Source organism: Mangrovibacterium sp., assembly GCF_059905295.1.
This window is the reverse complement of the sequence record NZ_JBZQJF010000161.1, coordinates 1-56,155: the sequence shown is the minus strand read 5'-3', so window position 1 is coordinate 56,155 and position 56,155 is coordinate 1. Positions and strand designations below refer to the sequence as shown.

The 56,155-nt window shown below is 43.6% G+C and carries 47 protein-coding genes; 12 read left to right on the top strand and 35 right to left on the bottom strand.

What is annotated here, in order from left to right; genetic code table 11:
- The first annotated feature begins 44 nt into the window (after positions 1–44).
- Positions 45–731 carry a DUF2202 domain-containing protein gene (locus AC37HE_RS08835; protein ID WP_500782464.1) on the top strand — a complete coding sequence of 229 codons (687 nt, stop codon included), beginning with the start codon at positions 45–47 and terminating at the stop codon, positions 729–731.
- Positions 732–870: 139 nt separating this feature from the next.
- Here the strand turns inward: AC37HE_RS08835 and AC37HE_RS08830 are convergent, their stop codons facing one another.
- The 10 genes from AC37HE_RS08830 to topA form a co-directional block, all read right to left on the bottom strand.
- Entirely contained in the window at positions 871–1,371 is a 501-nt protein-coding gene (locus tag AC37HE_RS08830) for a DNA-3-methyladenine glycosylase (RefSeq protein ID WP_500782465.1), read from the bottom strand.
- A 58-nt stretch (positions 1,372–1,429) separates the two neighbouring features.
- Entirely contained in the window at positions 1,430–2,833 is a 1,404-nt protein-coding gene (locus tag AC37HE_RS08825; protein ID WP_500782463.1) for a sugar transferase, read from the bottom strand.
- Positions 2,834–3,022: 189 nt separating this feature from the next.
- Positions 3,023–4,372 carry a T9SS ring complex lipoprotein PorK/GldK gene (gene porK / locus AC37HE_RS08820; RefSeq protein ID WP_500782462.1) on the bottom strand — a complete coding sequence of 450 codons (1,350 nt, stop codon included), beginning with the start codon at positions 4,370–4,372 and terminating at the stop codon, positions 3,023–3,025.
- A 292-nt stretch (positions 4,373–4,664) separates the two neighbouring features.
- Complete coding sequence (gene porN, locus AC37HE_RS08815) at positions 4,665–5,519, bottom strand: type IX secretion system ring subunit PorN/GldN (protein ID WP_500782461.1); 855 nt, start codon at positions 5,517–5,519, stop codon at positions 4,665–4,667.
- Between the two features lie 105 nt (positions 5,520–5,624).
- Positions 5,625–7,238, bottom strand: coding sequence for a type IX secretion system motor protein PorM/GldM (porM, locus tag AC37HE_RS08810; protein WP_500782460.1), 1,614 nt, complete (start codon positions 7,236–7,238; stop codon positions 5,625–5,627).
- A 12-nt stretch (positions 7,239–7,250) separates the two neighbouring features.
- Positions 7,251–8,216 carry a type IX secretion system motor protein PorL/GldL gene (porL, locus tag AC37HE_RS08805; RefSeq protein WP_500782459.1) on the bottom strand — a complete coding sequence of 322 codons (966 nt, stop codon included), beginning with the start codon at positions 8,214–8,216 and terminating at the stop codon, positions 7,251–7,253.
- Between the two features lie 18 nt (positions 8,217–8,234).
- The gene (gene porK / locus AC37HE_RS08800; RefSeq protein ID WP_500782458.1) at positions 8,235–9,575 is read right to left on the bottom strand and encodes a T9SS ring complex lipoprotein PorK/GldK; all 1,341 of its coding nucleotides are present in this window, start codon (positions 9,573–9,575) and stop codon (positions 8,235–8,237) included.
- A gap of 33 nt (positions 9,576–9,608) precedes the next feature.
- Entirely contained in the window at positions 9,609–10,547 is a 939-nt protein-coding gene (locus tag AC37HE_RS08795; protein ID WP_500782457.1) for a PorP/SprF family type IX secretion system membrane protein, read from the bottom strand.
- A gap of 120 nt (positions 10,548–10,667) precedes the next feature.
- Positions 10,668–11,822, bottom strand: a complete 1,155-nt coding sequence (locus AC37HE_RS08790) for an arginase family protein (protein ID WP_500782456.1) — start codon at positions 11,820–11,822, stop codon at positions 10,668–10,670.
- Positions 11,823–12,002: 180 nt separating this feature from the next.
- Positions 12,003–14,330 carry a type I DNA topoisomerase gene (gene topA, locus AC37HE_RS08785; protein ID WP_500782455.1) on the bottom strand — a complete coding sequence of 776 codons (2,328 nt, stop codon included), beginning with the start codon at positions 14,328–14,330 and terminating at the stop codon, positions 12,003–12,005.
- A gap of 325 nt (positions 14,331–14,655) precedes the next feature.
- On the opposite strand from topA, the gene AC37HE_RS08780 reads away from it, so the two are divergent.
- Positions 14,656–17,001 carry a transglycosylase domain-containing protein gene (locus AC37HE_RS08780; RefSeq protein WP_500782454.1) on the top strand — a complete coding sequence of 782 codons (2,346 nt, stop codon included), beginning with the start codon at positions 14,656–14,658 and terminating at the stop codon, positions 16,999–17,001.
- A 391-nt stretch (positions 17,002–17,392) separates the two neighbouring features.
- Here AC37HE_RS08780 and AC37HE_RS08775 read toward each other — a convergent pair whose 3' ends face one another.
- Together AC37HE_RS08775 and AC37HE_RS08770 are read right to left on the bottom strand one after the other, a co-directional pair.
- Positions 17,393–18,289, bottom strand: a complete 897-nt coding sequence (locus tag AC37HE_RS08775) for a carbon-nitrogen hydrolase (protein WP_500782453.1) — start codon at positions 18,287–18,289, stop codon at positions 17,393–17,395.
- A gap of 7 nt (positions 18,290–18,296) precedes the next feature.
- Positions 18,297–19,325, bottom strand: coding sequence for an agmatine deiminase family protein (locus AC37HE_RS08770; protein WP_500782452.1), 1,029 nt, complete (start codon positions 19,323–19,325; stop codon positions 18,297–18,299).
- 178 nt (positions 19,326–19,503) lie between these two features.
- Here AC37HE_RS08770 and AC37HE_RS08765 point away from each other — a divergent pair, with 178 nt between their 5' ends.
- The gene (locus tag AC37HE_RS08765; RefSeq protein WP_500782451.1) at positions 19,504–20,070 is read left to right on the top strand and encodes a DUF3332 domain-containing protein; all 567 of its coding nucleotides are present in this window, start codon (positions 19,504–19,506) and stop codon (positions 20,068–20,070) included.
- Positions 20,071–20,171: 101 nt separating this feature from the next.
- On the opposite strand, the gene AC37HE_RS08760 is transcribed toward AC37HE_RS08765, so the two are convergent.
- The 9 genes from AC37HE_RS08760 to AC37HE_RS08720 form a co-directional block, all read right to left on the bottom strand.
- Complete coding sequence (locus AC37HE_RS08760) at positions 20,172–20,366, bottom strand: hypothetical protein (protein WP_500782450.1); 195 nt, start codon at positions 20,364–20,366, stop codon at positions 20,172–20,174.
- Between the two features lie 216 nt (positions 20,367–20,582).
- Positions 20,583–21,365, bottom strand: a complete 783-nt coding sequence (gene trpA / locus AC37HE_RS08755; protein WP_500782449.1) for a tryptophan synthase subunit alpha — start codon at positions 21,363–21,365, stop codon at positions 20,583–20,585.
- A 13-nt stretch (positions 21,366–21,378) separates the two neighbouring features.
- Positions 21,379–22,560, bottom strand: coding sequence for a tryptophan synthase subunit beta (gene trpB / locus AC37HE_RS08750; RefSeq protein ID WP_500782448.1), 1,182 nt, complete (start codon positions 22,558–22,560; stop codon positions 21,379–21,381).
- A gap of 10 nt (positions 22,561–22,570) precedes the next feature.
- On the bottom strand, positions 22,571–23,203 hold the full coding sequence (locus AC37HE_RS08745; RefSeq protein ID WP_500782447.1) for a phosphoribosylanthranilate isomerase: 633 nt from the start codon (positions 23,201–23,203) through the stop codon (positions 22,571–22,573).
- Between the two features lie 10 nt (positions 23,204–23,213).
- Positions 23,214–24,002 (bottom strand): indole-3-glycerol phosphate synthase TrpC, encoded by a 789-nt coding sequence (gene trpC, locus AC37HE_RS08740; RefSeq protein ID WP_500782446.1) that lies wholly within the window; start codon positions 24,000–24,002, stop codon positions 23,214–23,216.
- A 38-nt stretch (positions 24,003–24,040) separates the two neighbouring features.
- Positions 24,041–25,033, bottom strand: a complete 993-nt coding sequence (trpD, locus tag AC37HE_RS08735) for an anthranilate phosphoribosyltransferase (protein ID WP_500782445.1) — start codon at positions 25,031–25,033, stop codon at positions 24,041–24,043.
- A gap of 71 nt (positions 25,034–25,104) precedes the next feature.
- Positions 25,105–25,674: an anthranilate synthase component II gene (locus tag AC37HE_RS08730; RefSeq protein WP_500782444.1), complete on the bottom strand. Its 570-nt coding sequence runs from the start codon at positions 25,672–25,674 to the stop codon at positions 25,105–25,107.
- A 27-nt stretch (positions 25,675–25,701) separates the two neighbouring features.
- Positions 25,702–27,108, bottom strand: a complete 1,407-nt coding sequence (locus AC37HE_RS08725) for an anthranilate synthase component I family protein (RefSeq protein ID WP_500782443.1) — start codon at positions 27,106–27,108, stop codon at positions 25,702–25,704.
- 580 nt (positions 27,109–27,688) lie between these two features.
- Complete coding sequence (locus AC37HE_RS08720; protein WP_500782442.1) at positions 27,689–28,813, bottom strand: Sb-PDE family phosphodiesterase; 1,125 nt, start codon at positions 28,811–28,813, stop codon at positions 27,689–27,691.
- A gap of 198 nt (positions 28,814–29,011) precedes the next feature.
- Between AC37HE_RS08720 and AC37HE_RS08715 the strand changes: the two genes are divergently transcribed.
- Positions 29,012–31,294 carry a family 20 glycosylhydrolase gene (locus tag AC37HE_RS08715; protein WP_500782441.1) on the top strand — a complete coding sequence of 761 codons (2,283 nt, stop codon included), beginning with the start codon at positions 29,012–29,014 and terminating at the stop codon, positions 31,292–31,294.
- A gap of 68 nt (positions 31,295–31,362) precedes the next feature.
- On the opposite strand, the gene AC37HE_RS08710 is transcribed toward AC37HE_RS08715, so the two are convergent.
- From AC37HE_RS08710 to AC37HE_RS08665, 10 genes are all read right to left on the bottom strand, one after another.
- Positions 31,363–31,845, bottom strand: coding sequence for a hypothetical protein (locus tag AC37HE_RS08710; protein WP_500782440.1), 483 nt, complete (start codon positions 31,843–31,845; stop codon positions 31,363–31,365).
- Between the two features lie 176 nt (positions 31,846–32,021).
- On the bottom strand, positions 32,022–33,071 hold the full coding sequence (locus AC37HE_RS08705) for an AMP-binding protein (RefSeq protein ID WP_500782439.1): 1,050 nt from the start codon (positions 33,069–33,071) through the stop codon (positions 32,022–32,024).
- A 114-nt stretch (positions 33,072–33,185) separates the two neighbouring features.
- Positions 33,186–34,211, bottom strand: coding sequence for an o-succinylbenzoate synthase (gene menC / locus AC37HE_RS08700; RefSeq protein WP_500782438.1), 1,026 nt, complete (start codon positions 34,209–34,211; stop codon positions 33,186–33,188).
- Positions 34,212–35,120 (bottom strand): 1,4-dihydroxy-2-naphthoate polyprenyltransferase, encoded by a 909-nt coding sequence (locus AC37HE_RS08695; protein ID WP_500782437.1) that lies wholly within the window; start codon positions 35,118–35,120, stop codon positions 34,212–34,214.
- Between the two features lie 14 nt (positions 35,121–35,134).
- Positions 35,135–35,959, bottom strand: a complete 825-nt coding sequence (menB, locus tag AC37HE_RS08690) for a 1,4-dihydroxy-2-naphthoyl-CoA synthase (RefSeq protein WP_500782436.1) — start codon at positions 35,957–35,959, stop codon at positions 35,135–35,137.
- A 10-nt stretch (positions 35,960–35,969) separates the two neighbouring features.
- The gene (menD, locus tag AC37HE_RS08685; protein ID WP_500782435.1) at positions 35,970–37,652 is read right to left on the bottom strand and encodes a 2-succinyl-5-enolpyruvyl-6-hydroxy-3-cyclohexene-1-carboxylic-acid synthase; all 1,683 of its coding nucleotides are present in this window, start codon (positions 37,650–37,652) and stop codon (positions 35,970–35,972) included.
- A complete protein-coding gene (locus AC37HE_RS08680; protein ID WP_500782434.1) occupies positions 37,591–38,760 on the bottom strand; it encodes a chorismate-binding protein in 1,170 nt (389 codons plus the stop codon). Before AC37HE_RS08680 ends, menD begins: the two co-directional genes overlap by 62 nt.
- Positions 38,753–39,187 (bottom strand): PaaI family thioesterase, encoded by a 435-nt coding sequence (locus tag AC37HE_RS08675; protein WP_500782433.1) that lies wholly within the window; start codon positions 39,185–39,187, stop codon positions 38,753–38,755. The genes AC37HE_RS08680 and AC37HE_RS08675 overlap by 8 nt, the downstream gene beginning before the upstream one ends.
- A gap of 139 nt (positions 39,188–39,326) precedes the next feature.
- Complete coding sequence (locus AC37HE_RS08670) at positions 39,327–41,444, bottom strand: glycoside hydrolase family 36 protein (protein WP_500782432.1); 2,118 nt, start codon at positions 41,442–41,444, stop codon at positions 39,327–39,329.
- Between the two features lie 177 nt (positions 41,445–41,621).
- A complete protein-coding gene (locus AC37HE_RS08665; protein WP_500782431.1) occupies positions 41,622–42,905 on the bottom strand; it encodes a S28 family serine protease in 1,284 nt (427 codons plus the stop codon).
- Positions 42,906–43,056: 151 nt separating this feature from the next.
- On the opposite strand from AC37HE_RS08665, the gene AC37HE_RS08660 reads away from it, so the two are divergent.
- A complete protein-coding gene (locus AC37HE_RS08660; protein ID WP_500782430.1) occupies positions 43,057–43,500 on the top strand; it encodes a DUF4395 domain-containing protein in 444 nt (147 codons plus the stop codon).
- Positions 43,501–43,578: 78 nt separating this feature from the next.
- Here AC37HE_RS08660 and AC37HE_RS08655 read toward each other — a convergent pair whose 3' ends face one another.
- From AC37HE_RS08655 to AC37HE_RS08640, 4 genes are all read right to left on the bottom strand, one after another.
- Positions 43,579–44,958: a UDP-N-acetylmuramate--L-alanine ligase gene (locus AC37HE_RS08655; protein ID WP_500782429.1), complete on the bottom strand. Its 1,380-nt coding sequence runs from the start codon at positions 44,956–44,958 to the stop codon at positions 43,579–43,581.
- A gap of 144 nt (positions 44,959–45,102) precedes the next feature.
- Positions 45,103–46,179, bottom strand: a complete 1,077-nt coding sequence (locus AC37HE_RS08650; RefSeq protein ID WP_500782428.1) for a dipeptide epimerase — start codon at positions 46,177–46,179, stop codon at positions 45,103–45,105.
- On the bottom strand, positions 46,166–47,275 hold the full coding sequence (locus AC37HE_RS08645; RefSeq protein ID WP_500782427.1) for an aminotransferase class I/II-fold pyridoxal phosphate-dependent enzyme: 1,110 nt from the start codon (positions 47,273–47,275) through the stop codon (positions 46,166–46,168). Before AC37HE_RS08645 ends, AC37HE_RS08650 begins: the two co-directional genes overlap by 14 nt.
- 191 nt (positions 47,276–47,466) lie before the next feature.
- Positions 47,467–47,985, bottom strand: coding sequence for a hypothetical protein (locus AC37HE_RS08640; RefSeq protein ID WP_500782426.1), 519 nt, complete (start codon positions 47,983–47,985; stop codon positions 47,467–47,469).
- 96 nt (positions 47,986–48,081) lie between these two features.
- Between AC37HE_RS08640 and AC37HE_RS08635 the strand changes: the two genes are divergently transcribed.
- From AC37HE_RS08635 to AC37HE_RS08605, 7 genes are all read left to right on the top strand, one after another.
- A complete protein-coding gene (locus tag AC37HE_RS08635) occupies positions 48,082–48,705 on the top strand; it encodes a TetR/AcrR family transcriptional regulator (protein WP_500782425.1) in 624 nt (207 codons plus the stop codon).
- Between the two features lie 38 nt (positions 48,706–48,743).
- Positions 48,744–49,727, top strand: a complete 984-nt coding sequence (locus tag AC37HE_RS08630; protein ID WP_500782424.1) for an HlyD family secretion protein — start codon at positions 48,744–48,746, stop codon at positions 49,725–49,727.
- A gap of 4 nt (positions 49,728–49,731) precedes the next feature.
- A complete protein-coding gene (locus AC37HE_RS08625) occupies positions 49,732–51,354 on the top strand; it encodes a DHA2 family efflux MFS transporter permease subunit (protein WP_500782423.1) in 1,623 nt (540 codons plus the stop codon).
- A 40-nt stretch (positions 51,355–51,394) separates the two neighbouring features.
- Positions 51,395–52,723, top strand: a complete 1,329-nt coding sequence (locus AC37HE_RS08620; protein WP_500782422.1) for a TolC family protein — start codon at positions 51,395–51,397, stop codon at positions 52,721–52,723.
- Between the two features lie 341 nt (positions 52,724–53,064).
- Entirely contained in the window at positions 53,065–54,945 is a 1,881-nt protein-coding gene (gene mutA, locus AC37HE_RS08615; protein ID WP_500782421.1) for a methylmalonyl-CoA mutase small subunit, read from the top strand.
- A gap of 42 nt (positions 54,946–54,987) precedes the next feature.
- Entirely contained in the window at positions 54,988–55,338 is a 351-nt protein-coding gene (locus AC37HE_RS08610) for a four helix bundle protein (protein ID WP_500782420.1), read from the top strand.
- 34 nt (positions 55,339–55,372) lie between these two features.
- A partial coding sequence (locus AC37HE_RS08605; RefSeq protein WP_500782419.1) for a methylmalonyl-CoA mutase family protein occupies positions 55,373–56,155 on the top strand: 783 nt, incomplete at its 3' end.

The following is a 56,155-nucleotide window of genomic DNA, read 5'->3' as shown; positions in this document are numbered from 1 at the left end:
GATCTTAGAAATTTTAAATTAATAAACCAGTAAAAGCAATGATTATGAAATTTAAATGGATGTTTGGACTGTTGCTTGTCACAGCAATAGTTGTCGGGGCAGTATCATGTAGCGAGTCGGATGTTTTACCGACTGTCGCGGAAGAACAACTGGAGAGTGCAGCGTTGATTAATCCAACTGCATTAGGAACTTTAGATGATGAGCAGGTACAGATGTTGCTGTTTGTTTTTGAGGAAGAAAAGATGGCGAGGGATGTCTACCGGTATCTTTACGATTTGTGGGGAGCCAATGTCTTTTATAATATTATTCAGAGCGAACAGACTCATAAGGATGCCATGGAACAGTTGCTGATCACTTACGAAATCGATTACACCGATGATGATATTTCGGGTCAGTTCGTGAATGAAACGATTCAGAATCTTTATAATAGTTTGATTGCAGATGGTGAACAATCACTTGTTGCAGCACTCGACGTTGGCATGTATATCGAGGATTTTGATATTGCGGATTTAAGCGATCATTTATCTTCTTTCATCTTTCAGGATGTAGTGACTGTGTTGACAGACTTAATTGAAGGATCGAAGAATCACCTCCGGGCATTTTATAATAATCAAATAACCATTGATCCGGAATACAGCTATACCCCTGAATTTATTTCTGTAGAATTGTACGACGAAATTCTCAGCTCCTCCAATGCTCATGGGAATGCTCATGGCAATTCTGTCAGGTGATTAGGGGAAATTGTTTGTATTGAATGGGGAGTTAATCGACTTTCCGAAGATGGTTAAAAACTTAAGTTAATCAAAGCTGATTGAAAAAAGAGGAGAATTTTGTTCCGAATCAGAGCAAAATTCTTCTTTCCTTTTCGGCTTATGGACAGTGAAAACGCCAAGGCTTGCTTACCCAAGGTTCGCCGGCGTAACCAATACCAATTCGGGGAGTAGCTTCCATCTGTCGCGGAATTTCTCCTTCTTCCAACCATATTCGATCTGATTTTTCAAGATCTTCTCCATAGAAACTTTTGTCAAGCTGAAGCTCACGACCTACTTTCCCTGGGCCATCAAAGCCGTCTATTCCCCTGATTAGTACAGCTGTTCCTTCATCTTCCTTGCCGGTTACAAAGTTTAACATCCAGTGCATGCCGTAGATGAGGTAAACATAGACCTTCCCTCCTTTGTTAAACATCACTTCTGTTCTGGCTGTCCGGCCTTTACTGGTGTGGCAGGCTTTATCTTCCAAGCCACAATAAGCTTCAGTTTCCGTAATTCGATAGCGTTTTATCTGGCCATCAGTAAACTGACGAACTAAATATTGGCCCAGTAAATCCTGAGCTACAATGACGGTATCTCTTTGAAAGAAGGAAGTCTTAATCTTTTTGATACTCGATTAATTATTGATAAGTAAAATGTAATTTATAGATGGCTCGACATTACATGCCTGTCCCTTTTATCATCACCTTTATAGTTTTGAACATAAGTATGATGTCGAGTTTAAGAGACCATTTGTCAATATATTCCATGTCTTGTTTTACCCAGTTGTCAAAATCTCCATTGTTACGACTGCTAACCTGCCAGATACAGGTAATACCAGGGCGTACACTCAACCGGCGGTTTTGCCAGTTTTTGTATTGGTTTACTTCATTTGGTAATGGTGGGCGAGGGCCAACAATCGACATGTCACCATTTAGTACATTCAAAAATTGTGGAAACTCATCCAGAGAATACTTACGCAGAAAACGACCAATCCGGGTGATTCTTGGGTCATAACGCATTTTAAATACAGGGCCATCCTGTTCGTTTTGATCCATTAGGCTTGCTTTTAACGCTTCAGCATTGACCACCATCGTTCGGAATTTCAGGCAAGCAAAACGCCTTCCAAATAAGCCCACGCGTTGTTGGTGAAAGAGAACCGGGCCACCATCGTCAAGTTTGATTGCGATGGCAATAGCCAATAGAAATGGAGAGGCGAGGAGTAACGCAGCCAAGGCTATCAAAATGTCAAATACTCTTTTTATTTTCATTGCCAGATAGTTATCCGGTATATTTCGGAAAACAAATAAGGGATTGTCGTTGAAGATCGTATAGCCTGCTTTAAGCCCGTAGCGCTCGAGTACGATCGGTCGTAAACGGAAGACTACGCCTCGTTCTGCACAGGAAACCATTAGCGGGTTGATTTCTTCATAGTTAATCTTTCCGCGTGCATAGAAGAGCTCATCGATGACCATTTCGTTCATCAGGTTTTCCAGGGAAGTGTTGCTGTTATACACTGTTAATCTATCCTTATAACGGGAAGTTACTTCTTTACTATCAGTCACTAATGCCTTTACCCGATAGCCCCAATCTTTTGTTTGCATCAGATCTTCTACGAAATCAGCAGAACTAGCATCAGCAATTACAAGCAGTTGACGGGTGTTATAGCCTTTGCGGCGCATTAATTGCATAAAGCGGTAGAAAAACGCTTTAAAGCTATATAGTAACACCAGATTAATTGCAGCGAATAAGGTCAAACTGCCTAAATCTATCCATTGGGTATCTAGGTAATAACGGGCTGTAAAGATCAGGCCCGAACTGATAGCAGTCACTTTTAGATAACGGAAGAAAATGTCGTGATAACGATCCTCTCGGCTCATTTGATGGAGGCCGCTGTATTCTATTGCAATCCATGCTGAAAGACTGACTAATAAAAGGTAGAAGTTAAATTCTTTGCTATGGAAAAGTTCTCGATAAGTTGTGTAATGATACAAGCCGCTAGCTGCGGAAAAGGCGGCTACTGATATCATGGTTTGCATAATTTGGTTAATGCGAGCCAATACCTGTTCACGTTCTTTAAGCATAATCTTTGTTTTCTGTTTTTTCGGGCCTATTCGGCTTTTTGTTAAGCTTTTAGTGATAAAACGGGGTGTAAACGTTGATTGGTTGCTTCGGAAAGCTTAAGCAAGTTACGGCTTTTTTACATTTTGTCAAGCGCTCTCCTTATTTTATTTGTTAAGTGAGCGAAATTTGTTAACAAAAGAGGAGTTAGTTTACTTCTTCATTTTAAACTCATCGACAAAGGAAGTTTTCACACAGCGGAAGCCAATATAGGATTTAGCGCTATCCTGGTATTCAAAACTTCGTGTTCCGTTACGCAGGAAATAGGCAACATCTTTCCACGATCCCCCGCGAATTACTTTTCGCTTCAGAACCGGAGGGTCATCAGGACGGGCATTGTATTCAACAGTTGGGTTGAAGTCACTCATAAACTCGTAACCCGATTCGTGAAAGGCTGAACTTGTCCACTCTGCCACATTACCGGCCATGTCGTACAGACGTTTATTATTTGGGGCATAAGAGCCTACCGGCATGGTTGTAGCTGAATATTTGCTATCAGCCACATAATTTCCTCGTCGGGGCTTAAAATTCGCGATAAAGCAACCCATTTGATTGCGGATGTAATAGTTACCCCAAGGGTATAAATTCCGTTCTACTCCACCGCGAGCTGCATACTCCCATTCTACTTCGGTCGGTAGTCGGTAGTCAAATACATCAACACTATTGATACGGTGCTGGTACTCATTGTATTGTTTTGTTCGCCAGTTGCAGAAAGCAATCGCTTGTTTCCAGGTGACACCTACCAGGGGATAATCGTCGAAGGCCACGTGCCAGAAATACTTTTCGGTCATGGGATCATTGTACGAGTAGGTGAAATCACGCACCCAGCAGAGTGTGTCAGGATATATTGGCGTCGATTCATGAAACACAAAAGAAGTACGGCTGGTAATCGGTTTTACATTACCGTCTATATCGGTTACAGTTCCATTGTACGATTGGGTTTTGAAATTATATCGGTTGGCACTTTTGGCTGCTTGTTTATAATCGACCCACTGGTAGTCGTAAATCAATTTGCGTGCATCAATTCCTCTTTCCCATAACACACGGTTGTCTGGATCCAGGTAAATAGGCTGCAATACTTCCTGAACTTCGGGATTATCCCATTCGATCGGTTCTTCCCAATTAAGATGGGGACTTTCAATGGGGTCACCACGATCAGTTTCAGTTTTCATAAATTCGGGATACTGATCAGCCAGTAACGTACGTGCAATGGAATCGCGAACCCAGTAGACAAACTGACGGTATTCGTTGTTGGTAATTTCGGTTTCATCCATCCAAAAAGCTTCAACCGAAACCCGTTTGGTCTCACCGTGCTCCTGAAAGATTTCATCATCCGGGCCAACAACAATTGTTCCGCGGTCGATATACGACATGCCAAAAGGTACCGGCTCGAAATACGGTTTATTGCCTCCTGTAGCTGCATACTGCGCCAACTCATTTTTCTCGCAGGCAGAAAAAAGAATCAAACAGGCAAGTATGATAAATGAATGACGTAGTTTCATAAAGATAATGTGCACATGCAAGGTTAAAAACGGTAGCTTGAGAGTTATATTGTTATCTATGAACAAAAAAGTAACTTATTTTGGCTGAATTGATCCCTTCTTCTATCCTGTCTTCCGTTTTTGTAGGAGTATAACAGCTAAGCTTTTAAGTGATGTCATTACGACGCATATACTTTAGTCGCAAAGAACTCAGGAAAACTGTGCGACGAAATGAGTATCCGGCTTATTCAAGGACCAACAAAAAAGCCTTCTGCAATTTCTGCAGAAGGCTTTTTATATCATTAACCGGGAATTAGTATTCCCAAAGGTCTTGTTCCCAGTTGAAGATTTTCTGTTCGATACGTTTCGATTCCAACATCGCGTCGCGGCCCGTTAAGTACTGACTGATTGAGCGGTTGTTGTAAACGTTGCTTTCTTTCACAACGTAACTGTTGAAACGACGTTTGATAAACAGGTCGTCGAACGACATGTTATAAGCCGTATTGTGTGTATTCATCACTGCATTGGCTGATAAGATTTCGCGGGCTTCGGGGTAGTAGATCCAGAAGACCTGTCGACGTTGTACATTTTCGTGATTAATATCTTCGTCACGATAATATTCCTGAATCGGGCAAAGGCCGATAATGCGCACATTCATGGTTGATGTTTGCTTATCGAAGAACCATTCCTCCTTCACCTCAATCTGCTTGATTTCTTCAGGCCTAATTTCACCCTGGATCGTTTTATCCTCAAATTCACCGGTTTCCAGGTTACGTACTCGTCGGGTTCGGGTAACAGCACCAAAAGCCTCCTTCACCTGGTCGTAGGTCATCGGAACTTTAAATTCGTCGTCATTTCTGGCATCGTAAGCGGTCAGTAAACCATCTTCAATAGCCTTCAGTAAAAGGTTGATCAGGCTGTTACGGCCTTCCGTTTCTACGGTTGGGTAATACAGCACCTGGTTCATTTTTTCCCGAAGGTCAATGATCCGCCAGATTTTTTTTGACCACATCACATCGGCTTCCCGAACATAAGGAAAAGCCATGGGCCTTTTCTTACTGATGTCAGTCCGCTGAAACGCTCCGTCGACAATCTGTGCCTGCGCTGTTTCGTTCGTGAAGCAAGCTGCACAAATCAGGATTCCCAAGGCTATTATAAGCTTTTTCATCTGTCTTAAATTTAAAATTTCCGTTTCCCGCTTGTCCCGGGTGAACTTCGCATTGCGTTAAAATGCGTTCTTGTTATAAAACTGTTGCCTTGCGGCTATTATTGTCTATCTTATCTTAAAACTAATAGGAGCCAGGTTACGGTCCGTTTTGTCGTCACCGTGAGCCATGATATTATCGAAATAGATAATACTTCCGGGTTGCAGGTTGCCAAATTGTTTCCGCATATCGGCAGTAAACATGTTCGATTTAGATGTCCAGGTGTTATTGAAACCTCCGGCACCGGTAATTGTCACATCAAATTGTGTCACTTTAAATTTCAGGTCGAAGTCGAAGTCGATTAATGCAGCAAAGATTCCTTGCTCTGCCATCAGGTCTTCTTTTTTCAGTACGCCACCGTTTTTCTCAGCAATTTGAGCAACCGGGTCGGGTACGCGTTTTACCCGGAAAACCATTGATCCCATTCGACGGGTTTTACCATCTATCAATGCATCGACGATCACTTGGGTATTTTTACCTCGTAAATCTTCTTTGGTCGGGAAAACATATCGTCCGTCGGCACGTTGTTCAACTCGTCCGTTTGTCATGCTAACTCTCAGGTTTTGTGCCGGTACTCCCGGAACAGATACACTAATCGGATTCGCAATATTCAGGTAGAAAACGTTCATTTTAGTTGGTGAAATGGTAACGCTTGGTTTTCCAACCTGATATTCCTGTTCGAACTTATAGATATTTGTTCCTCCGTCGGGATTTTGAAAATGAATTTCACCATTGTAGGTAAATGTACCTGATTTGGCTGCTTTCACTTCATAGATTCCTTTTCCGTTTTCGATTGGAAGTTCACTCTTCCCAACATATACCGTTGGAGTTTGAGTGGTGTCTTCTGCAGCCAGAAATACACTGGCGCGATAAACATCACCTTCTAATACATAGGATGATTTCGGTATTACGACCGCATTCAGCTTGTTAAATTTGAAAGAGCTTGCATCGATTTGACTATACAGGTAGTTCAACAAGTTGGCTTCTGTATTTTTCACATCGATCTGCATTTTACTCAACAAGGTAATTACGGCAATCATCGGTTTGTGCTCGAAGTTTTGCTCTTCCCATGTCAGGTTCTCTCCACCTTCTTTCATGTTCCGTTTCGGATCAGGTGTAGCCAGTTCCTGTTGGATTGTTGTGCGGATTGGAGCGCCCTCAGCAACCATTCCCGACAAATCGCCGCGTAAGGTAGATAGAGCACTGCGCAACTCCTGACCTCTGCCTAAACGAACCATTAATTCGGATGGTACGTTTAGCTCATCATCTTTCGAGATAAGTAGGGAGTCTCCTTCGTAATTTTGAATGTATGAGCGTCCCGGGTCATACTCATAACCATCAATATCGGCGATTTTCATACCACCACCACGAAGAACCAAGTCTTGTTTAATATCGAAGATTAATTTCTGTACCGAGTCTACTTTACTTTTTACTTCATTCGCTTTATCAAGCCAGGGCTTTACTTTGCTCTGGTTCATTTGGTATGCAGCCTCGAAGGCGGCATACTGCTGACCACTTTTTTTCTCAAGGTTTCCATAGGTCTGCACAAGACTTGAATCAACAACACGAAAGGCATCCAATACTTCGGCAGCGACGTTCATCGCCATCATCGCCAGAAGAACCAGATACATCATGTTGATCATTTTTTGCCTCGCTGTTTCCGGGCAATTCTTTGTTCCCATATACTGGCGTTTTTATTTTTTATAATTCATGGCACCTAGCATATTGCCATAAATCGAATTCAATGCTTCTAAATGTTTGTTTAGTTCTGCTGCGTTCGCTTGGTATTTTTTAACCTCGTCGACAGAACTTTGAATCACTTGATTCATTTGGCCCATTTCAGCAAAGAATTTCTGAGAAGCAGCCAGTTGTTCGTTGGTTCCTTTTAATTGATTGGTATAAGAGGCATTCAAAGCTTCCAGGTTCTCATTTAGTTGAGCCAGTTTGTTACTGTAGCTGCTTGATTTCTCACCCAAGTCACCGAAACCTTGTTCAATGGTTTCTGCTACCTTGTCATAAGAGCTAACCAGTTTTTTACCCGACATGGATAAGACGTTGGTGAACTCTTCGCTCGATAAAGCCATTTTGTTCAGCATCTCGTCGCCTTTTGAGCTTAAACGTTGTGCAGTGTTGGTGTATGATTCAACCAATACATTGACCGATTGGCTGATATTGTTGTTGGCTTTGGTGTTAATTTCAGCAAATGTGTTCATTGATTCAGACGCCGAGTTTAGGTTTTTCACATAAACATCGGTAGCCAATGTCGCTGAACTGATATCGCTGATCGATGAAGCCGTATTACTTAAATCGGTTAATCCCTTTGATACTTTCGACAGTAAGTCGGGAGAAATATCGGCTTGACTCAATAATTTGCTAAAATCATTGTCTTTTACGATTTCCTCATCATCTTCAGCAATATAATCTTCCCGAAGTTCAGGATATACTTTTGACCACTCAGGTAGTTCCATTGGCGGCTCAAAAGCAGAAATAAAGAAGATAAAAGCTTCAGTACAAAGACCGACAATCAAGATTGGTCCTGAGAAAGCCCAGTGCTGCAGTTTAAACAAAGCACCTAGCAATACGACAGAAGCACCAAAATTATACACATAACCAGTAAATACTTTCCAGCGTTTACTATGTAACATTTCACCAAAACTCATATGATCACAATTTAGGGTTTAAAATTCGTTTCCAAAAGATGAACGGACACAGCGGAATCCAATGTATGATTTCACTGAATCCTGGTATTCATAACTTCGTGTAGAGGTTTGCACAAACTCGGCAATATCCTTCCATGATCCACCGCGTATTACTTTACGCTTCATAGCAGGAGGATCATCCGGTTTGGCATTATATTCGAAGTTCGGGTTGAAGTCGTGCATGTACATGTAGGCTGACTCGTCGTAGGCCGTAATTGTCCATTCAGCCACGTTCCCTGACATGTCGTAAAGCCCGAATTTATTAGGATCGTAGGACCCTACTTTCATGGTCGCCATACCACCATCTTCAATATAATTACCTCGCAATGGCTTGAAGTTAGCCAGGAACTTTCCTTTTTCGTTGCGGGTATAGTAGTTACCCCAGGGATACATCGATTCTTCCTTGTCTCCCCGTGCTGCATATTCCCATTCAACTTCAGTAGGCAGACGGTAGTCTTGCAATGGTTGCTCATGTTTGCTTAATAAATATTCGTTGTGCAAACGAGTTCTCCAATGGCAGAATGCTTTGGCCTGTGTCCAGGTTACGCCGACAACCGGATATTCGTCGAATCCGGGGTGCCAGAAATAACGGGTAGCCCAAGGTTCGTTGTACGAATAGGTGAAGTCGCGAATCCAGCAAAGCGTATCGGGGTAAACATTAACCAAATCACTGAACACAAAAGACGAACGGTTCTCAATTGGTTTAGAAGCGCCTGTTTTGTCGTAAACAACACCATGATAACTTTGGGTGTCATAGTCGTAACTGTTGGCACGTTTGGCTGCTTGTTGATAGTCGATCCAGTAATAAGTATAGAATAATTTACGGCTATCGATTTCTTTCTTATTGAAAATCCGGTCGCTTTCGGAATAATACATTGGTTCCAATGCATCCGCATAGTCCGGGTTGTCCCATTCCAGCTTTTCATCCCAGTTCAATCGGGGTGGATCGATTGGGTTGCCGTCGCGATCTTCCGAAGTTAAGAATTCCGGAAACTGCTCACCCAGCAAGGTACGAGCAATTGAGTCGCGGACAAAATTCACAAACTGACGGTATTCATTGTTTGTAATCTCAGTATCGTCCATCCAGAAGGCATCTACTGAAACTGTTTTGGTCGGTGTTGAAGACCAACTTGCATCCTGATCGCTTGGACCAACGTTGAAGCTTCCCCGATGAACGAATGTCATTCCATACGGAGCGGGCTCAAACCATTTTCCTCGCCCTTTGACACCAGTAAGTTCACCATTACTTCCCGATTGATTACAACTAATCATCGACAAGATCAGCAAGGTCATCGAACACAGAGAGAGTATTTTTTTCATAACGATGAGATATGTTGCTAACTTTTACTATTTCTACAAATAACGTACACTCTTATATTTCTTATTTCTTCCCTTCCGGATGGCAAAAGAATAACTCAAAAACAATTCATGCGATCCGGAACTATCAGAACCTAAAGCCGACGTTGTTAAGTCGTAGGCGTAACCAGCTCTTAATCCACTTTGTAACTCAAAACTTAATTTTATAATGAACCCTTCGTTAATTCGGTAACCAATTCCACCCGTAAAACGCTCATTATATGTTATGTCCGCATTTAAATCCATTTGCGAACTTGCCAAATCAGTCCGGTATAAGACTGATGGCTGCAAAATGAATAACGGATTTGGCATCTGAATAGTATATCCTCCGGTAAAATAATAATGCCTGACATAAAAATCGTAAGCATCATCTGAGAACGAAATCTCTGCCTGATTGAGGTGTGTGACTGAAATTCCGGCAAAATAATTCGGCGATTTCAGGTACAAACCCAAACCTACATCGATTGCTACCTGGCTGACATTGTCGGAAGGAAGATAGGAGTCATTAAGATTATAGCTTCCACCGGAAGGGACATCCCACTCTCCGTTGATCGCTTTATTGAAGAAGCCCAATGCAGTTCCTATTCCTAGATCTCCCAAACTGGTCTGAACTAAATACGCATAGTTTAAATTAACCAATGTCGTTTTTTCATAACCTATTTCATCCCGTATGACATTCAGCCCAATACCACTCTTAATACCCCATAGTTCAGTTGACGACTCTGCACTGAACACTTTCGTTTTTGGAGCACCTTCCAATCCACTCCATTGTGTTCTGTTCAGAATCAAGCCTGAAATTGCACGGCTGGTCCCGGCATACCCCGGGTTGTTAGTCAGTTGTGTAAGCTTGTAAAAGCTAAACTGTGGATCCTGCTGCGCAATAGCGGCTAAATTAAATATTATTAACAAAAATGAAAAGCAAAAAAGTTTTTTCATAAATGGGGTCTACTTGCCATTTTTTAGATCGTTGAACAGGCTTTATGAAACCATCCATTATAGCTGTCCGAAACAAAATGATCCGTTATTGCAAAAGCTTGAACGAATTGATTGCTGCGTTTATTTTGCTAATTGGTTTAATTTTCTGATGTTTCTCCACCAACGATCGGGTATTTCGTAGCGGGCAGCTTGGTCGTAGTCATCCTGCGAGCAAGGGACAATATGGTCAGTATCGTCGTTTTGATTATATATTTTCATCCACCAGCGGCCGGTTTTACGGCTTTGGTAAAAGGTAAGCGGCAAGTCTACATCGTCCATCTCGATGATATATTCGCTGAACTCTGTCGGATGTTTTTCCGGATCTTCAGTAACCTTAAAATGAAAACCTTCCAGAAAATGCCAAACAATTTGAGCCATCAGTTTGGAACTCAAGTCCTGGTTGTCCAGGCTCGGGATGAGATTGTAAAAGCCGGCTATCTTCATTTGATCGGCCATGCCTGCATAATGAGCAATTTGGCAAGCTTCTTCGGCATAAAATCCGTTAGGCGATCCAAAATATTGTCCCGGTGCTTCAATTTGGCGAACAGCGTTTAAGTCGAAACTAAGCAAATCGGCACCTCGCATGTAGGGCTCAATTTCATTCATATTATATCTTACCTGCCCAAGTCGTTTGGTGTCGGAGTTGAAATCTGTTACATGATTTAACTCCACGGCATCGGTAAAGTAATTTTGGTAGCCAAGCAGTGTATGCGAAAATAAGTTGGGCTGTTTTTCGAAGATGAAGGTCAGGTAGTTTTCCGAATCGACAGATTTTGTTCCTTTTTGGAAATCCAGCTTCGGATCGATGGTCACCATATTGTAGTACTGCTCCTCAAAAGCTTTAGCTGTTCCCAATGTAAGATCCTGAGAGCCCCCCATAACGACAACAGCAATACCCTGTTCCATGAAATACTGGCAAACGTCCTTTAGTGCAAAATAAGTATCACTGGCTGTTTTTCCGGTTTTCAAATTTCCCAAATCCAATAGTTTGAAACGAGGAGCAATCCGATTTAGCATATAAAGATGTTCGCGGATCCGGTCGGGGGCCAGGCTGCTTCCCGGACTTACCGCGTTTCGGTCTTCCTCGACACCGATTAAAACAATCTTCGCTTTCTCTGGAGCTAGCTTTTCGCTGTTTTTTTCGAGCAGACTGCCCAGTGCATATTTCTTCTGAGCCCATTTGGGCAAGGCATATCCGGCAAAGTCTACGGGGTTCAGGTAGTATTCGAAGTTCATGGAGTTTAGAATTTCAAATTATGAAAGCTCCAATTGCAAATAATGTTGAAAGCTTAATTTGCTTGAATGGTTCCTTCACTGGGTTGATAAAATTAGATTGAAAAACAAACATGAAAATTATTCAATGAAATTACGCTTTTTAACAAAAAAGGCAAACACTTCGGTGTTTGCCTCTTCATTTTATTTTTTTCGGCTTCGCTTTTTGGGTGCCGGCCCCGCTTCAATAATCTTCATACAATCCTCGAGGGTGAGCTTTGCAGCCTCGGTTCCCTTCGCTATTTTGTAGTTTTTCTTTTTATACGAAATGTAAGGTCCCCAGCGCCCTTCCAGGATACGCAGGTCGGGCTCTTCTTCAAATGTTTTGATCAGTGCTTTGCGATCCTTTTCGCGCTTCGCCTCAATCAGTTCAATAGCTCTGGGAAGTTCAACGGAATAAGGATCGTCGACATTCTTCTCGAGTGATACAAATTTTCCGTCGTGTTGCACGTACGGGCCAAACCTACCAATGTTCACCCGAACTTTTTTGCCTTCGTATTCGCCCAGGTCACGTGGAAGTTTAAACAGCTCTAAAGCTTCTTCCAGCGTAATGGTTTCCAGAATTTGTCCCGAACGCAGACTGGCAAACTGAGGTTTTTCTCCTTCTTCGGTTGTTTCGCCTAATTGAGCCAATGGACCATATCGACCAATTTTTACCGAAACAGGGAGGCCTGTTTTGGGATCGTCGCCCAAAAGGCGCTCTCCGTTGGTGCGTTCCGAATTTTCCAGGGCATCTTCAATATGTTCGTGAAACGGTTTGTAGAAATCATCAATTACTTCAGTCCAGATTCGTTTACCATCTGCAATCTCATCAAACTCAACTTCAACATTTGCTGTAAAGCTGTAGTCCATGATTGTGTCGAAATATTTGATCAGGAAATCGTTAACCACCATGCCAATGTCGGTTGGAAACAATTTCGACTTTTCAGCGCCGGTTATTTCCGTCTTTTCTTTTTCGGCCAGTTTCCCGTTTTTCAGGGTCAACATGGTATAGTTTCGTTCAACGCCGGGGCGGTCTTCCTTAACGACATAGCCACGGTTTTGGATTGTAGTAATGGTTGGGGCGTATGTTGAAGGACGTCCAATGCCTTGTTCTTCCAGTTTTTTTACCAGGCTGGCTTCGGTGTAACGCGGTGGCTTTTGACTGAAGCGTTCGGTTGCTTCGATGAAATCAGCGCGGAGAACCTGCTTGGTTTTTACTGGTGGAAGCAGTGTTTTGGATTCGTTGCTCTCGTCTTCATTATCAGTTGATTCGAGATAAACGCGAAGGAAACCGTCAAACTTAATTACTTCACCTGTTGCCTGGAACAGCTCTGATGAGTTAGACAGCTGGATGGAAATGGTTGTGCGTTCCAATTCCGCATCAGCCATTTGCGAAGCGATGGTTCGTTTCCAGATTAGCTCGTACAGGCGTTTTTCCTGCGCTGTTCCCGAAACTTCTTCCTGGTCCATATAGGTTGGGCGGATGGCCTCGTGGGCTTCCTGTGCTCCTTTCGACTTGGTAGTGTACTGACGGAACTTGTGATACTTGGGACCATGCATTTCCAAAATTTTACTTTTGGAGGTGTTGATGGCCAGATCAGACAAGTTGACTGAGTCGGTACGCATGTAGGTAATCTTTCCCGATTCGTAAAGTCGCTGGGCAACCGACATGGTTTGCGATACCGAGAAGCCTAGCTTGCGGCTGGCTTCCTGTTGCAAGGTTGATGTTGTAAAAGGAGCTGCCGGAGTTCGTTTCGATGGTTTCTTTTGAATGTCGGCAATGCTGAACTCAGCAGTGTTGCATTTCTCGAGAAACTTCTGAGCTTCTTCCTTTGTTTGGAAGCGTTTATTCAGTTCTGCTTTTAGTTCAACGGTGTTGCCATTTTCGTCGGGAACGAGGAATACGGCAGTTACCCGGAAAGCAGAAGTTGCTGTAAAGTTGATGATTTCACGCTCCCGCTCAACAATCAGGCGAACTGCGACCGATTGTACACGGCCGGCCGAAAGCGACGGTTTTACTTTTTTCCAAAGTACGGGTGAAACTTCGAAACCCACTAAACGGTCGAGTACACGACGGGCTTGTTGGGCATTTACCAAATTAACATCGATTGGCCGGGGATTATCAACCGCCCGAAGGATAGCTTCTTTGGTAATCTCGTGAAAAACAATTCGTTTTGTTCTTTCCGGTTTCAACTTTAGAACTTCCTGCAAGTGCCAGGCAATGGCTTCTCCCTCGCGGTCCTCATCGGATGCGATCCATACCACTTTGGCATCCTTGGCTAACTTTTTCAGTTCTGTAACAATCTTCTTCTTGTCGGGTGAGACAATGTATTTCGGAAGGTAATTGTTTTCCAGATCAATCCCTGCATCCTTCTTTTCGAGGTCGCGAATGTGCCCCATACTGGATGTTACCAGGAAGTCTTTTCCAAGAAATTTTTCAATTGTTTTAGCTTTGGCGGGAGACTCAACGATGACCAGATTCTCTTGCATAAATATCCTCCAATCGATAAAAATTTCTGCAAATAAAATAAATGTCGGGCGATCCTCAAATTTTAAATCAACAAAAATTGCGGCTTTATATCTTTGAAAATGATTATTTTATTCGTCTTTTAGTGCTTTTAGTGCACCTGCTGAAGGGCTATATACCAACAGGAATTCAGTTGGTTGGTGTCTTTAGCCGCAATGTTGATGATTGATGAATCGGACCTTTTATTGGTGATTTTATTCGCGATGCTTTTCCTTGGTATCTTAACACGGGAAATAATAGTTTTATTCCTTTCGTTATATTTGTCGCTCATTCTTCAATTGATTATTCATGAAAAAATCGAAGACCGGATATCGAAAATATATCATTATTTTCTGGAGTATTTTCGCAATTGGTGTGCTTGGTGTCGTAACCATGTTCTACCGGATTGCCGAGGGTAAAATGGGAGAGATGCCATCTTTTAAGGATTTGGAGAATCCACAGAGCTTACTCGCTTCAGAAGTAATTTCGAGAGATAATGTAACCATTGGCCGTTATTTTCGAGAAAACCGCTCCTACGTCAATTACGACCAGTTGCCCGATAACCTGGTGAATGCTTTGCTGGCGACCGAAGATGTTCGTTTTTACGATCACTCCGGAATTGATCTGCGTGGCTTGTTCCGGGTGTTGAAAGGTGTGTTAACCGGCAATAGCAGCAGTGGTGGTGGTAGTACTTTGAGCCAGCAGTTGGCCAAGATGCTTTTCCCGCGGGTGAACATGGAAAGTAAACTCGACCTGGTATTCCGGAAGTTTAAAGAGTGGGTGATTGCTGTTAAGTTGGAGAAAAGCTATACCAAGGAAGAAATCATCACCATGTATTTAAATAAGTACGACTTCCTGAATTTGGCTGTAGGTGTTAAATCAGCTGCTCGTATTTACTTCAACACGGTGCCCGACTCTTTACGTACCGAGCAGTCGGCCATGTTGGTGGGAATGGCTAAAAACTCGGCGCTTTTCAACCCGGTTCGTCGTCCCGAACTGACCAAAGAACGCCGCAATGTGGTGTTGACACAGATGTGTCGTTACGGCTATCTAACCCAAGCAGAATGCGATTCGCTTGCTGCATTGCCGATGAAACTGGAATTTACCCGCGAAGATTTTAAAGAAGGCTTGGCGCCTTATTTCCGTGAATACCTGCGAGTAACCATGGGAGCGAGCAAGCCCGACCGTTCGAAATATGCCTCGTGGCAAACGACCAAGTTTAAAGAAGACTCGGTTGCCTGGGAAACAAATCCGTTGTATGGTTGGTGTAAAAAGAATTTCAAACCCGATGGCAGTAATTACGATTTGTATGAAGACGGCCTTCGCATTTACACGACACTCGATTCGCGAATGCAGCGTTATGCCGAAGAAGCCGTAACCGAACACTTAAGCCTCGATTTGCAGCCGGCCTTTAACAAGCACCTGAAAACTTTGCGGAACCCGCCTTTCTCGGATGATATGAGTGATGAGGATGTTGACCACCTGCTAAACTTGTCGATGCGACAGAGCGAGCGTTATCGTGTGTTGCGTCTGGAAGGCTTAAATGCGAAAGAAATTAAAGAGAACTTCAATAAGAAGGTGGAAATGTCGGTTTTCTCGTGGAAAGGGGATATTGATACGATCATGACACCGATGGATTCCATTAAATATTATTTGAGCTACCTTCGCTCATCGATTATGGCGATGGACATTCCCACGGGACAGGTGCGTGCTTATGTTGGCGGACCCGATTATCGCCATTTCATGTATGATATGGTGCTGGGAGGTAAGCGGCAGGTCGGTTCTACCGTGAAGCCGTTCTTATACACCCTGGCGATGCAAAACGGCTTATCGCCTTGTACAAAGGTTCCTAATGTGAAGCAGCAATTCATCCTGCCCGACGGTACGGTGTGGGAAGCTAAAAATTCAGGCGAGTCGGAATACGAAGGAAAGATGGTGACCCTGAAGTGGGGACTGGCCAATTCTGTTAATGAGATATCGGCTTGGGTGATGAAGCAGTTTAACCCGAAATCGGTTGTTGATGTGATGAAAAAGATGGGGATCTACAGCTATATTGACCCTGTGCCGTCGATGTTCCTGGGGACATCGGATATCTCGCTTTATGAAATGGTTGGTGCCTACGGAACCTTTGGCAACAAGGGTGTTTTCACCCGACCTTATTTTGTTACCCGAATCGAGGATAAATATGGTAATGTTATTGCCACCTTCCTGCCCGAGAAACACGATGCGATTGACGAAAAAACCGCTTACCTGATGATTAACCTGTTGCAGGGAGTGGTGAATAACGGTACGGCAACACGCTTGCGCTGGCACCCGGTTTACGGGAAAATAGAAGGACAAATTGGTGGGAAAACCGGTACTACCCAAAATCACTCCGATGGTTGGTTTATGGGGGTAACGCCTCAGCTGGTAGCTGGTGTGTGGACCGGTGGCGATCTGCGAAGCATTCGTTTCGACAATATTCGCCTTGGACAGGGTGCTAACATGGCACTGCCTATCTGGGGCCGGTTTATGAAGAAGGTGTATGCTGATAAAACACTGGAGTACACGCCTGATCATGAGTTTGAAAAGCCGATGAACTTCATCATGAACCTGGACTGCGACGAGCAAAACGATTCGGGGGAGAAACCAGCCGAATTTGAAGACTTCTTCTAAACGTTCAGAATAGAATAAAATATGCGAAGGCCGTTCCTATTGGGATGGCCTTTTTGTTGCACTGAATTTTACAGGGGTGGTGATTGGGGGTAGACCAATAAATCGATTTTGGGCCATGAAATAACATAAATTAGGGCTTCTACCATTTGTAGAATGGTCGCCGGAGACGGTTTGAGGCTTCAACAAACGGTAGAACGTTCTCCGCAGTTGCTTTGATCAATCTACGGATTGTAGAAGGTTCCCGGCAGTTGCTGTGGTAATTCTACGGATTGTAGAAGGTTCCCGGCAGTTGCTGTGGTAATTCTACGAATTGTAGAATCTATTTTTTCGTAAAAATAAAGGCCACCCGTCGTCTACAGGTGGCCTTGGGAGTTTATCGGATCATCTTTTCTTAGTCGATCAGGAAGCGTTTGGTGATATCGCTGTAGTTTTCGATGCGTCGGTCGCGCAGGAAGGGCCAAATGCGGCGTACATCTTCCGAGCGGGCCAAATCCACATCTACCAGTAGGTTTTCCTCTTCCATGCTACTGCTGTTAGCCAGAACTTCACCTTGCGGACCTGCCACAAAGCTGTTTCCCCAGAATTGAATGCCGGCTGAGGAGCCCGACGGATCTTCTTCGTGGCCTACGCGGTTCACACTAATAACCGGAATACCATTGGCTACAGCATGCGAGCGCTGAATGGTGATCCATGCATTTTGCTGGCGGCTTTGCTCGTCATTGGTATCGCGAGGGTCCCAACCAATAGCTGTGGGGTAAATCAGCATTTCGGCACCGGACATAGCCATCAGGCGGGCCGCTTCAGGATACCATTGGTCCCAGCAAACCAGAACGCCCAGTTTGCCAACTGATGTTTGAATGGGTTGAAAGCCCATATCGCCAGGCGTGAAATAGAATTTCTCGTAGAAGCCCGGATCATCGGGAATATGCATTTTTCGGTATTTTCCGGCTATGGATCCGTCTTTTTCAAACACCACAGCTGTATTGTGGTACAAGCCCGGAGCGCGCTTTTCGAATAATGAGCTTACCAAAACGATCTTGTGCTGTTTGGCCAGTTCGCCGTAAAAGTCGGTTGAAGGGCCGGGGATGGTCTCGGCCAGGTCGAAGATATCCACATCCTCTGTTTGGCAGAAATAAAGACTGTTATGCAGTTCTTGCAGCACAATTAGTTCTGCGCCTTGTTCTGCGCATTTAGCAATGTTTTGAGCCAGCTTGGCTTTGTTGTCTTCAATGACTGATGTGTTGCTTTGTTGGATTAAACCAACCCGGATTTCTTTTTTTGCCATCATTTTTCGTTTAAATAACATCTTCAGGAAACTGCATGCTTATACAGTGGATAGAACCATGTTGTTTAATCAGCGGCACACTGTTAATGGGGACTATCTCGCGATCGGGGAACAACGACTGAATCACTCTCACAGCTTCTTCATCCTGTGTTACTCCATATACAGGAAACAAAACAGCGCCATTAATGATTAAAAAATTGGCATAAGTTGCCGGCAGCCGCTGTCCGTCTTCATCATATATCGCGTCAGGAAAAGGTAGTGCTACAAGTTTGAACGGCTTGTTATGCTGGTCCGTCAACATTTGAAGTTGCTCTTCCATCTTCTGTAACGCTTCAAAGTGTAAATCTGTTTCGTCTTCACATTTGACATAGGCTATTGTATCTTCCGAACAAAAACGCGCTAGTGTATCAATGTGGCTATCGGTATCGTCTCCTTCCAGAAAACCGTGATCGAGCCAAAGTACTTTTTCAGCATAAAATACCTTTTCCAGGAAAAATTCGATTTCGGCTTTGCTCAGATGCTCGTTGCGATTCTTAGAGAGTAGACATTCGCTGGTTGTCAACAGAACGCCTTCGTTGTTGCTTTCAACGGCCCCTCCTTCGAAGGTGAAATACGAGTAATCGAGCAGTGGGATGCCTTCCTTAAAGGCGCGGTTCTCGAAAAGGGTTGGATTGATTTGATTATCGTCGCATGCTGCGAATTTCATCCCCCAACCGTTGAAGCGGAAATTCATCAGTGCCGGCTTCCCCTTTTCAATCAGCGTAAGGGCTCCGTGGTCGCGTGCCCAGGTATCGTTAAGTGGCATCTCGTGAATGAGCAGGCGATCATTCTTTTCCCGAAGTAACTCAGGTAAAAGTGACTTGTTGCGGCATACCACCAGCAATTTCTCATGCTTCAGAATTGCAAGGGCCATCTGCTCGTATACCGGAACAACCTCGTCCATTATGTCGTACCAATCGGTTTCACAATCGGGCCAGGTGAGTTGTACGCCACTTTGGCGAACCCATTCAGCCGGTAAATAATTTCCTTCAGTTTTCATGCTCCAAAAATATGCAAAAAGCAACTAGTTGGTTGTGTTTAAAGTTAATCGGGAATTAATTTATTTAGAAAATACACCTTGTCAACTATAAATAATTTTGATTTAAACTTATAGTTTCATAACTTGAGTACAGTAGTATTCACTCAATCAGAATTTATAACCTTAAATTAATTAGTGTATGAAAACAGTAAAAAAAACATTTGCATTGCTGTTAGTTGCTGTACTATTGTCTAGTTGCTACGGTAGTTTTAAATTGACTCGCTCATTATGGGATTGGAATGGAACAGTCGGAAGTAAGTTTGTAAATGAATTGGTATTTCTTGCTTTTGTAATCGTGCCGGTGTATCAGGTTGCAACTTTTGTTGATGCTGTTGTTCTTAATACAATCGAGTTTTGGGGCGGAAGCAATCCAATGTCGATGAAAGAAGGTGAAAAAGAGCAGAAAGTTGTTGTAATTGACGGTAAAAAGTACCGACTGACTGCCGAAAAGGACAAAATGACTATTGAAGATCTGCAGAACGCGAAGAACAAGACTGAGATGATTTTCAACGAAGAAGATAGCAGCTGGTACCTGGTAAAAGGTAAAAAACTACAAAAATTGGTTAACGTTGAAGTGCAGGATGGCAAAGTAATTTCTTATCACATGTTCTATCCAGATGGAAGTGTGCAGGAAGTTAAGCCTGGATTCGACCCGGTTGCTGTTCAACAAGATGTGGAAACAAATATGACTTATGCACTGCAGTAAATAAGTCAGCGACAGATATCAAAAGGGCTGTTTCTTCGGAAGCAGCTTTTTTTGTATCAGAAGAAAAAACAAAGGCTCCGAAATTTCGGAGCCTTTGTTGCTTATGCAGCTGTATTTGTAAAAACTTTTTTTAGAATTTCGGGATGGGTTTCCGCGAAATTTTCAAAACACCATTTGGTTAAGTCATCCAGTTCTTCGGGTTTCTCGGCCCATTTAATGCACTTGGTCAATTCTTTTCGGAACAGGTCTTTGCTAAAACTAACCTTTGGCAGGATCACTTTTGCATATTCATTCATGGTTTGAACGTTTTATTTTTTTAATTGTGGTTGTTTAAAGTTAAGGTAGGAAAAACGAATATCCAAACCGGAGATCGGCTCTTAACAAAGTTTAACCGGATACTACCATTCGTTCACTTTTTAATGCTTTGTACTTCAGTCTACTCCTCCGGTTAACATTTTTCCTTGTTTAAAAACATCTAATTTTTTAGTCAGGTCAAAGAAAATCTACTCCAATTAAATACCGTTTACAACATGATTAACAAAGGTTGAAATCTTTTGGTCAAGTGTTCCTTCCTCGCCAAGTGCTTTAACAAAGGCACTTCCAATAATTGCGCCTTGTGCATATTGACAGGCATTATCAAAAGTCTCTTTGTTTGAGATTCCAAAGCCGATTAGTCTCGGGTTGTTCAGGTTCATATTCTTGATGCGCTCAAAATAGTCGAGGTGGAAATCGGCTACGCTGCTCTTTGCTCCGGTTGTTGATGAGCTTGAAACCATGTAAATGAAACCATGCGATGCTTCATCGATCTCCTTCAAGCGCTTTTCACTGGTTTGTGGCGTAATAAGCAGAATATTGTGCAGGTTGTGACGCGCGAACACTTCACGGTAGTTATCGTGATATTCATTCAGTGGAAGGTCGGGAAGAATTAATCCGTCAATGCCCACTTCTGCACATTTGTGACAAAATTCCTCTATTCCAAACTGAAGAACCGGGTTAAGATAGCCCATCAAAATGAGCGGGATATTCACTTTTTCGCGAATCCCTTTAAGTTGCTCAAATAGCCTGGCAATCGTCATCCCGTTTTTTAATGCGACAAGGCTGCTTTGCTGAATTACCGGTCCGTCGGCAACAGGATCTGAGAAAGGCATCCCGATCTCGATCAAATCCACCCCATTTGCTGCCAGCTTCTCGATGATTGAAACGGTATCATCTAGCTGAGGATAGCCAGCTGTAAAATAAACTGAAAGGATATTTCCCTTGTTATCTTGAAATAGTTGATTGATTCTGTTTTTCATGATATTGATTTTATCAGTAGCCAAAATAATTTAAATAGGTCTCCATGTCTTTATCACCGCGCCCCGAAAGGTTAATAACATTGATATCTTCCGGTTTCAAGTCGATTTTTTTCAATGCCGCCAAAGCATGAGCCGACTCCAGTGCCGGAATGATTCCTTCCAGTTGGGTTAATTCAAGAGCTGAATCCAGAACTTCTTCGTCGGTTGCCCACAGGTATTTGGCTCGTTTGGTCGCATGCAGGTTGGCGTGCATAGGTCCAATTCCGGGATAGTCGAGACCAGCTGAAATAGAGTAAGGCTCAATAATCTGGCCATCCTGAGTTTGCATTACATAGGAACGGGAGCTGTGTAAAACACCTGGTTTTCCGAGGGTTAATGTTGCGGCTGTTTCTTCGGTGTCAACTCCTTTTCCGGCTGCTTCAACACCAATTAATTCAACGCTTTCATTATCCAGGAAATGGTAAAATGCACCAGCTGCATTACTCCCGCCACCTACACAGGCGATTACCCTGGTTGGTAACTCACGGCCCATTTGCTCATCGAGCTGCCACTTTATTTCTTCGCTGATTACCGATTGAAAGCGGGCAACCATATCCGGATAAGGGTGTGGCCCCACAACCGATCCGATAATATAATGCGTATCTACCGGATTGTTGATCCAGTCGCGCATGGCTTCGTTTGTGGCATCTTTCAGTGTTTTATTGCCCGATTCAGCAGCAATAACTTCAGCGCCTAGCATACGCATTTTTTTTACGTTTGGTGCCTGACGCTGTACGTCCAAAGCTCCCATGTAAACGATACATTTCATATTCATCAGGGCACAGACCGTTGCCGTAGCTACACCGTGCTGGCCCGCTCCTGTTTCCGCAATGATTCTTGTTTTTCCCAATGCCTTGGCCAGCAAAATCTGGCCGATCGTGTTATTCACCTTGTGCGAACCGGTATGGTTCAGGTCCTCACGCTTAAGGAAAATATTAGTTTGATATTTTTCAGACATCCGGCGCGCGTAATATAGCGGTGAGGGACGTCCAACGTAATGTTTTAGCAGGTTGATGAAATCCTGACGGAAATTGTAGGAGTTAATAATCTCCATGTATTTTTCCTGTAACTCTTCAATGTTTGGGTGCATCATCTCGGGTATGAATGCTCCTCCAAACTCTCCGTAGTATCCTTTTCGGTTAACTTGATAGCTCATATTGTGTTTTTTAATTTCTAATTTGATGAATAAATGCAGTCACTTTTTCTGTGTCTTTTAGTGCAGGTTTCATTTCGAAACCACTATTGATATCTGCAGCATAAAGCTGCGGCATGTTGAGGGCTTTAATTTCCAGTGCATCTTCGAGACGGATCCCGCCACTCAAAAAGAAGGGTAGATCCAGCTGATAGTGCTGAAGAATTTCCCAATTAAACTTTTTGCCTGTTCCTCCCGGGAGTTTTCCTTTGGTATCAAAAAGAAAATAGTCAATAGTTCCGATGTATTGCTCTAATTGTCCAAAATCGAAATCATTGCTTACCGAAAATGCTTTAAATACGGTTAAGCCCGATTTCTTGATACGTTGACAATATTCGGCGGATTCGTTCCCATGAAGTTGAGCAACTTGCAGTGCATATTTTTCACAAGTTGCAATTACTTGCTCTGCTTCTTCATTAACAAATACGCCGACTTTTTGAATGGCCTCCGGTACTTGGGTGAAAGTAGTAGCATCAGGAAGGTCTCCAACGTAGCGTTTCGATTTTGCGTAAAAAATGAAGCCCAGATAATCCGGTTCTGCTGCACAGACGGCTGCTATGTTTTCTGGATCACGCATGCCACAAACTTTTACTTTTAGTGCGTTCATCAGAAGAAGTCTAAGCGTTTAATTTTTCAATGAAATCGATACAAGCCTGAGCAGGATTTTCCGTCTTCATGAAGTTTTCCCCCATGAGGAAACCCTCGAAACCATGGTTCCGGAGGTAATGAATATTTTCAACCGATGAAAGTCCGCTCTCCGAGATCCGTATCATATCTTCCGGTAAAAGCTTACCTAATCGAACCGATGTCTCTACATCAACTTCAAAAGTTTTCAGGTTCCGGTTATTCACACCAACCAGGTCAACCATTGGGTTCAGTTTTTCAATCTCTTCTTCCGTATGCACTTCAACCAACACCTCCAGTTCCATCTCTTTTGCCAGTTCTGTCATTTTCAGCATTTCGTCTTTTGACAAACTTGCTGCAATCAACAGGATCAAATCAGCACCATGTGCTTTTGCCTCATAAACCTGGTAAGGGTCAAGCATAAAATCTTTACGTAGAATTGGCGTCTTCGGGTTCGTAAATCTCGCTTTTGCGAGGTTGTCAAAAGAACCACCAAAATAGTTTAGGTCGGTTAAAACTGATAGACCACTAACGCCGGCCTGAACATATCCCGAAGTCACTTCCGAAACTTCAGCGTTTTCGTTGATCATCCCTTTGGATGGCGATTTTGTCTTGAACTCGGCAATAATACCACTGGCACCCGGGCATCGCAAGGCTTCCTTCAGCGAATTTGTTTTACGGTTGAAAAACGGCGATTTCTTCAGATCGTCGAGGCTAATTTTTTCTTTGGCCTCGGCAATTTCGCGGCGCTTATTATTATTGATTTCGTCTAAAATTGTCATTTGTGTCATTTCAAGTTTCAAAAATTTCTGCTGACTACTTATTTCGTATTCATCAACTTGTTGAAAACAGCCAGAGCTTTTTTACTTTTCAAAGCTTCGGTTGCTTCGGCAACGCAATCGCTTAACGGTTTCTCAGGACACATACATTTAATGCCGAGAGCCGCATTGGCAATAACCACATTCTGCTGAGCTGTTGTTGCTTCAGCGTTCATGATGTTCTTGAAAATTTTGGCCGCATCTTCCACGGAGTTCCCACCGGAAAGTTCTTCCTGTTTCAGTGTTGTAAAGCCAAAATCAGCAGGCGACAGGTTATCTTCGGTGTCCCTTGTCATGTAGCGGGCATCGCTGGTTAACGACACCTCGTCGTAACCATCGAGTGCATGAACCAACATGTAGTTTTGGTCGCCGGCTTCAAACACCTGATTGTACAAATCCATAATTTCCAGATCGGACGTTCCCACCAGCTGGTTCTTAGGTGAGCATGGGTTGATAATTGGTCCCATCATGTTGAATATTGTGCGAACCTTCAATGCGCGGCGTACCGGGCCAACATTTTTCATAGCCGGGTGAAAAAGTGGTGCATGGAAAAAGCAGATACCGATTTCATCAAGCTCTTTTCTTAGCTTATCGATATCGTTACTGAAGCTGTAGCCAAAATACTCGAACATGTTGGAAGCACCGCTAACCGACGATAACCCATAGTTCCCGTGTTTGGTCACTTTATATCCGGCTCCGGCAAGTACAAAGCAACTTGCCGTTGAAATATTGAAGGTGTTTTTGCCATCGCCTCCCGTTCCAACAACGTCGATGGTATTAAATTCCGAGAAGTCGACCTTTACGCAAAGATTTAGCAAAGCTTCACGAAAGCCGGAAAGCTCTTCGGCTTTTATCGGACGCATCCGGAAAACTGTCAGGAAGGACGCAATCTCTGCTTCCGAATATTTTCCTTCCGCTATTTGAGTCAAAACCTGGCAGGCTTGTTCTTTATTTAAGTTATTCCCAGTGAAAAGGTAATTTAATGTATCTTTCATAACGAGTTTCAATTTTAAGTTTCAGAGAAACTAGTGTTGTCTAAATTTGTGGACCTGTTTATCGATATCCTCTAGTTTTTTAGCCAGTTGGCAATCAGTTTTTCGCCTAACGGGGTAAGTACCGATTCGGGGTGGAATTGAACACCTCGCACATCGTACTCTTTATGCTTTAGCGACATGATTTGGCCATTTTCATCGAGGCTTGTCACTTCCAGACATTCGGGGAATCCTTCCTGGTCGACGATCCAGGAGTGATAGCGACCAACTTCGAATTTTTCCGGAAGTTCGTCAAAAAGGACCGGGTCGGGCGAAGTTACACAAATTGGCGTTGCTATGCCATGTAAAACCTGGCTCATGTTGGTTAATTTAGCTCCGAATGATTCTCCAATTGCCTGATGGCCCAGGCAAACACCCAGCATACTCTTTCGCGGAGCAAATTCTTTAATGATATCCATTAATAAGCCAGCTTCGGTTGGGATTCCCGGTCCTGGAGAAAGAACAATCTTGTCGTATTTTTCCAGATCACTCAATTCCAATTCGTCGTTACGAATAACGTCAACAGGCTGGCCTGATATTTTTTTGATGGCATGCACCAGGTTGTAGGTGAATGAATCGTAATTATCTATGATGACTATTTTCATGGTCGTATTATCTAAAATTATAGGCAATTAAATTTCTTTGGCAATCTCAATGGCCCGCTTCAGGGCTGCCAGTTTATTATTGACTTCCTGCAATTCATTTTCTTCTACCGAACGGGCAACAATTCCGGCACCGGCCTGGTAGTATAAGGTGTTACCCTTACTGAGGAATGAGCGGATCATAATAGCATGGTTCAGGCTGTCGTCAAATCCAATAAAACCGATCGTACCACCGTAATAACTGCGACGTTGATTTTCGTAACGGTCAATCAATTGCATGGCCATGTGCTTGGGTGCTCCGGAGAGAGTTCCGGCAGGAAATGAGTCTCCTAAAACAGAAATCATATTTGACTCCTCGGGAAGTTTTCCGGAAACCTCGGAAACCAGGTGGATCACATGTGAGAAATATTGGACTTCACGATAGTTGTCAACCCGGACATCGTTGGCATTCCGACTAAGGTCGTTTCGGGCCAGGTCAACCAACATCACGTGTTCCGCATTTTCTTTAGGATCGGCACAAAGCTTTTCAGCTAACAGGCGATCCTGCTCATCGTTACCGGTACGTCGGAATGTCCCGGCTATCGGGTTGATGATTGCACGACCTCTCTTGATCCGCAGTTCTGCCTCGGGGCTGGATCCGAAAATACGGTAATCGCCGTAATCGAAGAAAAATAAATAAGGCGATGGATTCACAGACCGAAGGGCACGGTACAAAATGAAATCATCGCCTTTAAATTCTTGGGAGAATTGGCGGGATAGTACAATTTGGAAAACATCGCCGCGGAAACAGTGCTCTTTGCCTTTTGTTACCATGTAGCGATATTCATCGTCGGTGATGTTCGAAACTTCTTCGCCAACGGTGTCGAAAGAGGTTGTTTGGAAGGTCAGGTTCCGTAGCAGCGACTCAATATTGTGCATTTCCGCTTGTTCGCCTTCCGGTAAATTCTCGATCAGCGTAATCATATCTTTCGAATGATCGATTGCCAGAATGTATTTATAAAAGTGATAGCGAACTTCAGGTACCGCGTAAGCTTCTTTCTTTTCCGTTTTAATTTCAATTTTCTCGAAATACTTTACGGAGTCGTAACTTAAATACCCAAACAAGCCGTTAGCTGGCGCTTCTTTGGTATCTCCGGTTAGTTGAAAGGATTTGTAGAAGTTATTTAGCTCGCGTTCAACTGAGAAGTGGTCTTCCACCCGGATTGTTTCTTTCGGCTGCCCGGGGTATTCAATGCTGATTGTACCTTCGTCAGCAATAAAGCCGGCCAGTGGTTTGATGCAGATAAATGAACAGGCATTTTCGTTGCCATGGTAATCGGAACTTTCTAATAGCACCGAATTTGGGAATAAGTCCCGGAACTTGAGATAAACGCTGACCGGAGTAAGCGTGTCGCCCAGGATCTTCTTGACGTTAACTTGTACTTGAATAGGTTTCATATTTAGTGCATTTAAATTTTTTGAAAATGTGTAAAACAAAAAAGCGGCTTACCGTGTCCGATAAGCCGCTTTTTCATACAAAATTGACATGATAGCTACGCCTCTCCACGGTATTGTGAAAAGTAGTTGCGCCACCACCAAATTGTTGTCATTCTTGTATGCATTGTTATATTTTTAAAAATACCAATATGGCTATAAACTTCTAAAATCAAGAAGACCCCACCACGGAAGCCATATTGTATTTATTCATTAAGTCGTAAAACGAGTTGTAAAAAAATGAAATATTTTACTCAAAAGCAAATTTTTAGATGCAATAAAGATGAGAGTTAAAATATACTTTCAAAAAAGGTTCACTGAAAAAGAATGTTTTAAAGAATGTTTTAAACTTGAAACAAAAGAAATTGACTCGCCGTATTAATCAGTAAAGCTTTGCAGTTCTTTTTTATTCTTTTTATCATTATTTATTGGGGTTGATTGGTTGAGCACTGCAAAGTATGAAAGGTAATTTTAGTTGTTTGTTTGGAGGTAAGCGGTGGATAAAGTTCCACCGCTTTTTTTATGTGCTGTTTTAAACGAATTTTTAGATATTGGGAATGTCTATATTCACCGGTAGTGCTTCACCTCGTTTGGTTATCAGGTTGGTTGCTTCATAAAACATTTTCAATACCGGCATTTGCTCCACTTCTTCTGATGTTCCCGTCAGTTCAATTGATACTGTTCGGTTAGCGGGTAACACAATTTCTTCAGGACAGGAAAACCCAACAGAGGGTTGCCGCTGGTGTAACTTGAATGGGATATCGCTGTTGTTATAAATCTGCAGGTATTTAATATCCTGGTTCTTCAGGTTCAGCTTTTTCGTTTTTAGTTGGATTGCGCTGATGAAAATTGGAGTCAGGAAACGACGTTCTCCAATTAAGGTATCATTAAAAAGTACGGCCGTGCGATTATCAACCAATGCTGCTTTTATGGCACTTTCTGTTTTGTCCATCGAAAACACCAAGGTTATTGGCCGCTTCAAATTTCCTTCGCAGTATTCCTGTGTACTTGGTGCATGCAGATCCGAATTGCCCAAAATGACGAGGTTCTTTTCCTGTGCCCACTTTAGAGCTTCCGGATAAAAATCTTTGTCGTTATAAATTTCAATTCCTTTCAGAATTCCAGCATTCATCAAACGGGTATGCTCGGGCCACCAAATCGTGGTGTCGGGTTGTTGAGCCTTCCATCCCGGGTGATTCCAAAATACAAAAGCTCCCTGATCGCGGGCCTCAACACAGGCTTCCCACCAATCTTCTCGCTCCAGTAAATTGGCATTCTTGATGAAAATAGCATTGAGGTGTCCCGGCGGCATATTTCGGGTAATCTCGGCACCGGGGATAAGCACAATTCCAAGTTGGTCAGCCAACGGTTTAGCTATTTCGTAAGGACGATTCAGGTCGGCCTCCATATCGACGGAGTGCGGACGGAACTCAATATGGTCGGTGATTGAAATGACATCCAATCCTTCGCGCCAGGCTTCCTGAACCCGAACTGTGGGCCACACGTCTCCGTCGGAGAAGACAGTATGCATGTGAAAATCGCACTTGAGTGTTTGATAGCCAAGAATGTTGGGTATGTGTATTTCCTTACGGCTTTGCCCGTTTACTGCCGGCAATACCAATAGCAAGCTAAGCGATATGAGGATCCCTAAACGAATAAGCATTTTCATGAAAGCAATTTTTGCGCAATTTACATAAAAGCTTTGAATAGATATTGTTAGGACTGTTAAAGAATTGTTTTTTGTGGGTTTTGAGTTATTTGCTTTACGAAGGTTGTTTTAAGTTTTCCATTCAATCCGGAAGGCCTATTTAAACGCTTCGCTTTTTAATTGTATCTTACCACCGAACTTAAATCACAATAGTTAGACATGAGTAAATTTTTGACATTACTGGCTTTTAGCCTTTGTATTACGACACAGTTGCTGGCCAAGGCAGGAGAGCCACCGCTCAGTATTGTGCCCAAACCAAACCATCTGGTGATACTTCCTGGTGACTTTACAGTTACTGATGATGTTCAGATTGTTTGTGCTGATGATGAACTGGCCGGAGAAGCTGAATATTTGAAGGCTGCATTGAAGGAAGCAACGGGCTTTGATTTTTTTATAACTAAAAATGTGTCCGCAAACAATTCAGTTGTCTTAAAGCTTGACGACAACCTGAAGGGAGAGGAAGCCTATCAAATTCGATCGTCTGATAAGAAGTATGAAATTATCGGAAAGACTTCAGCGGGTGTGTTTTATGGAGTGCAAACATTTTTGCAATTGTTTCCACCCTTGAACAAAGGGGCTGTTAATTTACCGCTAATCAGTGTTGATGATCAACCTCGTTTTGAGTGGCGCGGAATGCACCTGGATGTGTGTCGTCATTTTTACTCGGTTGATGTCGTTAAAAAGCTGATTGATGAGATGGCTAAATATAAGCTGAACACCTTTCACTGGCATCTGACCGATGATCAGGGCTGGCGGATTGAGATCAAGAAATATCCAAAGCTGACCGAAGTTGGGGCCTGGCGTGATGGGACCGTTATTGGTCACATGGCTGATGCTCCGCATAAATTTGATCGTGTGAAGGAGGGTGGTTTCTATACGCAGGAGCAAATAAAAGATGTTGTGGCTTATGCTGCAGCTCGTCATATTACGATTGTCCCCGAGATTGAAATGCCCGGACATGCGCAGGCTGCTTTGGCTGCGTACCCTTGGTTAGGCTGCTTTAATGATACACTGAAGCCTTGGAGACTGTGGGGTGTGTCGGAAAATGTGTATTGTGCGGGAAAGGAATCAACCTTCAAATTTCTGGAAGATGTTTTGGATGAAGTTTGTGCTTTGTTCCCCGGTGAATATATCCATGTTGGGGGCGACGAATGTCCGAAGGAAAATTGGAAGAAATGCCCGCTTTGCCAAAAGCGAATGAAAGAAGAAGGCTGTAAAGATGAGCATGAGCTTCAAAGCTACTTCATTCAGCGTATGGAGCATTACCTGGAGAAAAAAGGTAAAAAGCTCATTGGCTGGGATGAGATTCTTGAAGGCGGATTGGCCGAGAATGCAGCGGTAATGTCGTGGCGCGGTGAAGAAGGAGGAAAAGCCGCTGCAAAGCTGGGACATAAAGTCGTAATGACGCCGGGACAATGGTGTTATTTCGATCACTACCAGTCAACCGATCCAAATGAGGAAACAGCGATTGGTGGCTTAACAGATTTGGAGAAGGTGTACAGCTATGACCCGGTTCCTGCTGATTTGGATAAAGACAAGCAACATTTGATAATGGGAGCACAGGCTAATCTTTGGACCGAATATATTACCACTGCTGATCACTTGGAATATATGATTTATCCGCGTCTGTGTGCTTTGGCCGAGGTGCAGTGGACACAGCCGGAGAATAAAGATTTTGCTGATTTTGAGCAACGGATGGACGATAACTATATCCGTTTGGCTCAGGATGGTATTCATCTTCGGGTACCTGCCCCTGAAGGTTTGAGCCCAATGGAATTTTTCAGTTCCAAAGAGGTAACGATCAAGTTAAGTTGTGCGGCTGAGTCGGCAGTGATGCGCTATACGACCGATGGCAGTGAGCCAACTGATTTTTCGAAGGTTTATGACGGGCCTTTTACCGTTAAACTGGATGGCGATGTAACACTGAAAGTTGCCAGTTTCCTGAAAAACGGTACACGAAGTTATACCGTCACTTCAGTATTGAAGAGACAACCGATAAAACCGGTGAAGTTGAAGAATCCGGAAAAAGGTTTGCAATGCAATTATTACGATGGACCGTTCCGCTCGTTTAATGAGCTTGGCGGTGATGCTGTGAAAACAACGTTCGTTGAAGGTCTTTCAATCCCGGACGATATGAAGGACAGCAATAAAGGCTGGGAGTTTAATGGTTACATCAAGTTGCCAAAGGATGGAGTGTACTATTTCTTATTGGATAGTTCGTGTGGTTCGGGCATGTACCTGGGCGATCAGTTGGTGATTGATGACGATGGCTTTAATTATAATTGTATGCGAACAGGGCAAGTTGAGCTGAAGGCCGGTTATTATCCGGTTAAGTTGAAACTGTTCAACACCATCTACGGGCAAAGCATTAAGCTAAGCTATAAGTTGCCGGGCAGCGACGAGTTGGTTGAAGTGCCTGCCGGCAGTTTCTTTAAGAAATAGAGATCAAAAACAGATCATACAAAAGAGGTCTTAGCAATTCATTTGTTAAGACCTCTTTCTTTTGGTGTTTATTGGGTTAGCCTTTCTTTCAGCATGTCCAGTAATTCCTCGTGTTTGTCTTTACAGTTGCAACGGGTTCGCATGAGCTGGATGCTGCTGACAACGATAAAAATAGCGTCGAAAACCAGCAGGAAAGCCCAATTTACTTCGGGCTGTTTGAGGAAGCCGTAGTTGGCTAATACGAAAACAAATAAACTCCCGAAAAGCAACGAGAAGAATGTTTTGGTTTTGTCGGTTTTTAGTTTCAGTTCAATTGTTTCGCCTTCCGAAATAACGAGAGCACCTTCGCCGTAACGCCGCTGAAACGATTCGGGCGCGTCACCCATCATGTTGGGCTTAAAGCGGATTTCATTGCCCTCCGTTTCCACTTTTGAAAAACCAATTTCCGTCAGAGCATTGGCCAGTTGTTGGGCCAGTGGTTGCTTTTGATCCTTTAGGCTTGCCCGATCCAAGTGTTGTTTGGTTTCAACTTTCAATTGAAGTTTATTCATGTTTCTCAGCTTTTTCTAATCGACCTGCAATTTAGCGGCTTCAGATGTAAAAATTGCATGTTTTTACGTTTTGGGCGATTACTTCTTCTAAAATTTTTAGAGACTCCACGGCAGTTATTTTGGTGCTTGTGAAATTTTCACAGGCTTCTTTAGGATGCAACCGATGGTTGGCGGCTTTACAGTTGGTCGGGCGTTAGGCGTTTGATTTTGCCATTTCCGGTTCGGGGCAACTTCGGAATGAAGATGATTTCGCGTGGCTGTTCGTAACGCGTGAGATGCTTGGTACAACTTTCTCGCAGTTGGGAAATCAGTCTGGGGTTTTCTGTACCTTCGGCGATTAACACCAGCCGGGCACCCAGGCGCTCATCCGGTTTCGAGGAAATGTAGAAAGGAAGGTCGATGGCAGTCTCCAGTTTTTTTTCCAATTCTTCGGGCGAAAACTTCAGACCTCCCGATATGATTCGGTTGTCGGCACGCCCCATGATACGAAATGTGTGCTCATTCTTCAATTCACCCAGATCGTTTGTTTGCAGAAACCCGTTTTCGAGTCCGGGCATTTGAATGCGTACACAGCCAGTCTCGTTTAAGCTAACGCTAATCCCGTCGAGGCAATGATAATAAGCATCTTGTCCGGCTCCGTTCAACTGCCTTAGGGCGATGTGCGTAGCTGTTTCGGTCATGGCATAGCTCGAATAGCAGACTGTTTGAACGAACTGAAGCTTATCCTCGAGTGGTTTAGGAATCGCCGAGCCACCAAGTAACAGAAAGTCCAGGTTCCAATCAGGCAAGTTCCAAAGCTTATCAACCTGGTTGATCACCATGGCGGCGAATTTAAAGTGAATGTTGGATTGAAGAATTTCGAAGTTGCTAGCCGGGTCAACCACGTGTAAATCCAGTTGTCCTAATAGTGCCCGAACGACCATTAGCTTTCCGGCAATGTAACGGGCAGGCAGGCAATGCAGAATATGGTCGCCTTCTTTTAGGTTAAAAAGGCGAATGGTGCGCTGCGCACTGGCAGCTACAAAATCTTTTTTCAGGGCGATAATTTTCGGTTCACCGGTACTTCCGGATGTTTTCACTTCGATGTAATCACGATCGTTATACCATTCTTCCAAAAAGTCGAGCCAGTCTCGCTCCCAGCCAGCGGTATTTTGTCGGTTGGCAAGCAGACGTTCAATCGTTGTTGATTGTCCGTTTAAGGTGATATGTGAAGGAAAAAGTTCCAAGTTTCGAGTTTTAAGTTCCAAGTTCGGTTTTCTGCGACTGCGACTGAAGACCGCGACTTTTGATGTCAATTCGTAATTTCCCGCACCATGCCCTATGCCCCGGGCTCTCTGCCACTACAGTCCGAACCCTTTTGCCGGGTCAAACCACAACTGCTCGCCCCGGATTTCCAGAGGCGACTCGATGTTGTTGGTAAAGAGTTGTCCGGTTCCCAGCCCCTGGTGCATGTGTACATTTTTTGTATAAGCCCACTGTGCAATGGCATTCAGCCCAATATTCGACTCCAGATACGAGGTTATCCACCAGCCAACATTACGGTCTCGGGCCAGTTCAATCCATTCGTCGCAACCCGAAATCCCACCATGCAAGCTCGGTTTCAGGATCAGGTATTGCGGACGTACCATATCGAGTAATAATTCTTTGTCTTCACGTTTGTTGAGGCCAATAAGCTCTTCATCCAGTGCAATTGGCAAGGGTGTGTTGTCGCACAGTTTGGCCATATCGGCCCACCGTCCGGCAATAATTGGTTGCTCGATGGAATGCAGTTGCAGTTCGGCAAGCCGTTCGAGTTTTTGGAACGCCTCATCCACCTTAAAACCACCGTTGGCATCTACCCTGAGGGTAATTTGTTCGGGACTGAAGCGTTCCCGGATAGATTGCAGTAAATGCAACTCTTTCTCAAAATCAATGGCACCAATTTTCAGTTTAATACAACGAAATCCGGCTGCGAGTTTCGCATCAATTTGTTGCTTCATGATTTCTGCTTCGCCCATCCAAATCAGCCCATTGATCGGAATCCCTGCTTTCCCTTCCGTAAAGGCTGAAGGATAAAGAATCCGGTTACCCCCGTTTTGCAGGTCCAACAAAGCAGTTTCCAACGCAAAGCGCAGAGATGGATAATCGAGTAGCAGCTCCTCATTCTCGAAAAAGTGCATCGGGTCCGAGCAAACATCTTCAATGAGATAGTCGATTTGTTCGGGTGTTTCTTTGCTCAGTCCCGGAAGCGGAGCACATTCACCCAGGCCGGTTTGTCCGTTCTCTTCGATATACAAATACCAAACGGTGCGCGTCTTCAGTACCCCGCGGGAAGTGCCGGCAGGCTGTTTAAATTCGAGTTCGTATTTTTTGAAATAAGCGATCATCTAGTATGCTAAAATTAGCCCGAGCGAGAACAGCAGCGTGAATGCCAGCGTTCCCAAAGCCAGGCGTTTCAGGAATGGGTCGAGTAAACGGTCTTCCTTGGTGTTGTAGATCTTGATCAAATCAATCAGGAAGAGGGGTAAGGCCAGTAAGAATAGCCATTGCCAGGCCGACTCCTGTTGGTGCAGGGTAAAAGCAACGGCAGCAATCCACCCCCAACTGATAATCGCGATGTGGTAGATGCGGCTGTTGCGGCTTCCCATTTTCACGGCCATCGTAATTTTACCCGACTGCTGGTCGTTTTGGATGTCGCGCATGTTGTTCAGATTCAGAACTCCGGCGCTAAAAAAGCCCATGCTGATGGCCGGCAAAACTATCGCTGTCTCGAAAAAGTTGCTGTGCAAAAAGAAAACGCCGATCACCGGTAACAATCCAAAGAACAGGAAGACAGAAAGGTCGCCCAGCCCGATGTAGCCATATGACTTTTTACCTGCTGTATAGAAGTAGGCGGCCAGTAGCGCCAGTATGCCCAGCCCGATGAAGCCGAAAAAGGCAACTTTGCAACATCCCCAGGTTCCGGCGTAGACCAGGGCAATACCTAATAGGAAACTTAGTCCGCCGACCACGATCATCCCTTTTTTCATTTCAGCAGGCGTGATTTCTCCACCTTGCATGGTGCGTGTTGGCCCTAACCGCTGATGATTGTCGGTTCCCTTTTGAAAATCGCCATAGTCGTTGGCAAAGTTCGAGAAAACCTGAATCAGGGTTGCCGTCACAACGGCTAAAATGAAAACGGAGAGGTTGAAAGCCCCGTAAAAGGCGGCCAGTGCCGAGCCCATTAGAATGCCCGACAAAGCCAGCGGTAAAGTACGCAGTCGTGCTGCTTTGATCCAACTTCTAGGTGTTGCCATGTATGCTCAACGAATTAAGGGAACTTCGGATATTTTTTGAAATCTGGTTTGCGTTTTTCCAGGAATGCGTGTTTTCCTTCCTGAGCTTCCTCAGTTAGGTAATAAAGCAGGGTTGCGTTTCCGGCAAACTCCTGGATGCCAATTTGACCATCCAATTCGGCGTTCAACCCAAGCTTGAGCATGCGTAACGCCAGAGGACTGTGTTCCTGCATTTTCTGAGCCCAGGCAACCACTTCGTCTTCCAGTTGGTCGAAAGGAACCACTTTGTTTACCAAGCCCATTTCCAGTGCTTCAGCAGCCGAGTATTGGCGGCACATGAACCAGATTTCGCGGGCCTTCTTTTGACCAACGATGCTGGCCAAATAGGATGATCCCAATCCGGCATCGAAGCTGCCTACTTTTGGTCCGGTTTGGCCGAAGATGGCATTTTCACTGGCGATACTGATGTCGCAAACCACGTGTAACACGTGACCACCACCAATGGCAAATCCGTTCACCATTGCAATTACCGGTTTGGGCATGCTGCGGATTTGTTTCTGAACTTCCAGAATGTTCAGCCGTGGAATTCCGTTCTCGTCGATATAACCACCGGTTCCTTTTACGTGTTGGTCGCCACCGGAACAGAATGCTTTGTCGCCGGCACCGGTCAGTACGATCACATTGATCCGGTTATCCTCGCGGCAGATGTGCAGCGCATCGCTGATGTTGTTCACCGTCGTTGGACGGAAGGCGTTGCGTACATGTTCGCGGTTGATCGTGATTTTTCCAATACCATCGTAATAGTCGAAGAAAATATCTTCGTATTCTTTAATGGTTTCCCATTGTCTTTTAGTACTCATTGTATCGTGTTTATTGTTTGACAAATTTGAATAATCCGCGGAAGGTTTTCGTGTTGATTTCCGCATCGGTAAATATCTCGAGCAAAGCGGGGGCTTGTTGTCGGGGGGAATAGAATTCTGCCAAAGCATCTTCCAATTCCTCGGCGTTTCCAGCTTTGAAATAATCCAGTCCGAATGTTTTGGCAATGCCTTCCGCTTTAAACTTATTTTCAGTGAAAAAATGTTCCTGGAAAGCCGGAGATTCTCCTGGCCCTTTGATGAGGCTGAAGATGTTGCCACCCCGGTTGTTAATGACAATCACCCGGAAGTTGCTGCCCACGTAATTGTTCCACAGGGCATTCGAGTCGTAGAAGAACGACAAGTCGCCCAGGATAATCGTATTTAGTTTTTCGGATTCGTGGGCAAAGCCAACGGCTGTCGACATCGGTCCATCGATACCTGCTGTACCTCGGTTGCCAAAATAATGTGTGTTGGGGACCGCAGCACAAATCAGTCCGTAACGAACCGGAGAGCTGTTCCCAAAATGAACAACTGAGTTTTCTGGAACTGCTTTTCTGATCTGTTCAAAAGCCGCCAGATCAGACCATTCTGTTTTGGGGATATATTGATCGCGCAGTTTGTTAACCTGACTCTCTTTGTTCTTCCAAAGTTGAAGATATTCTTTCCCATTTTTTGATAACTGTGGTTGAAGAACTGCAAAGAAGTCTGCTGCATCCATCGAAATCACTTTCGTAAGCGATTGGTAGGTGTCGAAATGCTCGTTTGATAAGCTCAAATGCCAGTGTTGGGCAGCTTTATTTTTCCGAAGAAACTGTTTTAAGGCTTTCGAAACATATTGACCACCGAAGGAAATTAGCAGATCCGGCTGAAAATGTTCCGGCACATCTGCCAACATGGCCGCCAGCAGGGTATCAATGCTTCCGCAAAATTGCGGATCATTCAGGTTTGCCAGGTGCTCTTTCAGAACGACAGCGCCTGTTTTTTCAACGATCTCAGCCAGTAAGTTTTCCAATCCCGGGTTGGGGACTTGTTGACCGGCTAGGATCAGTACTTTTCCGCTTTGGTTAAAACTTTGTACCAGTTTTTCAATAGCGGCGTCGGTCAAAACAGAGGTAATTTCCTCTTCTTCAATCACCTTTATTTGCGGCAATTCTGCGTCCAGTAAATCATGCAAGGGCTCTTCCAGTGGAACATTGATATGAACCGGAGCCGGTGTGCCGGAAACTGCGAGGTTGAGGCATGCATTGATTTCGCGGGCAGCAAACCACAGTTCCTTGTCACTTTCACCCAAAGGTAAGCTGACTTCCTTTTTTGTGAAGTTTTGGTAGATCCCCTGTTGCTGAATGCATTGACTTTCGGCCTGATCAATCCAGTAATCCGGGCGATCGGCCGTAAGCACAATCAATGGAATATTCAGGTAAAAAGCTTCGGCAACTGCCGGTGCGTAATTTAAAGTTGCGGTACCCGAGCTGCAAACCAGGACTACCGGCTTTTGCTTGGCATGGGCTAAACCCATAGCAAAATAGGCGGCACTGCGTTCGTCGACAATGTTGCGACAATTAAACAGCCCTGATCCGGCAAAGGTGTGTGTCATTGGTCCGTTGCGCGATCCGGGTGAAATGATAATATCGTCAATTCCTTTGGCCAGCAGTAAAGAAGCCAGTTGCTGAATGTGTTTTTTTGTTGATATCATTCGTTTGAACAGCCTCGATGGCTGATAATAGCGTTGTTGCTTTTTTCTTCGTTTCTTCCCATTCCTCAGAGGGGACGGAGCGACCGGTAATTCCGCCTCCGGCATATAGCATGTAATAATCGGCGGTAATTTCCATGCAACGCAAATTTACAAATAATCTGATGCAATCGTTCATCCGCCATGGTCCCAGGTAGCCTGAATAATAGCGGCGCTCATGTTTTTCGATGGTCGAAATAAAGCGATGTGCTTTCGACTTGGGTAATCCGCAGACAGCTGGTGTTGGATGTAACTCAGCGACAAAATCGCCTAAACGATCATCAACCTTTTTGGCTGAAAAGTTAAAGCTGGTTTTCAGGTGAGCCACCGTTCCACTTTCCAGTGTTTCCGGACCTTGCGTAGTATAAGGATGAATGTTGAATTTGTAAAAAACATCGAGCATATAACGCGAAACGAAGGCTTGTTCTTCAATTTCTTTGGTATGCCAGCGGTAATCTGAATCATCACGGCGGGATTGTGTTCCGGCCAGAGATACGGTTTCCAGTGTTTTCCCTTTGGATTGCAGGAGCACTTCCGGCGTTGCCCCCATCCATAGACCGGCGCCGGGTAGGTTGACCAGGTAAACCAAAGCATTGGGTGTTTGGCGTCGTAATTGCAAATACAGTTCGCCGATAGACTCGTTTCCTCTTTTGGCCGGAATGATCCGGGAAACAATTACTTTCGACAATTTGGTGGTTTGAATCACTTTGATCGTTTCCGTAATATCTTTCAGGTATTGTTCATGACTGATAATGTGAAAATCCCTGTTTTCACTACAATTCTCAATGGCCGGTAAATTGTCCAGGTTGAACGAACTTACTGCTTCCTCATCTTTCAGATAAATTCCGGGCTTCATCAGGATTAGCGGAGAATCATCACTGATGCGAAATGGGGCAAAAACAAATCCTTCCTGACCATTCAGCTTATTGAAATCTTCCAGTAAAAGAATATCGGAAAGTTCTCCCAGTAAGATTTCCGGAGTTAATTCTCCGGGCATTGACCATGCTGCAAAAGGTCGATTCTTCGCTAAGAGTTGATCGAAAAAAGATGTATACAATTCTCCCTTAATCATTCTTCTTAATAATCATATTCGTCACGCGGGCGGTTGATACCAACTTCCCGTCATTTCTGGTAATGTCAACATTCCAAACGTGGGTTTGTTTTCCCTGGTGGATGATTTTTGCAGTGGCCAAAACCCGTCCTTCCTTTACCCCGCCAACATGGTTTGCAGTAACCTGAATTCCCCTGGCATCATATTCGCGGCTGTCAATCAGCAGGATGCTGCCCAAACCCGCGATGGTTTCAGCCAAAGCCAGGTTTGCACCACCATGTAAAATACCGCCGGGGCGCTTTGTTTTGTCTGAAACCGGCATGCTTGCTACTACCTCCCCTTCTTTAACCGATTCAATCTGAATCCCTAAGTTGCTGATTAAACTGTTTTGCATTGATGCATTAAGCAAGTCAACCGGGATTTTGGCATTCAACTGACTAAGATCCATAATCGTCTTTCTAAATTGAAGCCCTAAAATAGTGTTAAGTTTTTATTTCAAGAAGTGTTTCCCGGTTGAATTGAAACAGGAAGAGCCGTACTGTTGAATTGTACATTAAGGCTCTTCCTGTTTTTTTGGGTATTTCTACTTAATCCAGCAGGTTATGTTTTCGAAGATATTTGTCCAGCTTCACGCCGCTAATTGAAAGATCCGATGGAGCATCGTTGTTATTTTCACTGGCATAGAGTAGGATAGACTCGTGTGGCTTGAGTGAAATTTCAATGTCGGTTTGATTGCCTAATGGCATACAATCGGAAGGGGTCCATTTAAATAGCCAGCAACTTTCGTCACCTGTTAAATGTTCAATTTTATATGATTTTTTCAGTGGTGTATCGGTGTCGTTTACAACTAAAATACCCCAGGCTCTTTCCGACTTGTATCTTCTTACGGCAACTTTGCCTAGGTCATCGTAGCTCCACATGGGGATAACGGCACTTTGCGGACGATCCTGCGGTTGCAGGAATCGCCATAAGTTAAGCTGCTCCTCGGTTAATGTTGAAAACCGGTCGGACGTATTGACTGTTCCGCCAAGAATACCATCCCAAAGTGCAATACTTTTCTTTTCAATATCGGATAAGTTGTTGTTAACATCGCGAAGGAAAATGGTATCCGGGTCATTCTGCCAGTAGACATTGTTAAAGTATTGGCAATTGTACGACTCCTGGAACATATTCCCAATTCCACCCGGTGTCCAGTCGCTATCCACGTTGGATGAGATACGCATTCCATCGACAAAGCCAATCAACGGAGCAAAAGGTGCGTTACTGGCCATCCAGTATGCCCCGGCGCCAATTTCAGCCCGAATAATGTTGAGAACGTCAACCAGAATTTGGACAGAGCTTTTATCACGATTATAGCGTTTTATATCAGTACTGTCCTTCAGTCCCCAGCCTAAATAAGCGGTTTTGTAAAAGGTGAAGCCCATTTTTCGAAATGTTCGGAACACCCGGGCAATATATTTTTGCACTTCGGGGTGGCTACCGTCCAGTGCATAATATTTCCCGTCTCTAAAATTATCTTGCTGAATCGGTTTTCCCTCCAAATCCTGGATTACCCATTCCGGATGGTTCTTGAAAATTTTACTTCGGCTATCGACCACAAATGGGGCAAGCCAGATGCCGGCGCGGTATCCGCGTTGAAAAATTTCGCGGGCAGCATCTTCCATGGTTCTTGGCCAGCGGTCGTTTGTTTCGAGCCAATCACCCAACACACAGTAGCAATCGTCAATTTGAATTGTCTGAAGCGGGATTTTTGGTTTAATATCATCCAGACCTTGCAGAACTTCTTTCAACTGTTCAAATGAAAAATCCTGCTGGTACTCATACCAGGAGTTCCAGTGGTAACTGGTTTTTGTGTCCTTGCGGGCAACCATGTTCTCTGAAATGTTCCAGGCGATATGTTGCAGTGTATCAAACGGATTGTTGCCCTGAACAATGTAAATGTCCGGTAGCTTGATAAAATCGTTTTGTAGTGGAATATTTTCCATCACAAACCCGGCATCGAAAAATACATCTTCTTTATCGGCATACCGGTCGTAAAGACCTTTACGGTGAGGGCGATTATAGATACTACACTGTTGAATAAAATCATAGTGATCGTAGGCGCTAATGGCCAGCGTTTCGTTTCGGGGAGACAACAAAGCTGTTGTTAGATAGGAATCATACGACCAAGCTTGCTCCCCGAGGGCATTTCCCCAGTCGGCAGTTGACGATTGAGGAATTGAATAAATACCGGATGGTCCTCCTTGTCCCAATCCTTGTTTAAAGAAACGATCGACATTTTCAATCCGAGCCTGGCCAAGTGGGCAGAAGTAGAACGGCGCTCTCGACATACTGCTCAATTCGGCCCCAACTGATACTGAACCGTTATTGATTTTTAAGTCGAGCATAACAAAGCTGTTCCCGTTCAACTCGTAGATTATGCGTTTCCCTTTGGGTGAATCGCCCATGAAGGTATTCCGGACGAAAATACTTTGCCCGTCTATTGTTGGGCGGCAATTGCGTAAGCGAATTGATCCGGCAATGAGGTCGAATGTACCATCGCTGTGTAAAATCCATTCGGACTTACCAAGTTTGAATTTTACAGGGCCGGCAACTTCTCCTGCTATCGGTAAATCAGCTAATGAACGGATCGGCAAGAGCGTGCTCCCGATTCCAGCAGCCAATAATTTGATGAAATTTCGTCTTTCGATAGGATTAGAGGACATGTCGGAATTTTAGTTTTGTTTGTTTAGCGCCTGGTGTATTTAACACCTTTTAACATCTTGACCTGCAAATTTGCTAAAAAGTTCTGGTCAAAACGAGATCTTTAAGCCTTAACTTGAGCGATAGTGATATGTTGTATAAAAGGTGCATTCTCTTTACCATGCTCCTAAAGCTGCGGGTTATCTCATTTTTCTCCGGATAAATGTAATGACTTTTAGCTTTGTATCTTCAGGCAAGCTTTGAATTCGTGTTTTGTGACTCCCTCCGGGGGCAACAATCTTCCAATTTGAATGATCGGGGTTAAGTTCAGCTGCTGTTGCCGACCAGGGATCTGTCTCTCCGTAAATTAAGACTATATTCTTCGCTTTGGTCTTAAGAAACCGGTCGACCATTAACGAAGTTTCCGGGTGATAAGTTACCGTGCACCCCTCCGGAAGCATGTATTTTTCGAGATAACCTTTAGCTGATGAAATTGAGATTAGACCTTCGAATGGTGTGATGTCGTAGCCGTAGTAGCCGAGTTCGCGTTCTGCCTGGTAGAAAAATGATTGATACTGTTTGGAACCTTCGTCGGTGAAATAGTCGGGTTCGCTGATCGTTGTGAAATAGGAATAGAGCGTTGAGTCACTGACTGAGGTGTCGGGAATTTCGTTGCATGATGCTCCCCACTGCCAGAATGCAAATGGAAATTCGAGTGTAATGAAGTCGATCATTTCGTCGTAAGTCATACGGCTGTGGTAACCTTTTTCATCGCAATATGACTGCAGTAATTTTTTCATGGATTCCCTGCGTTTTAGAAATTCACATTGAATTTGATAGATCGCTTTTCGGCAGGAATCTGTTCCTAATTTGTTTATAAATGGCTCGTGCCGGCCATCTTCGACTCCAAAATTTAAAGGTGCTACGTAGGCAACTGTTAAATCAACATCCTTCGGATAAAAGGCTCGATGAGCTAAGGCTGTTTGTCCGCCTTTGCTGATTCCTGTATTCAGCCATTTCCCGGTGAAATAGGGCTTAAAAAGTTCTACGATTCGGTGATGGTCATTCGCCGCATTTTCTACGGTCAGGTAGTCCCAGTTTAGCGGGTTTGATGTTGATTTTCCAAAGTAACGATGCTCGACACAAATCTGGTTTCCGTTTACTATTTTGCTAAGTTCGTTTATGTACTTCGGGCTTTCAGCGTAGTTTGCATCGTAGCCTTCAGTTATCAATACCGTTGGGTTTTGGGGCTCTTTTTCAGCAATAAATACACGTTGAAGGAAGAAGCCATGAGTGGTATCCTTGTAATCTAAGGGTTGTTTGATCATGACTACATAGGTGTGCTTAAAAAACGGATTCCCACTAATTTCTTCAATTTGTTTAATCTGTGGTTGCTCTTTCAGAAAGGTTAGTAGTTCCTGTGCATTTCCCGAAAGAAAGATCAACAAAAAAAAGAGAATAATGGGAAGGCTTCTGAATTTCATGGCAAATGCTTTTAGTTATTTGAAGGTCGCTTGAAGTGCCTAAATTTCGGTAAAATTCTGCTTTTTCGGGTAACATTGCCTTTACATATCCTGATAAAAATCACAATTAAAAGGAAAAACGGATAACTTTGTCTTTTAAAAAAAGAGAGAAATGAAGAATATTTTTTGCCCGATTTCAAAAGAACGAATTAATGAACAAGTTCCGCGAATTACAGCTTTACTTGTTGTAATGTTGGTAATTGTGGCTTTCGGATTCAAATTACCCGCGATTTTTCTGATTTTGTTAGCCGATTTTGGTGTTCGTGCATTTACCAAGATGCGTTTCAGCCTGCTGAGCTGCGTTGCTTACTGGTTGACCAAAGCATTGCGACTTCCGGAGAAACCGATTGATAAAGCGCCCAAGATCTTTGCTGCCCGAATGGGCTTTGTTATGGTGTTGGCCATCTTGGTCTTGAACTTTGGAGGTTTTCTGACTGCTTCCAAAATTATTGCAGGGATTCTGGTGTTTTTTGCCGGCTTGGAATTTTCAATTGCCTTTTGTGCCGGTTGTACAATTTACACGCTTTTTGTCTTGCCGTTCTATAAAAATTCGTGATGGTATCGTATCCGATTCAATTATAATAAAACAGGCTTGTAACTCTATCAGAAGTTATCAAGCCTGTATCATTCTATATTAATTGGAATTCAGTTCATTTTTTAAGCAAACCGATTCCGCAATTTCTTTAACATCTTTCCCTGAGAAATTTCCGGAAGTCATAATCAACAGATTTTTATTGTGCCAGTTTTCAGATTGAAGCTTTGAAAACAGCTCATCCGAGTCGGTTGATACTTGTAGGCCCTGCTTTGCAAAAGCATTGGCGACCTGCTCTTTACTAATTGGTTCAAGCCGTTTGTGCTCAATGGTATGTGGGTCAAAATAAACAAAAGCTTCGTCGGCCGAGGCCATGCACCCTTCATACTGAGGCAGGAACTCTTTTTTCAACGAACTGAAGGTGTGCAGCTCCATCACAGCAACTAATTTCCGGTCGGTAAACTGCTTTTTCACAGCTTCGGTTGTTGCTTTCAGTTTTGAAGGTGAGTGTGCAAAATCGTAAAACACGGTACAATTTCCGTTTTGCGCCAGCACTTCCAGGCGGCGGGCTGCGCCTTTAAAGGAAGTCATCGCGTTGTAGAATTGCTCATCGGTTATCCCCAGCTGACTGCAAACCAATTTCGCTCCGGCAATGTTTTGCAGGTTGTGATCCCCAAAAACTTGCAATGGGTATGTTTTGTCGTTGTTTTTCAGGTTCGTAATGCCATTCTCAGTTAACGACGGGTGCTCGAGGTAAGCTTCTGTTGAGATATCCTGACGCACTTGACCGGCAATGTTTACCAGGTTTTCGTCGCCACTATAATAAAAAAGTGAACCGTTTTTTTCAATCAAGTCAGCAAAAATCCGAAACTGCTCCACATAGTTCCCGAATGTCGGAAATACGTTGATATGATCCCAGGCAATACCGCTTAGCAAAGCGATGTTTGGATGGTAGAGGTGAAACTTCGGTCGGCGGTCGATAGGCGACGACAAATATTCATCACCCTCAAAAACGGCAATCTGACTTTCATGACTTAGCGAAACCATTGTGTCAAAGCCTTCCAGCTTGGCACCGACCATATAGTCGAACAGTACGCCATTGGTTTTCAGTACGTGCATGATCATGGATGTGATTGATGTCTTTCCATGTGAGCCTCCTATCACCACGCGGGTTTTATCTTTTGTTTGCTCGTACAAATACTCGGGGTAAGAGTATATTTTCAGTCCCATCTCCTGGGCTTTTAACAGCTCAGGGTTATCGGGGCGGGCATGCATGCCTAAAATAATGGCATCAATCTCCGGACTAAGTTTTTCCGGGTGCCAGCCAAAATCTTTCGGTAATAAACCATATTGCTCCAGTCGGCCTTTCGAAGGCTCAAAAATTTCATCATCACTTCCGGTTACCTGGAATCCTTTTTTGTGCAAGGCAATGGCCAGGTTGTGCATGGCGCTTCCGCCGATCGCTATAAAATGAATGTGCATAGTGTTTGTTTTGCAGAAAGACCAAAGATAAACATTCGGGCGTATCAAAGGGGGATTCGATGTACGAAGAAATTGAATAAAAAAGAAAAAGCCGGAGCATAACGTTCCGGCTTCTGGTTGTAAATGTTCAGTATTTCCAAATAATCAGGATTGTTTTTTTTGTACACCGATTCCGGCTTCCGGAGTCAACATGTAAAATGGATCTGTAAATTGAGGGCCACCACTAAAAGGTTCTTTTTCAGGGTCAATGTGAGGGTCCAGGTCGACAAAATTAAAACCACCTAATCCGGCAGCTAAATGGACCGAAGTGCCTAAGCCCAACTTACTCTCGAGCATGCAGCCAATCATCAGCCCTTTGTTTGCACTACGGGCAATTGCTGCAATGTCCAGTGCTTCAACTAAGCCCGACTTCATGATTTTAATATTAATGAGGTCAGCACAATCTGCTTTTATGACGTTAATCGCATCCGCTGCGGTGAAAACACTTTCGTCGGCAGCAATTGGTACCGATGTGCTTTCTTTTACACGCTTCATGCCTTGTAAATCATGTTTGACCACTGGCTGCTCGAACAACTCGGGACGAATTCCCTGTTTTTCCAATACTTCCAAAAAATGAATGGCATCAGCCGGAGAGTAACCTTGATTGGCGTCCAGCATAATCCGGCACTCCGGAGCACCCTCTTTTATGGCAATCACCCGTGCTACATCATCTTTCAGGTTTTTCCCAACTTTTGTTTTCAGCGTTCGGTAGCCTTTGTTTGCCAGTTTTTGGGCATTTGACTTAGCGGTGGCAGCATCGACAATATCTACGGTGTAATCGGTTTCGATTTGATGTTCAGCGCCGCCTATAAACTGGAAAAGTGGAATGTTCAGGCTTTTGGTATAGGCATCCAATAAGGCCATTTCGATGGCGCAGCGGGCTGTTGCCTGAGCCCAAAACACCGATTTCAAATGTTTGGATATTTGACGGTAGTCGGAGGCATATTGCCCGATCAAATAATCGCGACAACTTAGTAAGGTGGCAAGTGCAGTACCTTGGTTTTCGCCATTAACAGGCTCCAGAGGCGCTGCTTCACCAAAACCCTGTTTCCCATTTTCGAGTTCAAGCGTAATCAAAACATTCTCGATTTGATATTTCGCACCGGTTGCAATTGTAAAGGGGGCGTCCAAAGGAATGTTCAACTTCTCAATGTGAACATCAATTATTTTAGTTCCTTTCATCTTTGGTTCTCCAGGTTTTAAGGGTTTTTAAAAGATAGTCCAGTTGCTCTTGTGTGTGTGCAGCAGACAAAGTCATTCGGACCAAATAGCGATCCAATTTTACGGGGTATTTTACCGCAGGGGCAATAATTTTGTTTGCAGCGAGGTATTCTGATAGTTTTGTTGCTTCTTCTTCCGAATTAAAAAATAACGGTATGATTGGAGTTGGTTGCAGGGTGATCTCGAATCCCATGGCGGCAATGGCCTCTTTGCAAACAATCGATTTCGCAATTAGTTCCTGATGTATTTCCGGGTGTTCTGAAAGTACGTTCAAGGCTGCAATTCCTGATGCAACGGCTGTTGGCGGCAGTGAGGTTGATGCTCCGTAAAAGGCAGAAGTTTGACGAATGGCCCCAATCATTTCTGATGATCCGGCGATAAAACCCCCATATGATCCGAGGGCTTTACTCATGGTCTCCGACTGGAAAATCAGTGGCGACTTGTCGAGTTTAAAATGCTCCGGTGTTCCTTTTCCGTTTTCACCCAAAACACCTGTTGAATGTGCATCGTCGACCAGAATTAAAGCTCCGTATTTTTCTGCCAGCGTGTGAATCCGGTCGAGGGGAGTTATCTCGCCAGTCAGGGCAAAGATCCCGTCAGTGGCGATTAATACCTGTTGACCTTTGTATTTAAGTAAAAGTCTTTCGAGTGCATCGGTATCCAAATGGGGATAACTTTCAACGGTCTGAATATCTCTTGGAATGCCGTCAATAATACTGGCATGAGCCATCGAGTCTGTTAGAATTACCGAGACCTGATCTTTGAGGTAATCCATGATCAGCTTGTTCCCCATGTAGCCCGATGCGAAAATGAGAGCATCCTCCTTTCCTTTAAATGCGGCCAGCTTCTTCTCGAGCAATAAGTGAATATCGGCAGTCCCGGTTGTTTGCCGGGCAGCTGAAAAGTTGGCGCCATATTTTAAAACTGCTTCAACAGCGCTGTTGATCAATCGATGGTCAGCTGCAAGCCCTAGATAGTTGTTCCCTGCAAAATAATGATATGATGTATGATCAACGATGATGTTCTGACCAATTTTACTTTCCAGTGTGACTTTCATTGCTCCGGTTTGTTAATGCACATCCTAATTTGGAGTGGTATTGTGAATTTCGATTTCGAAGAATTAAGTATTTATAAGATGTATGACAAATTTAGGATTTATGATTGAAAATTATCATCCTAATATCTGGGGGTTAAAGAAAAATTAACTCAAAAACGGAAGCTTTTCTACGGAAACAGGATTTGGGATGTTCATTCGGCTAGTTCACATTCGATAAAGCCCCAGTTAGGGATATAAAGGCGCAGGGTACTTCCGGAAACCTTATACATTGAAATTTGAGGAATAAGTTCTGCCAAACGGCTTGCAAACGGGGTGTCGCAACAAATCTCAGTGCAAGTCGGTGGACTAAGGTTCAGGTGTTTGTCGGTAATGGTTAAAATGCTCCCAACACATGTATTTACATTAAGTTGGAGCTCGTAGCTTTTGTCCGTATTTATGGTGAAGTAAATCGGTTCATCATTCTCATTGGATAGGCTATCGTTGATTGCAACAAAATCGGTTACTTCCCAAATTTTAAAGACATTCCCCGCCGGTCCGTCAATTTTTTCGCAGGATATCAGAATAACTGACAGGCAAAAAGCTGCAAAGATTTGCTTGAGATGACTCATGAAGTCGATTTTCAGTGTGATATAAAAGTAGAGTCTCCAATCCAAACGACCAACCGTTTGAGCTAAGTTTTGGCCTCTTGAGGTTGTCAAATGTGTTTTCAATGTAAAATTTAGGGTGCAATCTTCAAAAATAGGACGGATTCATCTTTTAATTTCAATTTCTATATCTACTTTTGACCAATTAACCAATTTGGTCAAATGGAAGGTTGCAATAAACATGAAGAAGCGCAAGCCGCAAAAAGGGCACAAATAATTGATGTTGCTCAAAACAGGTTTGCCCAGTTTGGCTTCGAGAAAACCTCGATGCAGGAAATTGCCAACGACATGCAAATGTCGAAAGGGTCGCTGTATTATTACTTCCCGGACAAAGAAGCATTATATCGGTCTATCATTGAACGGGAGAAAGATGAGTTTTTGCAGACTATCCGAAGTAAAATTGAGGTGTTGAATGAGCCTGAAGATATGTTGCATCAATATGCAATAACCCGATTGGACATGACGGAGAGGCTTATCAATTTGTCGCGCATGAAGATGATGTACCAGAAAAACCTGCAGTCGTTTATGAGCGATACGGTTAGAGATTTTAATCATCTGGAAGATTTGCTGATTGAAGATATTTTGAAGATTGGGAACGAAAGAGGCATTTTTCGGATTGAAGATTTAAAAGCAACAGCAGCTCTTTATAATGATTCGGTGCGCGGGTTGCGAATGTTGTATCTGCGGGATAAGCATACCTTTCAGAAAGAGCGGGACAAACAAGCGCATTTAGATCAGATCAAGCTTTTCCTCGATATTTTTTGTCGGGGGCTAAGAATAAGTTAAAAACATAAAATAACAGAAACTGGAATATGAATAAAAAAATGAAAAGGGTATATCTGCCCGTGATACTGGTGTTGGTTCTGGTTATTGGAGGAGGAACCTATTGGTATTTGGACTATCTGAAATATGCATCTACCGATGATGCTTTTGTAGAGTTCAATACCTTAACGGCGAGTCCCAAAATCATGGGGCGAATTGCTAAATTATATGTTGATGAAGGCGATAAAGTAAAGCAGGGAGACTTGCTTTTTGAACTCGATAGTACCGATTTGGTTGCTCAGAAACTTTACCTGAAGAGTATGGAAGCACAAGCTGAAGCAAAGGCGCAGGAGGCGCAAGCCCGCTTTGCATTAAATAAGCAGCAGTTAAATGTGTTGCAGGTTGAAGTTGATAAAACGAAAAAGGACTTTGAGCGCGCTCAGATTCAGTATGAAGGAAGCGTAATTACGAAAGAAGCTTTTGATCATGCGCAGGATGCTTATAAAGAAGCACAAGCGAGATTGGCTTCAGGTCGTAAAGATATTGAGTTGGCATCGGCTGCTCAAAAAAGTGCAGAAGCTGCTGTTGGTTCAGCAATCAGTCAAATTCAGGTTGTTAAGTCACATTTGCAGGATGCACGGGTTTATGCTTCATCAAATGGTGTGGTTGCAAAACGCTGGTTGTTGGAAGGTGATGTTGTTCAGGCCGGACAATCGGTTTATTCGATGGTTGAGAATGATGATGCCTGGGTGAAAGTTTACCTGGAGGAAACCAAATTGGGTGGTATTCAAAACGGTAGTACAAGTAAATATACCCTTGATGCCTATCCCGGAATCACTTTCGAAGGGAAAGTATTTTACGTGGGCGCGAGTACTGAGTCGCAATTCTCGTTGATTCCACCAAATAATGCTTCCGGTAACTTTACGAAAGTGACACAGCGTATTCCGCTAAAAATCAGCATTGATGATGTTGAAGGAGGACAAAGTTTAAGTAAGTATCCGCTGTTGTCGGGGATGTCGGTGGTTGTTAAAATTGAGCGGAACTAAGCGTATGTTTAGTATTTTTTTACATCGGTTACGTTGGAATTTACGACCACGAACCTCTTTCCTTCATCCCCGAAAAGGTTCTTATAAGTGGTGGTTGCTTGCCAATGTGATGATCGGAACATTTATGTCGGTGCTCGATGCGACTATTGTAAACGTCGGGCTTCCTAAAATCATGGCAAACTTTGGTGCTAGTCTCGACCAGATTGAGTGGGTACTGACTGCTTACCTGTTGGCACTGGCAGTTGTATTGCCCATTGCTGGATGGATGGCTGACCGCTTTGGTTACAAACGGATTTATTTTTTGGGCTTACTCTTGTTTACTTTAGGTTCGGCACTTTGCGGAATCTCGGTGAACGAGCAGACCTTGATTATTTCGCGTGTCATACAAGGATTGGGGGCCGGAACGATTATGCCTATGGGTATGGCAATTGTCAGCCGTGAATTTCCCCCAAAAGAACGTGGTGTTGCTCTTGGATTTTGGGCTGTTGCTGCGGCGAGCTCGGTGTCCTTCGGGCCGCTTATTGGAGGTTACCTGATTGACAAATTCAGCTGGCAGCTGATCTTTCTGGTTAATGTTCCGATTGGGTTAATCGGGTTGTTTGTTACCTACCTTATTCAACAGGAATATAAGAGTAAGGTGATTCGTAAATTCGATCCCTGGGGCTTTTTCTCCATTGTGATCTTTTTACCGGTCATGCTTTATGCTTTGTCGGAAGGGAAAGCTGTTGGAAATTCAGAAGGATGGACTGCACCTTACATCTTGCTTTGTTTTGCGGTGGCCATTATCAGTCTGACTGTTTTTATTGTTGCCGAGCTGCATGTCAAAGACCCGTTTATTGATATCAAATTACTGAAGGAGTGGAATTTTGGCTTGAGTAATTTAATCATGTTTATTTTTGGAATAGGCATGTTTGGGACACCTTTCATTCTCCCGCTTTTTCTTCAAAATTCGCTAGGATGGACTGCTATTCAGGCCGGTGCTGTTTTCCTTCCTGTAGGGGTTATTCAGGGAATTGTGGCACCTTTTGCCGGGAAAATGGTTACCAAAATCAATGCTAAAATTGTATTGCTAATTGGTATTGCCTGCATTGTATTAAGCTTTGTTTTGGGATATTTCCTTTCGTATCAGACCGAACATGCGGCCATTATGACGATGCTGTATTTTCGGGGTCTGGGTATGGGTATTCTTTTTGCGCCGCTTAGTGCAATTGCCTTATCTAAAATTTCGAGAGATGAGATGGCTCAGGCTTCCAGTTTGTTTAATGTGACCCGACAGTTGGGAGGTAGTTTTGGCGTGGCTATTTTGAGTAGCCTGCTCACAACACGGACTATTTTTCACCAGCAAATTTACGGGGAGCAGCTTAACCGCAATTCGCCTGAGTTTTTGAGTTCAGTGTCTCGCTTGTCTCAGCATATCGTACACTCGGCCGGAAGCTCGGTCAGTCAATCTCTGCAGCAAGGAAAGATGTTGTTGGTTCAACATACGATGAATCAAGGATACATTCAGGGAATCGCGGATGATTTTCTGATAGCAGCTGCTATTACGGTACTGGGAGCTATCCCGGTATTGGCTTTGCAGACTAAGAAAAAGGATGAAGATGATGTTGCTGAAGCTCCGGCTAAATAACTCAGAACCAAAGAATGTAAGAACAAATAATACATTGTTTATGAAAGTAATGAAATTCAGATTTCTAAAAAATATGGTTGGTGCGATGCTGATCCTGTTCTCAGCAGTTGGCATAACCGACGCAGCGGGCAATGAAAACTCTTATGAGCTTGATAGTTTGCTTCAGCATATGATTGCAAACAACCCAAACATATTAAAGGCACAGCAATCGCTTGTACAGGCTGATGAACAGATGGAGCTTGTACGCTCGGCTTTACGCCCTTTGGTTAATGGCGTAGCCTCGTATACCCGGGTTGGACCGGTTAGCAAATTCGATTTACCGGGGCTTGGTGAGGCCGAGTTAAATCCTGCGAATAATATGAATGCGGAAGTTAGCTATGAGCAAACTTTGTACGATTTTGGTCGTACCGACAAGTCACTCGCAGTAGAAAAAGCTCGCAAAGAACTTTTAAATGAGTCGATCGGGCAGTTGCAGGAACAATTGAGCCTGAAGATGATTAACACCTATTTCCAAGTGGTGTTTTTGCAGAATGCCATTGAGATTAATCAGGAAGAGATGGCCAACCTGCAAGAACACGAGCAAACAGTGACCAAAAAGCTGGATGCCGGAACGTCAACAAAATACGAGTTGCTTTCTACGCAAGTACGGATTTCGAAGTTGAAAAGCAAACGTGTTGACCTAAAGTCATTGCGTACCAAGGAGCTGGCCGTATTGTCCACTCTAGTGGGAGAAGATTTTGAATCGGATGTGAAATTCCCGGAAGAGCTTCCCCAATTGCTCGTTCAAACTGAGGTTGGAACAGCTTTGCAGCAGGCTTTTGCGAATCGTGATCAGATTAAAATTGCAGAAACGCAGGAGAAGATTGCTGATTTGCAGAAAGAGGCCATCCATTCTTCGGTAAATCCAAGTATATCGGCTATGGCTTCGGCAGGGCTTAAAAATGGCTTTGAACCCGATATTCAGGAAATCAGGCCGAACTATGCTGTTGGTGTCGGTCTGCATGTTCCGATTTACAGCGCCTCAAAAACAAAACACCAGTTGGCCCTTCAAGAGGCCAAGCAGGAAGAGCTACATTATGCGACAGAGGCGGAAAAACGAAATGTTAAGCAGGATGTTATCCAATCGATCGAAGACCTGAAAGCTGCAAAACTGAAAATTGAGCAAAATGAAATGCAGTTTCAACAGGCCGAAGAGGCTTATAAGCTAGCCGAAGTTAGTTTTAATGCAGGAAGTATTACCAACCTCGATTTACTGGATGCTTCAACCAACCTGGAGGACAGTAAACTTGAACTCTTAAAAACAAAAATAGACTATCTGTTAGCTGGTTATCAGTTAAAACATACTACCGGTGAAAAGTTATACCAATAAGTTTTCATTTTAAATATTGAATCGTGAATGCTTCTTCCTTCGGGAGGAAGCATTTTTTATGAACTTTAACAAATGGTTAATATTAAGAATCGGTCTAAAGAATGAAAATAAAAGGCATTTTTGTCTTAAATTATGTTCCCTAATCTGATGTTATTCAACTTGTTGGTAATCCTGCGATGCAGAGATTTTAATTAAATAGAATATGGAGAAAGTTTGATATGTAAATGCTTGAAAAACAAACGCTGACTTTTGTTAGTAAGCTGTTAAAAACTTGAAAGACTATGAGATTCTATGCTCAAAAACCACTAATTTTGGCAACTGATTTTCTTAACAGTTACATTATGGCAGAAAAATATAACAAACTTTTTCAAGAATTTCCTCCTGTCAGTAGCGAAGATTGGAAAGCAAAGATTGTAACCGATCTGAAAGGCGCTGACTTTGACCGCAAATTGGTTTGGAGGACTAACGAAGGTTTTTCCGTTCAACCGTATTACCGTCAGGATGACTTGGCAAACTTGAACTACCTGGATACACTTCCCGGTCAGTTTCCGTTTGTTCGGGGAAACAAGACCAATGACAACGACTGGTATGTTCGTCAGAACATCGTCGTAAAAGATTTTGCAGAGGCCAACAAGAAAGCACTGGATGTATTGATGAAAGGTGTTACTTCGTTGGGCTTTGTGTTTAATGAGTGTAACAATGTTACTAAAGACGACATGGCAGTGTTGTTGAAAGACATCTGTCTGGAATCGATCGAAGTAAACTTTGTTGCTAAGTGCTACACCGCAAAAATCGCAGAAGCTTTTGCTGACTATGTGTTGGCAGGTAAATGGAATCCTGCAAATGTTGTAGCATCTGTAGCTTGCGATCCATTTGGAAACTACCTCATGTACGGACGCATGAAAAACGGCGTTGAAGGTTCAGTAGAACAAGCAAAAGCACTGATTGAAAAATCAGCTAAACTTCCTAAATACCGCGTAGTTGCTGTAAATGCGAAAAATTTTGCTGCAGCAGGTGCTTCGGCTGTACAAGAGTTGGGGTTTGCTTTGGCTCAGGGAGCTGAATATCTTTCAGCTTTAACTGAAGCAGGTTTGGCCGTAAATGAAGTTTCTAAAAAGTTGAAATTCAACTTTAGCGTTAGTGCAAACTACTTTATGGAAATTGCTAAGTTCCGTGCTGGTCGTATGTTGTGGGCTCAAATCGTTAAAGCTTACGGTCCCAAATGCGATGGCTGTTGCAAAATGAATGCTTACGCCGAAACCGGATCATGGAATAAAACATTCTACGATCCTTACGTAAACATGCTGCGTACTCAAACTGAAACAATGAGTGCTGCACTGGGTGGTGTTGATTCAATTGCAGTTCTTCCGTTCAACGCAATTTACGAAGATACAACAGTGTTCTCTGATCGTATTGCGCGCAACCAACAGTTATTGTTGAAAGAAGAATCTCACTTCGATAAGATTGTTGACCCGGGTGCCGGTTCATACTACATTGAAGAATTGACTGCTTCAATCGCTGAAGAATCTTGGAAACTGTTCCTGACTGTTCAGGATAAAGGTGGTTTCCTTGCAGCGGCTAAAGAAGGTTTCATCCAGGCTGAGATTAAAGAGATGGCTCAGAAACGCGATATGAAAGTAGCTACTCGTCGCGAAAACATCCTGGGTACAAACCAATTTCCGAACTTCACTGAGAAGTTGTCAAAAGAAGACGTTGATGCAGCTGTTTTCGAAGCAACTGATTTAACTGCTGAAGATGCAGAAATCGAAACATTGAAACCTTACCGTGGTGCTCAGGCTTTCGAAAAACTGCGTATCGCTACCGATAAATATTCAAAAGAAAATAAACGTCCTTTGGCGTTCATGTTAACTATTGGTAACCTGACTTTCCGCAAAGCTCGTGCTCAGTTTGCATGTAATTTCTTTGCTGTTGCCGGTTACGAAGTGAAAGACAACAACGGTTTCGCAACAATTGAAGAAGGCTTGGCTGCTGCTAAAGAAGCAGGTGCTGAGATTGTTGTAATCTGTAGTTCTGATGATGAATATGTTGAGTTAGCTCCTGCTACTTTCGATGCAATGAAAGGCGAAGGAATTTTTGTTGTAGCTGGTGCTCCTGCTTGCATGGATGATTTAAAAGCTAAAGGCATTGAAAACTTCATTCACGTGAAGAGCAATGTACTTGAAGACTTGAAAGCGTACAATGCAAAGCTAGGGATAGTTTAAGCAGATATTAAGACATCAGAATTTAGACAATAGACATTTAGAATGCACAATTACCGGGAAATAAAAATTTGGCAGAAGGCAAGAATCCTAGTAAAGGATGTTTACCTGATGACCAAACAATTTCCATCTGAGGAGCTTTATGGCTTGACTTCTCAAACGCGCAGGGCTGTCGTTTCTGTCATGTCAAATATTGCAGAAGGAGCCGGTCGGGGAACGAATAGAGATTTCAATCATTTTCTTGATATAACAAAAGGGTCTTTGTTTGAAGTTGAATCATTAAAAATTCTTGCATGCGATTTGGAATATATTTCAGAGAGCGTGAAAAAAGAACTGTTAATTAAAAGTTCCGAGATTGTCAAAATGCTGATCGCTTTTCAGAAGAATTTAATCTAATGTCTAGAATCTAGAATCTAAAATCTATTTAATTATGAAACCAGATTTTAAAAGTATCAATATAAAAACAGCAGCTGCGCAGCAAAAAGCCAGCGAATGGGCTGCTGAACACAAAATTTCAAAAGACTGGATCACTCCGGAGCAAATCCCGGTGAAACCGGTTTACACCAAAGAAGATTTGGAAGGCATGGAGCATTTGAACTATGCTTCAGGTTTGCCACCATTCCTTCGCGGACCTTACTCAGCCATGTATCCTTTGCGTCCATGGACCATCCGTCAGTATGCAGGGTTCTCAACTGCTGAAGAGTCAAACGCTTTTTATCGCCGTAACCTGGCTGCCGGACAAAAAGGTCTTTCTGTAGCTTTTGACCTGGCAACTCACCGTGGTTACGACTCAGACCACCCTCGTGTCGTGGGTGATGTTGGTAAAGCCGGTGTGGCAATCGACTCAATCCTGGATATGAAAATCCTGTTCGACCAAATTCCATTGGATAAAATGTCAGTTTCGATGACCATGAACGGTGGTGTATTGCCGGTAATGGCTTTCTACATCGTTACAGCATTGGAACAAGGCGCTACTTTGGATCAATTGGCCGGTACCATTCAAAACGATATTCTGAAGGAATTCATGGTGCGTAACACGTACATCTACCCACCGGAATTCTCCATGAAAATTATCGCTGATATCTTCGAGTTCACTTCTCAGCACATGCCGAAGTTCAACTCAATCTCAATCTCGGGTTACCACATGCAGGAAGCTGGTGCAACAGCCGATATCGAAATGGCTTATACCCTGGCTGATGGTTTGGACTATATC

Bases quoted from the DNA above. Each gene is read 5' to 3' on its own strand.
- AC37HE_RS08835 (WP_500782464.1), top strand. From the start codon at position 45: ATGAAATTTAAATGGATGTTTGGACTGTTGCTTGTCACAGCAATAGTT.
- AC37HE_RS08825 (WP_500782463.1), bottom strand. From the start codon at position 2,833: ATGCTTAAAGAACGTGAACAGGTATTGGCTCGCATTAACCAAATTATG.
- porK (WP_500782462.1), bottom strand. From the start codon at position 4,372: ATGAAACTACGTCATTCATTTATCATACTTGCCTGTTTGATTCTTTTT.
- porN (WP_500782461.1), bottom strand. From the start codon at position 5,519: ATGAAAAAGCTTATAATAGCCTTGGGAATCCTGATTTGTGCAGCTTGC.
- porM (WP_500782460.1), bottom strand. From the start codon at position 7,238: ATGGGAACAAAGAATTGCCCGGAAACAGCGAGGCAAAAAATGATCAAC.
- porL (WP_500782459.1), bottom strand. From the start codon at position 8,216: ATGAGTTTTGGTGAAATGTTACATAGTAAACGCTGGAAAGTATTTACT.
- porK (WP_500782458.1), bottom strand. From the start codon at position 9,575: ATGAAAAAAATACTCTCTCTGTGTTCGATGACCTTGCTGATCTTGTCG.
- AC37HE_RS08795 (WP_500782457.1), bottom strand. From the start codon at position 10,547: ATGAAAAAACTTTTTTGCTTTTCATTTTTGTTAATAATATTTAATTTA.
- AC37HE_RS08790 (WP_500782456.1), bottom strand. From the start codon at position 11,822: ATGAACTTCGAATACTACCTGAACCCCGTAGACTTTGCCGGATATGCC.
- topA (WP_500782455.1), bottom strand. From the start codon at position 14,330: ATGCAAGAGAATCTGGTCATCGTTGAGTCTCCCGCCAAAGCTAAAACA.
- AC37HE_RS08780 (WP_500782454.1), top strand. From the start codon at position 14,656: ATGAAAAAATCGAAGACCGGATATCGAAAATATATCATTATTTTCTGG.
- AC37HE_RS08775 (WP_500782453.1), bottom strand. From the start codon at position 18,289: ATGATGGCAAAAAAAGAAATCCGGGTTGGTTTAATCCAACAAAGCAAC.
- AC37HE_RS08770 (WP_500782452.1), bottom strand. From the start codon at position 19,325: ATGAAAACTGAAGGAAATTATTTACCGGCTGAATGGGTTCGCCAAAGT.
- AC37HE_RS08765 (WP_500782451.1), top strand. From the start codon at position 19,504: ATGAAAACAGTAAAAAAAACATTTGCATTGCTGTTAGTTGCTGTACTA.
- AC37HE_RS08760 (WP_500782450.1), bottom strand. From the start codon at position 20,366: ATGAATGAATATGCAAAAGTGATCCTGCCAAAGGTTAGTTTTAGCAAA.
- trpA (WP_500782449.1), bottom strand. From the start codon at position 21,365: ATGAAAAACAGAATCAATCAACTATTTCAAGATAACAAGGGAAATATC.
- trpB (WP_500782448.1), bottom strand. From the start codon at position 22,560: ATGAGCTATCAAGTTAACCGAAAAGGATACTACGGAGAGTTTGGAGGA.
- AC37HE_RS08745 (WP_500782447.1), bottom strand. From the start codon at position 23,203: ATGAACGCACTAAAAGTAAAAGTTTGTGGCATGCGTGATCCAGAAAAC.
- trpC (WP_500782446.1), bottom strand. From the start codon at position 24,002: ATGACAATTTTAGACGAAATCAATAATAATAAGCGCCGCGAAATTGCC.
- trpD (WP_500782445.1), bottom strand. From the start codon at position 25,033: ATGAAAGATACATTAAATTACCTTTTCACTGGGAATAACTTAAATAAA.
- AC37HE_RS08730 (WP_500782444.1), bottom strand. From the start codon at position 25,674: ATGAAAATAGTCATCATAGATAATTACGATTCATTCACCTACAACCTG.
- AC37HE_RS08725 (WP_500782443.1), bottom strand. From the start codon at position 27,108: ATGAAACCTATTCAAGTACAAGTTAACGTCAAGAAGATCCTGGGCGAC.
- AC37HE_RS08720 (WP_500782442.1), bottom strand. From the start codon at position 28,813: ATGAAAATGCTTATTCGTTTAGGGATCCTCATATCGCTTAGCTTGCTA.
- AC37HE_RS08715 (WP_500782441.1), top strand. From the start codon at position 29,012: ATGAGTAAATTTTTGACATTACTGGCTTTTAGCCTTTGTATTACGACA.
- AC37HE_RS08710 (WP_500782440.1), bottom strand. From the start codon at position 31,845: ATGAATAAACTTCAATTGAAAGTTGAAACCAAACAACACTTGGATCGG.
- menC (WP_500782438.1), bottom strand. From the start codon at position 34,211: ATGATCGCTTATTTCAAAAAATACGAACTCGAATTTAAACAGCCTGCC.
- AC37HE_RS08695 (WP_500782437.1), bottom strand. From the start codon at position 35,120: ATGGCAACACCTAGAAGTTGGATCAAAGCAGCACGACTGCGTACTTTA.
- menB (WP_500782436.1), bottom strand. From the start codon at position 35,959: ATGAGTACTAAAAGACAATGGGAAACCATTAAAGAATACGAAGATATT.
- menD (WP_500782435.1), bottom strand. From the start codon at position 37,652: ATGATATCAACAAAAAAACACATTCAGCAACTGGCTTCTTTACTGCTG.
- AC37HE_RS08680 (WP_500782434.1), bottom strand. From the start codon at position 38,760: ATGATTAAGGGAGAATTGTATACATCTTTTTTCGATCAACTCTTAGCG.
- AC37HE_RS08675 (WP_500782433.1), bottom strand. From the start codon at position 39,187: ATGGATCTTAGTCAGTTGAATGCCAAAATCCCGGTTGACTTGCTTAAT.
- AC37HE_RS08670 (WP_500782432.1), bottom strand. From the start codon at position 41,444: ATGTCCTCTAATCCTATCGAAAGACGAAATTTCATCAAATTATTGGCT.
- AC37HE_RS08665 (WP_500782431.1), bottom strand. From the start codon at position 42,905: ATGAAATTCAGAAGCCTTCCCATTATTCTCTTTTTTTTGTTGATCTTT.
- AC37HE_RS08660 (WP_500782430.1), top strand. From the start codon at position 43,057: ATGAAGAATATTTTTTGCCCGATTTCAAAAGAACGAATTAATGAACAA.
- AC37HE_RS08655 (WP_500782429.1), bottom strand. From the start codon at position 44,958: ATGCACATTCATTTTATAGCGATCGGCGGAAGCGCCATGCACAACCTG.
- AC37HE_RS08650 (WP_500782428.1), bottom strand. From the start codon at position 46,179: ATGAAAGGAACTAAAATAATTGATGTTCACATTGAGAAGTTGAACATT.
- AC37HE_RS08645 (WP_500782427.1), bottom strand. From the start codon at position 47,275: ATGAAAGTCACACTGGAAAGTAAAATTGGTCAGAACATCATCGTTGAT.
- AC37HE_RS08635 (WP_500782425.1), top strand. From the start codon at position 48,082: ATGGAAGGTTGCAATAAACATGAAGAAGCGCAAGCCGCAAAAAGGGCA.
- AC37HE_RS08630 (WP_500782424.1), top strand. From the start codon at position 48,744: ATGAAAAGGGTATATCTGCCCGTGATACTGGTGTTGGTTCTGGTTATT.
- AC37HE_RS08625 (WP_500782423.1), top strand. From the start codon at position 49,732: ATGTTTAGTATTTTTTTACATCGGTTACGTTGGAATTTACGACCACGA.
- AC37HE_RS08620 (WP_500782422.1), top strand. From the start codon at position 51,395: ATGAAAGTAATGAAATTCAGATTTCTAAAAAATATGGTTGGTGCGATG.
- mutA (WP_500782421.1), top strand. From the start codon at position 53,065: ATGGCAGAAAAATATAACAAACTTTTTCAAGAATTTCCTCCTGTCAGT.
- AC37HE_RS08610 (WP_500782420.1), top strand. From the start codon at position 54,988: ATGCACAATTACCGGGAAATAAAAATTTGGCAGAAGGCAAGAATCCTA.